Source organism: Chryseobacterium sp. MEBOG07, assembly GCF_021869745.1.
Lineage (GTDB): Bacteria > Bacteroidota > Bacteroidia > Flavobacteriales > Weeksellaceae > Chryseobacterium > Chryseobacterium viscerum.
On the sequence record NZ_CP084579.1, the window covers coordinates 865,073 to 922,743 of the forward strand.

The window sequence follows — 57,671 nt, forward strand, 5'->3', positions numbered from 1 at the left end:
TTAGAAAATATAAAATGAAAGATATAATGAATATGAATGTAAAGAAGATTGCTTTTGGAGCAGCCGTAGTATTTTTTACCGGTTTTGCCTCTGCACAAACACTGCAGGACGGTATTAACAGTATAGACAGTGATAAATTTGCGCAGGCAAAAACAAACTTCACTGAAATGATCGCTAAAGAGCCTACAGCTGAAAACTACTTCTATTTAGGAAATACTTTCTTAAGACAAGGAGAGCCAGACTATGCTAAAGCAACTGAAAGTTTCAACAAAGGATTAGCTGCTGATGCAAAAAGCTATCTTAACAAAATCGGTTTAGCGGCTGTTAAATTAGGTAAAGGTGATAAAAGTGCTGTAGCTGAAATTCAGAAAGTAGTAACTGATTCCAGAGAAAAAGATGCTGAAGTTCTGTTCAGAGCAGCAGAAGCTTTAACTTTATTTGAAAAGAACAGTTCGCCTGATCTTGCTATCCAGTTTTTAACTAAAGCAATTGAAAAAGCTGAGAAAAAAGGTGTTCCTGCACATTATTATTATACATTAGGAGATGCTTACAGACTAAAAAGAATGCCGGGAGAGGCTATGTCTGCTTATGATAAAGCATTACCTACTGCTAAAAATAAAGCGTCTGTTTATACAAGAATGGCAACTTTATGGATGGCAGCACAACAATGGCAGCAAGCTAAGCAAAACATTGATAAAGCTATTGGTGTAGATGCAACGTATGCTCCTGCATATAAAGCATTAGCGGGTTATGATATCAGATACCAACAGAATGCAAAAGCAACTCAAGATCTTATCAATTATACAAAATACGCTGATGAAGATCCATATACTCAATTAGAAATTGCAAAATTATACTTCACGAATGAAGACTATGCAAACTCTAAAAGTGTTTTAGATAAAATCTTTGATAAAATCGAAGACCCTATTAAGTTCAAGTTAAGAGCTTATCAGTCATATGCAGATAAAAACTATGCAGATGCTAAGCAAAACATGGATACGTTTGCTTCTCAAGCTGAAAAAACAAGAATACAGCCTGCTGACCAAGGTCTACAAGGGCTTATTGCTGCAGGTTTAGCAAAAGATGAAAAAGATGCTGCTAAAAAAACAGCTTTGATGACAGAATCTCAGCAGAAAGTTGCTATTGCAAAAGCTGCTAAAGATGAAACAATGAAATGGGATCTTGAACTTGCGAATATCGCAGGTGGTGGAGGTGCTTCTCAGGCAGATGTTGATAAAGGACCCACTAACCCAGCTATTGAGGCATTGAAAAAGCAAGTTGCTGCTAACGCTCAGGATTCTGACGCTTTATTTAAGTTAGCAACAGCTTATCAGGATGTTAAAAACTGGAACGGAGCAATCCTTACATGGCAAAAAATGTCAGCTCTTCTTCCTGATTGGGCTCCGGCTTATTACAGCCAGGGATATTCTTACCAACAGGCAGGAAATAATGATGCTGCAAAATTGGCTTACGAGAAATTCATCAGTACAGTAAAACCTGCTGACCAGGAAGCGAACAAGCAAACTCTTGCGTATGCTTATTTCGCAGTAGCTTATATGAACAAAGATTCTGATGCTGCAAAAGCGAAAGATTATGTAGCTAAATCTTTACAGTTAGATCCTACTTACCAGGACGCTGTAAAATTAAATGCAGAGATCAATAAGTAATTTAAAATTTAAATTATAGATATTAAAACTTCCCATCCATTATGTTTGGGAAGTTTTTATTTTAAATCCTATCTTTGAATTTATGAAAACTGATATACTTGCTTTTGGTGCACATCCTGATGATGTAGAGCTGGGATGTGGCGGAACTATTGCTAAAATGGTTGCGGAAGGAAAAAAATGCGTCGTTGTAGATCTTACAAGAGGAGAACTTGGAACAAGAGGTACAGATGAAACAAGAAAAGCTGAAGCTTCAGACGCGGCTAAAATTTTAGGACTATCTGCAAGAGAAAATCTTGGAATGAAAGATGGCTTTCTTGTCAATTCAGAAGAATATCAAATGAGAATCGTGAAAATGATTCGAAAATACAGGCCAGAAATCGTCTTAGCGAATGCGATTGATGATAGACATCCGGACCATGCAAAAGGTGCAAAATTAGTGTCAGATGCGTGCTTTTTATCCGGATTAAGAAAAATTGAAACTTCTGATGAAGGAGAAGCTCAGGAAGTATGGAGGCCAAAGCATGTTTTTCATTATATTCAGTGGAAAGATATCAAGCCGGAATTTGTAATTGACATCTCAGGATATCTTAATACAAAACTTGAAGCTTGTATGGCTTATAAAACCCAGTTTTATGACCCAACTTCTAAGGAACCCGAGACTCCGATTACGACAAAAGACTTTTATGAGAGTTTGACATACCGTGCACAGGATTTAGGCCGATTATCGGGAGTTACTTATGCTGAGGGATTTACGTCAGAAAAGTTAATTTCTTTGAAAAATTTTGATGGAATTGTTTGGTAGTTGAGGAAAATGTCCTATATTTGCACTCACAAAACGGTGATTGTAGCTCAGTTGGTTAGAGCGTCGGATTGTGGTTCCGAAGGTCGGGGGTTCGAGACCCCTCATTCACCCTAAATTAGCACATTTTCTTTTGAAAATGTGCTTTTTTTATTTTAATTAAGATAGCCAAATTAGGGTGTTATAACACTTTTTAGTGTGTTAATTTTCTTTATACTATCTTAAACAAGTATATTTGCACGGTAATTATTAACATAATCGGGGATGAAAAATATATACTTTTTACTTTTTCTATTTAATTCTATACTAATTTCTTCAACGGTAAGGTATGTGAATGCTAATTCCAATACGGGCATCGCACCTTATGCTTCATGGTCTACAGCAAGTAATGATTTGCAGACAGTAATAAATATGAGCCAGATTGGAGATGAAATTTGGGTAGCCAGCGGAACTTACATTCCTACAAGAGATCCATTTGGAAATAATTCTCCTTCAGCCAGCCAGGATAAAACGTTTTATTTAAAAGATGGTATTTCTGTTTATGGCGGTTTTAATGGAACTGAAACATCTTTAACAGACCGAAATATAAACAGTAATATAACAATACTGAGCGGTGATATAGGTACCTTAGGAACTATAACTGACAACTGTTACCATGTTGTATTGTTTTCTGGAAATAGTGCAAATGCAATTGGTGTAAGATTAGACGGATTTTCTATTACTAATGGATTTGCTAATGGTACTGTCAATAATAATGTAAATGGAAATATTGCTTCGAGATTAGCAGGACCTGCCATATATTTTATTAATGGAAATAATATTATTTCCAATAACAAGATTTATATGAACTCTGGCTATTCAGGTGGTGGGATCTATACTTCAACTAGCAATACCATGATTTCAAATAATGAGATTTATAATAACAAGGCTTTTTATGATGGAGGAGGAGTTAGTGTGTATAAGGGAACAAATACCATTACCAATAATTATATTCATGATAACACTGCTACTGGCGATGGGGGAGGTATATATGCCGTTTTGGGTGTAGATAATGTGATCAGTAAAAATGTAATCGGCAAAAATAAAGGAGGTATTAATCAGATTGATACTTATTACTATGGTGGTGGTGGAATTTATACTGAAAAAGGTTCAAATCTCATCGTGAATAATGTACTTTACGAAAATACTTCAAACTATATGGGAGGAGGAATTTTTCTGTATTACGGAAAGAATAAAGTAATCAACAATACCATTTACAAAAACACAGGAACAAGAGGTGGCGGATTTTTTACCTATTTAGGAAATAATTTTGTGAAAAATAATATATTTTGGGGCAATATTAATGGGACGGATAGTCAGCCTGGAGCAGATTACAAAAATCATAACGACTGGCCTGCTGAGAATTATTTCTACAATAACTTATTTCAATTACCGTCAAACTTTTATACCTCGGCAAACCAAAATTCTTTGTATGGTTATCCTAATAATATATTCCAGACGAATCCTAATTTTAAAAATGAAGCCAATATTTCTGGAGCAGATGGTATTTTAAGAACTTCAGATGATGGTTTGTCCTTATTACCCAATAGTATTGCAATCAATTATGGTCAGCTGACAGACGCACCAACAGATGATATTACGGAACTGGTTCGTATGGGGAATCCTGATATTGGAGCTTATGAATTGATAGGGAATCTTGGCGCAGCAGAAATGAAAATTAATCAGTTTAGAATATACCCTAATCCAGCTAAAGATGTTTTGAATATAGAAACGAATGATAAAATTTTAAAGGCAGAAATCTTTAATACATTAGGACAGCTCATAAAAACTACAAAAGAATCAAAGGTAGATATTTCAGAATTTCCGTCAGGAATCTATATTTTAAATGTAGTGACGGAAAATAAAGTAATTACAGAGAAATTTATTAAGAAATAATTTACTTATAAATCTTACCATATTTTAGCCTTTCAAAATTTGAAAGGCTTTGTTTTTTTGTGTTTTTTCCTTCCTGCACTTCTAATGCTTCGTTTAGTTTGCAAAATGGTTTCTAAAAGTTCTTTAAATAAATTCTATGGTTGGTGATTAAAAATTTTATATTTGTTTAAGCAGAATCGTGAGAAAGAATCTCATTAAAATTATCTTAATCAAAGCTATTAACATGAAAAAACTCTTTACAATTCTTATTGCACTTTTTGCAATAAAATCTTATTCTCAATCAGGTTCCCAGTCCTATTATAAACGTCTTTTTGATACCAGAGGTCTTGACCAGTGGAATGGTAATTCTACAAGTTCGGACCAGCTTGAATTTGCGTGGGGAGTTCCTGCTCATATGGAAGCATTGGTTCTCATGTATGAAAAAACACATGATCCAAAATATGCTAATACTTTGATCAAGTGTATTGGAAATACAATTGATAGAAGGGACGATCTTAGAGGTCAGGTGCAGGGGTTAAGTACGATATATGATTACCGGGGAAATTCAGGACCTACTTGGTCTACTAACCACTACAATGCAACAACGGATTCGGGTTTGCCTTATTCTCACTTAGTACATAGTGCTAATATTACTTATCCTATGGCTAAGTTCGCGGCAATCGTTAAAAACGACACTACTATTCAAAATTTAACATATAATTCAACTGGCCGCTATGCAGGGCAAAACTATATGACAATTGCTGCTGATCTTATACAAAAAATAAAACAAACACTTGATTACCATGGAGACCAATGGCACTTAGAGCCTGGTTCTAGCCCTAATACTAGTATAGGTTATTATAAAGAACGGAATGATAATCCGCCAGTAAATTATGCAGGCGAAATCTTACCTTTTAATATGCAAAGTTCAGTTGGAAGAGTATTGGTGCAGATGTACAGGGCAACGGATGAGAACGATTATCTTATCAAGCTTAATCAAATCGCTAATTTTATAAAATCAAATACACAACTTAATTCCAGCTTAGGATCAAATGTTTGGACATATTGGAAACACGATGACTTACGCGAAGATATTTCCCATGCTGATTTGACAGCAGCGTTTCCTTATGAATGTAATAAGTATGGTATTTCAATCAATGGGAGCCTTATTTATAACACTGCAGATATAAATGCTTATACTAAAACGTTGACAAAAGATATTTATATCTCTCCTTTACATATAAAAAATGGGGTTAATTATAATGGTGAGAATTGGAATATCAAGTATAATATTAATACCTCTGATCCCACTGTGGCTCCTAGATATGGTACTTATACAGCTTATTTATGGCTGTATTTATCTCAATATGATGATAAAACGTTATATCAGATAGTTTCAGATTTACAGGCTGCCAAAAATTATTACAGCAATATAACGGTATTTGATTCTTCTATCACATGGGCACTTTTATCAAATTTTGAAAATTTAGTTGTACCTGTTAATACAGATCATGAGTATGGAGAAGATTCTGATTGGAGAGGAATTGCGAGTGGTGATTTTAATGGGGATAGCAAAGAAGAATTTGTTGTCATAAGAAATTTTGATGGTTTGATACAGACTTTGGAACCGCATGATAGGGGTTTTCGTCAAGTGACCACCAGTAAAGTATACGGTGGTTCCAATAATTGGAAAGGATTGGCTGCAGGTGATTTTTTCGGAGATAATAAGAGCGAAATCATAGCTTTGAATGATCATACAGATGCAAATGAAAATGGTATTTATGTTTTGAAAATTGAAAACGGAAACATTGTTGAGCATACGAAGTATACAGGATGGGGAGCTCAATCAGAATGGGTTGGTGTTGTTGCAGGAAATTTTATCAGCGGAGGAAAAGATGATGTTATTACCGTAAGAAATTTTAATAAAGAGGTTAGAGTGAATAAATTTGTTGGCACAGATATGCAATCAGTGTATGTAAATACGCTTAACCTGCCTGCTAGTTCTAAAATCAAAGCAGTAGCATCAGGTGATCTTGATAAAGATGGGAAGGATGAGATCGTACTCCTTGTTGATGCGGATGATAATAATGCTATATACAATGGTATCCATGTTTATCGTGTAAACGATAGTGGTGTTCTCACAAAAATTACTGAATTTACAAACTGGGGCTCAGCTTCAGATTGGAAAGGTTTAGCTGTTGGTGATATAGATGCTGATGGTGCTGCTGAAATTATCGCTCACAGAAACTTTGACGGAGATTATAAATTATTTAAATTGAATGGAAGTACCTTATCAGGTATTACTTCTGAAAAGTTTCCGGTTCTACAAACCAAAAACAATGTAATGTGCTTCGGAAATTTTGATCCAAGCACTAAGAATGAAGAACTGGCTACTCTTAGAAAAGATGGTGGTATTGTAATGTTTTCTGCTGCGAATGTTACGAACAGTGTAATTAACATGAATAACAGAAATGCTGATCCTTGTAAAAATGAGATGCCAGAAGTGTTATTCAGTTTCCTGAAATCAGCAACTTTCAATAAGCAGGAATCAAAAGAAATAGTATCTGCAAAATAGGAAGATCAGTAACAATGAATTTTAAATAAAAACATTCATCACAACAATCAATAGGAACGGGCTTTAGCCCGTTTTTTGTATTCAAATAATCAACGGCTTTAGCCAAAACTTTAAAAGCTAATGAGAAATATAGCGGATGCAAGTGGGAAAAATTTTGGATTAATTATTTGAAATATTTTGATTTTAAAGCATAAAAAAAGCATCTTTTTCAGATGCTTGTGTTTTTAGATATTCTTTTTTAAACTTCGTCGTCAGAATCAATTGTGAATGATTTGCTTTTGAAGTCTTTGTCGTGTTTTTCTGAAATTACATCCTCACCCTTTTCATTAATGATGAAATCTGTGGACTCATTAAACATCTCCTGAAAACTCTTAAAATCTTCCTTATAAAGGTAAATTTTATGCTTCTCGAATGTAGCTTCCCCATTCTCTCCGAAATTCTTCTTACTCTCAGTGATTGTAAGATAATAATCTCCTGCTTTCGTCTCGCGCACATCAAAGAAATAAGTTCTTCTCCCTGCTTTTAACACCTTCGTGAAAATCTCATTTTCATGGCGTTCCTTGTATTCACTCATTGTTAGATATTTTTTAATCTTGTTAAGAACAAATATAAAAGAATTCTTTTAATCACAAAATTTTTTTATGATTTATTTAACAATTGAGAACGAAATGGCTAAGCAGTTACAGAATTGGTAATTTCAGTTAGGTTAATGATTTGATCGGCTTTTTGAGCGCTAGACTCTCTGTGTGTGATGATTATGGATGTAGCATTACTGATTTTTTTATCAATATTTTCAAGAATATTTTGCTCTGTTTCAGTGTCTAAAGCAGACAGAGAATCATCAAAAATAATGATATTGGGGTCTTTAATTAAAGCTCTTGCAATACAAATTCTTTGTTTCTGTCCCCCTGAAAGCATCACCCCCCGTTCACCTACAAGTGTTTTATATTGATCTTTAAACTCTACAATATTTTTGTGAACATCGGCAATATTGGCATACTCCAACACTTTCTCATGAGAAGGATTATCAATGGCAAAACCAATATTATGTTCGATAGAATCAGAGAATAAATAGCTCTCCTGAGGAATATATCCGATAAAGTTTCTGTAGTTTTCCAGATTATGATCTTTCAGGTTTTTACCGTCAATCAAAATTTCTCCTTCACTAGGATCTATCAGTCTGCATAAAAGCAGCGCAATCGTTGATTTTCCGCTTCCGGTTTTACCCATAATGGCTAAAGATTCTCCGGCTTTAACTTTAAAACTTAAATTATCCAACGCTTTGATTCCGGTATTGGGATATACGTAGGAAACATTTCTAAATTCTATATCACCTTTTATAGGGTAGTTTTCAAAATTAGTATTAACGATCTCAGATTTTTTATCCATGAATTCATTGATCCTTTGCATGGATGCTTCGGCTCTCTGGTTCACAGATGTTACCCATCCTACCATAGAGAAGGGGAAAATCAGGGTGTTGATATACATAAAGAAATCTGCAATTTTACCAATGCTTAATTCACCGGCAATATATTTAGAACCCCCAATCAAGATCACAGCAACATTCAATAACCCAATTACAAAGAGAATAATGGTGAAAAAATAAGCTTCAGTTTTCGCCAGATCTAATGCTTTATTCTGATAGTCGGTGACTTTGATCCCGTAGTTTTTTCCAATATATTTCTCTCTGGCGAAAAACTTTACCACACGGATTCCTGAAAAGCTGTCCTGAACAAAAGTTGAAATTGCAGACTGGCTTTTCTGCATGATCTTCGACTTTTTGTTTATGATTGAACTTACTTTATAAATAGCAAAAGATAAAATCGGAAGAGGCAGCAAAGTCCATAACGTCATGGATGCATCTGTTTTTACCATATAAATAGCCGTAATCACCACAAGAACGATCAGGTTGGCCACGTACATGACACCAGGACCAAGATACATTCTTACCGCAACAACATCTTCACTTAATCTGTTCATTAAATCTCCGATGGTGGTCTGTTTATAATCCGTTAAAGATAAATCCTGATAATGTCTGTAGATTCTATTTTTAAGTTCATATTCTATCCTTCTCGAGGCAACAATAATGGTCTGCCTCATCATAAAGGTGAAAAATCCGGTCAGAAGAGAACATCCTACAATAATCCCTACATAGATCAAGACTTGGTTATTGAAGCCAATGTTTCCACTTTTTGTAAGCTCATCCACAGACTTTCCTACAAACTGGACCTTATATATATTGAAGAAATTACTGGCAATGATAAATAGTACCCCCCAAAACAGTAGTATTTTGTGTTTCCAAAAATAAGGGTTTAAGGTTTTTAACGCTTTCATATAGTTTGACAAAATTACAAAAATGTAGTCACACTACGAATTCGTCAATTTTAAATTTTGTATCTTTGCACCCATAAAAAAGCTCTTTGAATGTTAGGAAGACGACAAATCCGTGAAAAAGTAGTACAGTCAGTGTATTCATACTACCAAAATCCTGTAAAATTTGATGTTTTAGAGAAAAACATGTTTGCCGGGATAGAAAAAATCTATTATCTATACATCTATCAGCTCAATTTTTTGGTAGCTCTGAAAGAATTGGCAGAACATCAGATCGAAATTGGTAAGAATAAATATCTTAAAACTGATGCTGATATCAATCCTAACCAAAAATTCATCAATAACCAAGTATTGCTTAAACTGGAAGAAAACCCTGAGAGATTATTTTTTACGGGTCAGCATAAACAGTTGAAATGGGATATGCATGATGATTTATTGGTAAAAACTTTCCAGAGAATTACTGCCGGAAAACGTTATCAGGATTTCATGAAAGAAGATGGATACTCTTTTGAAGAAGATCAGAAATTTATCGGTAAATTATTTTTGAGATATATTGCTGAGAATGAAGATTTTCATGATTACTTAGGTGATAAGGAACTTTCATGGTATGATGATATTCACATTGCCAACTCAATGGTACAGAAAACAATCGGTTTCCTAAGAGAAGATGAAGAAAGCAGAACTTTAATCAAAATGATTAAAGATGAAGAAGATAAAACATTCGCTGCAAAATTGTTGAGAGACACTCTGAACAACTGGGAAACGAATGAAAAGAAATTGGAAGAAAGACTTGAGAACTGGGATATTGAAAGAGTTTCTTTAATGGATAAAGTAATTTTATCTACCTCTATTTCAGAACTTGATAATTTTGCTTTCACCCCTTCAAGAGTTATTATTAATGAATATATTGAAATTGCAAAAGTATTTGCTACAGACCGTTCCAATATCTTCATCAATGGTATTTTAGATAAATATTGTAAAGATCAAAATAGAATATAAAATGAAAAAGACGTTATCAATTATCGCCTTGTCTATTATAGGCTTTGGGTTAGTTTCATGTAAAAAAGAAAACAAAGAAACTCAAAGTACTGAAACTGCAACTACTGATTCTGCGGCTGTTGCGGCTCCGGTAATCACTGATTCTGCAGCAACACCTGCAACAAGTCAAGCAGTTGCTCCTGTTTCAAACGAGCCATCTACTTCTGTTGCTTTGTCTGAAAACAGCTTCGATTTTGGAAAAATCAAAAAAGGAGACAAAGTAGAGCACGTATATGAAGTTACCAATACTGGGAAAAACCCTTTAATTATTTCTGAAGTTAAGCCAGGATGCGGATGTACAGCTCCTGATTTCACAAAAGAACCAATTATGCCGGGTAAAAAAGGAAAAGTTACATTGCACTTTGATTCTTCAAGCTTTGACGGAAACGTTCAGAAATATGCAGATGTTTTTGCAAACGTAGAAAAATCTCCAATCAGATTAACGTTCACAGCGAACATTCAACCATAATAATTAATATATGTTGACATTATTTTTACAGGCACAGGGTGGATCTTCACCGATGATGCTGATCATGATGGGGGTGATGTTCGTCGGATTTTATTTCCTGATGATAAGACCTCAGATGAGAAAACAAAAGCAGGAGAAAAACTTTCAGGAAAACCTTAAAGTAGGAACCAGAGTAGTTCTTACCTCAGGCCTTCACGGAAGAATTGCTCAGGTTCAGGATGACGGTTTTGTGATCGAAACATTATCCGGAAAACTGAAATTCGAAAAAGTGGCGGTTTCAAGAGAAATGACAGAATCCCGTTTTGGAGATAAAGCGAAATCTGCTGATAAAGCAGATGACAAAAAAGAAACAGTAACTGAAGAAAAGAAATAATTCAGTCTGAAGATATTTAGCAGCAGCGGGTGAACGAAGTTCACCCGCTGCTGCTTTTTTATGCCATTATTCAAGTAAGCATAATAATAACTGAATAGATTTTTCTTTCACCAGAACTATAAAAGATTAATAAAAATTATCTTTGCCATATGAGTCAAAACACAAACAAAACAGTTCTTATTCTGGGGGCCAATTCTGATGTAGCAAAACAATGTATCAGGCAATATCTTGAAAAGGGATTTTCAGTGATCGCAGCTTCTAGAAATACAACTGCTTTGGAAGACTTTATGAATTCAAATAATCTGGATCGTTCAAGAGTTTCTGTTTTGTCTTTTGATGCTGCAGATTTTGATTCCCATCCTACATTCTACACTAATCTTCCCGTAAAACCTCATATTGTAGTGTATGCTGCAGGGTTTTTAGTAGATAATCAAAAAGCTTTGACTGATTTCAAAGGGGCTAAACAGATGATGGAGGTCAATTATATGGGTGGAGTATCTATCCTGAGCATTATTGCAATGGATAAAAGCAATACAAACCTGGAAAGGATTATTGGTCTCTCTTCTTTGTCTGGAGTAAGAGGAAGAAAAAGTAATTTTGTGTATGGAAGTACAAAATCTGCATTTACTCAGTTTTTGGCTGGACTAAGACAGGAGATAGCTTCCCGGAAAATAATCGTGAACGCCTTGGTGATAGGCTATATCAGAACAAAGATCAATGAAGGATTGGAACTGAATGAATCCTTGATCATGGAGCCTGATTATGTGGCGAAATTTATTGTCAACGCAGGAAATTCTTTTACTATTGTTCCGAATTTTAAATGGAAGATGATTTATATTATTTTGAAATTATTGCCCGAAGGTTTGGTAGCAAAATTGCCTTAATTCCGTTGTTTAGAATATTTTTGAACAAAATCTCTGAAAGTATAATAATCAGATCCTTCAAAAGCGGATGATGTAAAGATGATATTAATTTTGTTTTGCAGAAGATTCAGAATAAGATAATCACCAACAATTTTATAGCTTATTTTATCCCAGTTAGAACCTGTTATATTGGTTGGTTTCTGAATGGTTATAGATTCTTCATTAAGAATAATAAAGCTTCTTTTTTCATTCTGCTGTTTCAATTCATCGATGCGTTTTTCAATCAATTGATAGGTCTGTTTTTTTGATTTAAAATACAGTACACTCAATAAGCAAATGTATCCGATACACAGAAATCCAAGTAATTTGAATGTGTAGGGAATGATACTTTTATCAAAAATTTTTATAGGTAAAAAGCCAATTAATAAAAAGAATATGGTACAAGTGCCTAATATTTTCAATTGAAGAAAATGTTTCTTCCATCTATATTGAAAGAAAAATTTTTGGCTCTCTCTTTCTCTGTTTTCATTAAAAATAATTTCAAATTGAATCGACTTTTCCATCATTTCCTTATAAAAAGATTGTTATCAAAATATATAATTAATTGATAAGAAGTTGATAAAATATTAATTCCGGAATAAGAGAACTTCGGTATCGTTTTTGTAATTCTATGACCTGAAAATTATTTCTTTCTGTAAGATTCAATTTCTGAATGATTATTGAGAAGCTGAAACAATCCGTTCTGCTGCCAATCTATTTTAATCTATAATATCATTTGCTTTCACTTTTGAAGTGTAAGGTCAATTTCATTTTAGACAGATAGTATTCAATTTCATTTTTTTAATCGAACAGAAGTCAATATCTCATCGATATAAATAGTAAACACACAGTATAAAATGGACGATTTAGAATTGAATAAAATTCAACAGCACTGGGACACTTTAATTTCTTCAGCAATTTCATGGGCACCGAGAGTTTTTACAGCGGTTATTTCTGCTTTACTAATTTATCTTATCGGGTCGTGGATGATACGAATGATCAAAAAGCTGGTTGCAAAAGGTTTCAGAAAACGTAACATGGAAGCCTCTTTACAGCATTTTCTTTTAAATATTATCAACTGGGGGCTTAATATTCTTCTCTTTATTGTAGTAGTTACTCAGCTGGGAGTACAGACTTCTGCATTTGTTGCAATGATTGGTGCTGCCGGTTTGGCGATAGGTCTTGCATTGCAAGGATCACTGACAAATTTTGCAGGTGGAATCCTTATTTTATTGCTGAAACCTTTTAAGATAGGCGATTTTATTTCTACTAATAGCGGTGTTTCAGGAACAGTACAGGCTATAGATATTTTTCATACAAAACTGGTCACTCCACAAAACCACTTGATCGTTATTCCAAATGGGGTGGTTTCAAATAACAGTATTACCAATTTTACCCAATTAGGAACCCGTAGAACATCATTGGATATCGGGGTTGCCTATGATGCTGACCTTAAGCAGACCAAGGAAATTTTACTGAACGTAATAAGAAGCAATCAATATGCTCTTGCAACACCAGCGCCGCAGGTAATGGTTACTGAGCTTGGGGATAGTGCTGTCAATTTATCAATAAGAGTAAGTACTTCTACTGAAAACTTCTGGGCGATGAACGAAGAACTAATCATAGATTGCAAAGAAGCTCTTGACAAAGTAGGAATTGGCATTCCTTTTCCACAAAGAGATGTTCATGTTTACAATAAATAATTGTATTTGAAATAATAAAAAACTCCTGCATTAAAATGATGCAGGAGTTTTTATTTGAAAATTCTTGACGGAAAGTAAACAGGATCTCTTTAATTTTCTTTTTTAAAGTATTTCTGAAGAAAATCTAATAAAATGCTATTGGAATTCCATTTATTTCCATTCACGACTTTGTTGTCAAATGACAATTGTTTTTCCCGGTGACTTTTATACCTTTATATTTCCGCAATCCGTGGTTACAACAAAAATATGGAAGAGCTTTTTAACTATATCAAAAAATTCGGGATACTGAATCCTCAGGATGAACTTTTGATTGCTGAGGGAATTCACGAAATCACTGTAAAGAAAGGAGAGCCTTTTATAGAAGCAGGAAAAGTAAGTCAGAGAATTGCTTTTGTGAAAGAAGGTGTTTTCCGGTCTTTGTATTATAATAAACAGGGTGATGATTTTACCAGGTATTTCATCTATGAAGGAAGGTTTATCGGAGATTTTCAGGGGTTTACGGACCAGCTTCCTGCTCATGAAGATATTGAGGCTATTACCGATGCTGTATTGCTGGTGATCGATCTTAAACATCTTAAAATACTGGAAGAGAAAATTGCAGTATGGCCGGTTTTATTTACCAGAATCCATGCTTTTGTCGTTGAGAATAAACTGAAGGTAGCGAGTATCATGCTGAATCAGGATGCGAAATCCCGTTATATCCATTTTTTAAATCATTATCCCGGTCTTGCCAATAGGGTTCCGCAATCTATGCTGGCCTCTTATCTTGGGGTTACTCCTTCATCATTGAGCCGGATCAGAAGAAATATAGTTTAAGATTATCAGTGATAAATGATAATTGATAGATGATACCACTTTGAGTGGGAGAGTAATAGAGTTTGTGAGTTTTTACTAACTTCTAATATCTAGTTTATAATTTCTCAATAAATCTCTTTTTGTCAAATGACAATGGCCTTTCTCATTGGCTGTCATAGCTTTGCCTCATAAAATTAAAGTACGAATATGGATATTGTATTAGGATTGCAGTGGGGAGATGAAGGAAAAGGAAAGTTTATCGATCTGATCAGTGAGAATTATGACATTACAGCACGTTTTAATGGCGGCTCTAATGCTGGGCATAGCATTGAACGAAATGGACGAAGAATTACCCTTAAAATGATCCCTTCGGGAATCTTTATGAAAGGAGTACAAAATGTTATTGGAACTGGGACTGTTCTGGATCCTGTGAGTTTTAAAAAAGAAATTATAAATCTTCAGTCATTTGATGAAACGGTTCAGCCGGAAACGAATATCATTATTTCATTAAAGGCTCACTTTGTACTGCCTACCCACAAACTTCTGGATGTTTTTATGGAAGAGAGTTCTGATTATACAACGATCGGAACAACCAAAAACGGAATTGCACAGGCATATTCAAATAAAATTTTAAGACAGAATCTCAGAGTAGGAGATATGTTTGCTCCCGACTTTAAAAGCAGAGTGCAGCATATTTTAGAGAGGGATTACAAAATGCTTGCAGAAGGAAATATGGAGCTTCCTTCTTTGGAAGAGATCAGGAATGAGTTTTTCGAAGCAGTAGATTTTCTGAAGAGATTCAAATGTACTGAAACAGAAATATATTTGAATAAGGCTTTAGCAGAAGGAAAAACAATATTGGCAGAAGGATCTCAGGCTGCCATGCTGGATATTGACCATGGAACTTACCCTTACGTTACTTCTTCTTCCACAACGGCTGCAGGAGCGAGTAGTGGACTAGGTGTTTCACCGAAAAAGATCGGTGAAATATTTGGGATTGCCAAAGCATACTGTACAAGAGTAGGAAACGGTGTGTTTCCGACAGAGTTATTTGATGAATTAGGTGAAGAGATCAGAATAAAAGGAAATGAGTTTGGGTCTAACACAGGACGTCCAAGAAGAACAGGCTGGCTGGATTTGCCGGCTTTGAAATATGCAGTGATGATCAATGGCGTAACTCAGCTGGTTCTGACGAAAGCTGATGTATTAAGCGGATTGAAATCAGTTGCCGTTTGTACTCATTATGAATTGGAAGATGGAAAGATAGTGGCTGTTTCGGGAATACTTCCGGAAAGCGGAAAGCCAATACTGAAATGGATGAATGGATGGAACGCTGATTTTTCTGCGATGAAAAGTCCTTCGGAGTTGCCAAAAGAAGTCAATGAGTTTCTATTATTTCTGGAAGCAGAATTAGGAATTCCGGTGGCATATCTTTCGACTGGGCCGGGAAGAAATGAAATGTTGAAATTAACCAGTAAATAATTATAGAGCAGGAAGTATATACTGATCTGATAAATATAAAGAAGCTAGGAAATGTATTTCCTAGCTTCTTTATTTGGATGAAAAAGTTTAGTTAACTTTTGTAAGTATAAAGCGTTGCTTTGTAGAAGGCTGAACCGTTTGGTCCGTAGTGCCGATTACAATCGGGGTAAGATTAGTTGTTAAGCCATTCTTTACCTCTAATCTCAGTGCTGGAGCGTTCTTAGGAGCGAATCCAAAGCCATTGTTTCCGAGATTGAATAATAGCCATTTTTGAGAATCTGTATTAGAATTGGTTCTTAACTCAACCGCTGTTCCATTCGTTGTCCCGCTACTTTTTACGGTGAGCACCTTTGTAGGATCCAATATAGATTTGATGATATAATAACCATGATCTGATTTGCTGAAAGTAAATTTCTGGTTATTCCCTGTAGAAGCTGAATACAGAATTATGCTGGTACCATCTGTCGTGGAACTTCCGGAAATATCCAAATTTTTATCATTCGCTAAAGATGTTGTCATTGTATACGTTCCGTTGATTGCAGAACTGGCATTCACAGGTCCATACAAATGATTTATTCCGGCATAATCACCGGCAGACAATCCTGTCCTTTGCTTGGTGAATGTGGATCCGTCCAGCTTAGTCATTACCGGCTGGCTTGAGTTGATAGCAAAGTCCGTAGATTGATACATCATGACTGAGCCGAAATCAAATGCACCATGTCCTGCGTAATCATTATAAAGATTGAAGTTATGACGGCTTCCTTCTACAGCCTTGTTAACATCTACAATAATGTACTGATCTCTATCTGGGCGACATTGCTCATGCATGATTCCCATAGAGTGCATTACTTCGTGAGCAATAATTGCGGGATAAGTGGTATTATAGATTTTAATACCGTTAACCCTGTTTTTTTGCCATCCAAGTGGAGAACTGTTGGTTGTTGTATAAGTAAAGGTGATGTATTCTGTTTGATTGGTACGTTCAACAAACTGAACACTGGTTTGAGAAGAAATCAGATCAAACGCTTTGTTGATATTGGTAAGGAATGTATTATAATTCTGAGTGCTCAGACTTCCTTGGCTGGGTAATGTATAATAAACTGTTGCATTCGGCCATGTCTTAATAAAAGAGCTTACAATTGTACTTTTCCCGGCTGTTGACATTTCAGAATTGGCCTGCGTCTTTAATTGATCAAACTGCTCGGAGCTAATAGTAATATCATCTGCATAAAAATATTCACCATTTACTTCATTTACGTACGTGTAAGTTCCGTTAATTAATAATTTGTGAATCTTTGCATTTTCTAGCTTCGTCGTTGTAGGATCCATAGAATCTGCTTGTGGATTTTCAATATCCGACCTACATGAATTCAGTGCCAAAACAAGGCATCCTGATAGGAGTAATAGTTTGCTTTTCATATTATATAATATTGGTTGGTTGAATTTTTAAAACATGAACAGCTATATTATTACCATACGCAAAAACAGATCAATTCCTAAGTTTGATTAACTCCTCATTATAATTCAGCTGTATGTTATAAATATATTAATAAAAAGTTACGATTGTATATAACATAATATAATGATTATTTTATTGATTTTTTAATATAAATGTGTATTTATTACATAATCAACTTATTTCACATTAATTTTTTACTATTAATTTTAAAATTAAATTATTTCACTAATATTTGATATGATGGATAAATTAATCCTTTATACTAATATAAAGCTCATTATATTGTCAAATTAATAAAATGTATTAAAATTTATAATGTGATAGACTGCAAATAATGCTAACTCATGAATGTTTATTTTTCAACAATAATAGGGTCAGTATAAAGCATTAGTAAAGGTAGAGTTATTGAAGATTCCTTTAATTTAGAATATAAAAAAAGCGGGGTAAATACCCCGCTTTACATTTATGCTTTTAAGTCCAATTTTAATTCTAATTCATCGAGCTGTGCATCAGCAATCGAAGCAGGTGCATCGATCATTACATCTCGTCCTGAATTGTTCTTAGGGAAAGCGATATAGTCTCTGATCACTTCGTTTCCGTCAAGGATTGCTACCAAACGGTCAAACCCGAATGCCAACCCTCCGTGCGGTGGTGCTCCATATTTGAAAGCGTTCATCAGGAATCCAAACTGAGCTTCAGCTTCTTCCCTGGTAAATCCTAACAGATCAAACATTTTAGACTGTAAGTCTTTATCAAAAATTCTGATAGATCCTCCTCCGATTTCATTTCCGTTCAGAACCATATCATAAGCGTTTGCTCTTGCTTTTCCTGGATCTGTTTCCAATAAGTGGATATCTTCAGGTTTTGGAGAGGTGAACGGGTGGTGCATTGCATGGTAACGTCCACTTTCTTCATCAAATTCCAATAGAGGGAAGTCAACTACCCAAAGCGGTGCGAATACATTTCCTTTTCTTAGTCCCAAACGGTTTCCAAGCTCCATTCTCAATGCAGAAAGCTGAGCTCTTACTTTGTTTTCGTTTCCGGAAAGGATCAGCATTAAATCTCCTTCTTTTGCTCCGAATTTCTCAATGATTTTCGCCAGATCTTCTTCATTGTAGAATTTGTTCACTGATGAGGTTTTTACTCCATCTTGCTGGAATTTTGCCCAAACCATTCCTGAAGCTCCAACCTGAGGGCGTTTTACCCAATCCACAAGTTCATCAATTTGCTTTCTTGTATATTCTGCACATCCTTCTACATTGATTCCAACAACCAATTCTGCATCATCAAATATCTTAAAGTCTTTTCCTTTTACCAGCTCATTCAGTTCTACGAACTCCATTCCGAAACGGATATCCGGTTTGTCATTTCCATATTTTCTCATCGCATCTGCGAAAGTCATTCTTGGGAAATCTCCGAATTCCTGACCTGTAATATCTTTTATAAGAGTTTTAGTCATTCCTTCGAATACGTTCATAACGTCTTCCTGCTCTACAAAAGCCATTTCACAGTCGATTTGTGTAAATTCCGGCTGTCTGTCGGCTCTTAAATCCTCATCACGGAAACATTTTACAATCTGGAAATATTTATCCATTCCACCTACCATCAAAAGTTGTTTGAAAGTCTGTGGAGATTGTGGCAATGCATAAAACTGACCCGGATTCATTCTGCTTGGTACCACGAAGTCTCTTGCTCCTTCCGGAGTAGACTTGATCAAAACAGGAGTTTCCACTTCAATGAAACCTTCTTCAGATAAATAATTTCTTACTTTCTGTGCCATCTTGTGACGGAAGATCAGTTTATCTTTTACCGGATTTCTTCTGATATCCAGATAACGGTATTTCATTCTCAATTCCTCACCACCATCTGTTTCATCCTCAATAGTGAAAGGAGGTAGTTGAGATTCATTTAGAATAGTCAGTTTTTCTACAAGAATTTCAATTTCCCCTGTAGGAATATTAGGGTTTTTGCTAACTCTTTCAATAACTCTTCCGGTAGCCTGAATCACAAATTCACGTCCCAATTTTTTAGCCTCTTCCATCAATTGCGCAGAAGAACGCTCCTGATCAAAAACCAGCTGGGTAATTCCGTAACGATCTCGAAGATCTACCCAAATCATAAATCCTTTATCACGGATAGTTTGTACCCATCCAGATAGTGTAACTTCTTCATTCAGATTTTTCAGAGATAGCTCTCCGTTGGTGTGTGATCGAAACATAATTATTTGTTTAAAGTTCAATGTTTAAGGTTCAATTCCGAACCTTGAATTTTTCGTTGGCAAAGATAAGATTTTTGCAGGTTTTATAAATAAAAAAAACTTCCTTTCGGAAGTTTCGTATATTGTTTTAAGGTTTTTTAATCTCTATTACCGCCTTTTTCTATCAGAATTTTCTTTATTTCTTCAGTACCTTTTGTCGCATCAGCTACTTCAAGAGGTGTTCTGTTCTGACATTTTTTATTAACATTGGCTTTGTTGGCCAACAGGTAGTTGATAATGTTTTTTCTGTCAGACATTACACTGAAACCAAGTGGTGAATAAAGTATATCTCCAACGAGGAAACATTTGTTGTAATCTCCCGGGGCAAATTGTTTTTTAAATGTTGCTATATCATCAGAATAAATGGCTTTCATCTTTTCCTGAGTCATCTTCTGGGCAGAGAACATCCCGCCAGACAGTAAAATTCCAAATAGAAAGGTAGTAGAGATTATTTTTTTCATAAGGATAATTTTTAAGAATATACAAATCTAAATTAAATTTTATTACCAATTGCTAAGTTTTGTTAATAATTGGATTCGTATTTTTGGGATTACATAAATTATTGATTGCGAAATGACAAAATATGTTGAGTTTTTGAAAAAAGCGTTCAGCGGAGAGGAAACCGATTTTACGAAAGTGAATATCAGAAGTGCCGTCCTGCTTTTAGCGATTCCCATGATGTTGGAGATGGCTATGGAATCCGTATTTGCACTTGTTGACCTCTATTTTGTCGGCCATTTGAAAGAAAGTGGTTTTGCAATTCAGACGGTAGGACTTACAGAATCTGTACTTTCTATAATGTACTCTATTGCGATTGGGATGAGTATGGCGGCAACAGCTTTGGTGGCAAGACGAATTGGTGAGAAAAATCCGGAACAGGCTTCCAGAAGCGCTGCACAGGTATTGTTGGTCTCATTTATTATTACTTTTATTTTAAGTTTACTGGGAGTGGTTTATGCCGAAGAAATTCTGATCCTGATGGGCTCAAAACCGGAAGCAGCAGCCTATGGGAAAGATTTTACCAGAATTATGATGGGGAGCAGTACGATTATCATGCTTTTATTTTTAATTAATGGTATTTTCAGAGGTGCGGGAAATGCGATGATCGCCATGAAAAGTTTATGGATCGCGAATATTGCCAATATTATCCTTTGCCCGATACTGATCAAGGGATTAGGGCCTGTTCCTGCTTTAGGACTTACCGGAGCTGCTTTGGCAACAACAATAGGCCGCAGTATTGGGGTTATTTACCAGTTGTACCATCTTTTAGTTGCGGATACCCAGATTCGTATCAAACTTTCTTATTTTAAACCGAGTTCTGAATTAATAAAGTCCATTGTAAAAATTGCAACACCGGGAATTTTTCAATTTGTCATTGCTTCATGCAGCTGGATCTTTCTTGCAGAGCTTGTGGCGACAACAGGAGGAGAAAATGCCTCAGCAGGTTATCAGACGGCTTTAAGATTGATGATGTTCTTTATACTTCCAGCCTGGGGACTGAGTAATGCAGCTTCTACATTGGTGGGACAGAATATGGGAGCCAATGAAATGTTGAGAGCAGAACAGTCGGTGATGAAGACGGTAAAATATAATGCCATCTTTATGTTGGTAGTAAGCCTGATATTTATTTTTATGGGTGATTTCTTAGTCGGTTTTTTCACTCAGGATACAGCTATCAAAGATTTTGCTAAAAATGCTCTTCAGATCATGAGTACAGGATTTATTTTCTATGGAATAGGTATGGTGATGATCAATGCCTTTAATGGAGCTGGTGATACCTGGACCCCTACATGGGTGAATCTTTTTGGCTTCTGGCTGTTTCAGATTCCGTTGGCATATTTTTTATCAAAGCATCTGGATATGGGCCCAAAAGGTGTTTTTATTTCAATTCCTGCCGCAGAAACATTAATTACAGTAGTGGCATTTATTTTATTTAAAAAAGGAAAATGGAAAACTATAAAAGTTTAGAAAGGATGGAGGATGGAAGCTGGAAGAGGGGATTACTAGCAGCCTGAAGTACTTAAGCTAGCCTTTATTAGCAAGCGTTAAAGTAAAAATTTTGATCCGATAACAGATAATTGAAAATGGTAACCTAATAATAACTTCCAGCATCCCACTTCCAGCTTCCCTTCCTAATTTATAAAACTTTAACAGCTTCATTAATTGGATTTTAGAACTGTATTCTTTACATTCGTAGTATAACAAATACATATTACTATGGGAAAAGGAGACAAAAAATCAAGAAGAGGAAAAATCAATTCCGGAAGTTATGGTAAAAGAAGGCCTAAAAAAAACTCAAAATCTTTTGCCGCTTCTGAAGAAAAATCTAAAAAGTAATCCAAAATAAAAAAGACCGAAGATGATCTCTCCGGTCTTTTTTTTTATGAAATTAAATTAATTATTTTCCTCCAAGAATATTACCAAGGATGCTGCCTAAACCGCCGCCACCTTGTTGCTGTTGGTTTCCGCCACCCAATACACTTCCTAGTATATCGTTTAGTGGATTTCCTGATGATTGAGATTGTCCTCCGCTTCCTAAAACACTTCCAAGAATGTCATTTAAAGGATTAGACTGCTGAGTCTGAGCCTGGTTGGAAGCATTTCCCAGAATTCCTCCTAAAAGATCTCCTAAACCACCTGCTCCTACATTACTCTGCTGTTTCTGCTGTCCAATATAACCCATTACTACGGGTGCCAGCATCGCCAGAATAGGACCGATTTTGTCTATCGAAATTCCAGTATTCTGTGACAATTGATTTTCAACAGTACTTTTCTGATCACCAAAAATATGACCAAGAATAGATCCTCCTTCATTCTGTCTGGATTCAATCTGAGAAGCGTCGTTCAAGATACTTCCATTATGATCTTTATCTAAAGCGCTGTTTAAAGCTTCTGCTTCTTTAGCATCCTGAGACTTATTTCTAAGATAAGAAATAATAAGAGGGGTAGCTACTGCTAATAAGGCGATTACCTGATTTTTGCTGATCCCGAATTTGTTCTCAGCTTGTTCAGCAACCTGATTGCCTGTGTTCCCTGTAAGTAGGTCGATTAAACTCATTTTTTGTGTTTATTAAGTATTAAGTGAACCAAAGTTATCAAAAAATATGCCTCGTAAAATGACCGCCTCTCATAATTATTGTTAAAGTTTTCTGATCTGTTCTTCCGTATAGCCTTTGCTTTTTAATACCTTTGTGTATTCTACAGCACTTATTGTCATCCATTCGATAGGTTCGGGAGCTTGCTTCTTATCAATAGTAAACTCCAGAATGCCTACATTATTATTCATCCATGGAAGAGCATAATAATCCAGACCGCCTTTGTACTCCTTAAATGCATGAAATTCCTTTCCTTTACTTGTTAAAAGCAGAATGTTGTAAAAGAGAAGATAGCCCACAGGAATCAATAGGCATACCCATGAGAATTTTCTTAAACGAGCGTACTTTGCAGAAGAAAGACCATACCCGATTGACAAGGCAAAAATCATATTGAAGGGTAAAAAGAAAACGTAATTATCTGATACAGCATAAAACGTAGAAAACCCATATACACAGACTGCTCCGACAGCAAAGACAAAAAACATTTTTCTATGAGTCTTGTACAAAAGCAGAATACCTGCGACTCCGAAAAATGTGAATAAATTGAAATTATATATCAGGTAAACAAAAGATTGGAAAAAATCTTTCACATACTGAATTGTACTTTTTTTCAAAGAATCTTCTACCCAGATTCCCTGATTAGAACTATATGGTGAGTTGAAAGGCAACCCCTGGGAAATATTTAAAATAAACAAAGAACCAAACAAGGCTTCAAAAATAAATAATGAAGCCATTGCATATTTTCTTTCGCTTCTGAAATAAAATAAAAAGACCAGTAAGGCGGGTATTAGCAAAATGTTTTGAATATGAACCCATAAGCTAATTCCTAAAAATAGGCTGCTCAGCAATATATAGATCCTTTTATTTTCTGTAAAACTTTTTATAACCGAAAAGAAAAAAAGGCTTACCCAGAGAGAGTTGTAAGTATATACTTCTACTATTTCCGCATTTCTCCAAAATGAGAAACTGAAACCAAAAACAGCCGTAAGAGATGCCCATTCTGTTTTTGAAATATTTTTTACAGTGAGATAAAAATAACAGAAACAGTTGCTGCACCTAAAGAGACAACCAAAAACCGGCTTGCCTCAATGGCATTAATACCGATCAGATTTTTAATTAAAATGACGGTACTTATATATAAAAAATGACTTAGCATCAGCCACTACTGCCCATTCTTCCTTTTCTGCTGAGAGAACAAATCCTACGCAGTCTGCGAAAGGAATTTTTGAAAAACTTCCAATATAATAAATCCCAAGAAAAATAATAAACAAAAATACGGCTGATAAATATTTGTTAATATTAATTCTTTACAATAGGGACATTAGAACAGGCTTCTCCGAACATCAGAGATTTTACAATAGGTTTTAGCTGTTCTACCAACTCTATATAAGCATTTTCCGGAATTTCTTTATCTGAACAACCTTTTACAAGGACTCTTTTTCCTCTCATTTCCTCAAAATCATGAGTCTGGACGGCATTGTGCATTAAAATAACTTCAAGATCCTCACGGTTTCCAAACACTACTTTTTTGGCAACGTCGGTTATCTTTGCTGTCAATACAAAATAAGCCCAAAGCGGGATAATAGTATCCACAGAATTGTAGATGTATATATAAGCATCTTTGTATTGTTCAGTATCGATGGCATCTACCTTTTCGCGGAAATCTTTTTCTTTTAGGATCATTTCCTGAAAAAGGAAATCTTTAAGGTCAATTCCTTTTCTTTCCCCCTTTGGAAGTAAAGTGGTAAGGTCAAAATTGATAAGGCCGCTTTCTGCAACTTTATTCCGTATTTCAAATTCTTCTGACATTTTTTATCATTATCTTTGAACAAATTTACGAATTAAGATCATATCTATTTTAATTTGTTCTCTATCCTTACTATAGAAATGAAATATTACATTATTGCAGGAGAAGCTTCCGGTGATTTGCACGGCAGCAACTTGATGAAAGCCTTAAAGCAAAAGGATCCGAATGCAGAATTCAGGTTCTGGGGTGGTGATCTGATGAAAGCTCAGGGCGGAACACTGGTAAAACATTATCGGGACCTGGCTTTTATGGGATTCCTGGAAGTGGTGATGAACTTACGCACAATTCTGAATAATATTAAAATCTGTAAAGAAGATATCCTGAATAATAAACCTGATGTTTTGATTTTGGTAGATTATCCGGGTTTCAATCTGAGGATTGCCAGATTTGCCAAAGAATTGGGAATCAAAGTCGTTTATTATATTTCGCCACAACTTTGGGCTTGGAAAGAAGGCAGAGTAGAGACGATTAAAAAATATGTGGATGAAATGATGGTAATTCTTCCTTTTGAAGAAGAGTTTTACAGAAAACATGGAGTTCATTCCCATTTTGTAGGTCACCCTTTGCTAGATGCTATTTCTGATCTTAAGGAAATCACCACTGAGAAATTCAAATCGGAAAACGGGCTGAACGAAAAAGAAATTATTGCCCTTTTACCCGGTTCCAGAAAACAGGAGGTTGAGAAGATGCTTGAAATAATGCTTTCCGTGCGACCTCATTTTAAAGACTATCAGTTTGTCATTGCCGGTGCTCCTAGTCTTCCTAAAGAATTTTATCAGAAATATGTGGATGACAATGTTCATTTTGTATCCAATAGAACATATGATTTGCTGAGGTGCTCCAAAGCCGCTCTTGTGACTTCCGGAACAGCGACACTGGAAACCGCCCTGCTGAATATTCCTGAAGTAGTTTGCTATCGTGGAAGCAAAATTTCCTATGCTATTGCTAAAAGATTAGTTAAAAATATCAATTACATTTCCCTTGTCAATCTAATCATGGATAGAGAAGTTGTTAAAGAATTGATTCAGAATGATCTGAATACTAAAAATCTGGTGGCAGAACTTCACAAAATCCTCACCGGAGAAAAAAGAGAACAGGTCCTGAATGATTATACTCTTTTAAGAGAAAAACTTGGCGGGAAAGGAGCCAGTGATCATGCTGCTGAGGTAATTTTAAAGGTATAATTGTTATTGAACATCTAAGAATTTAATCTGCTTTTTAACTATGAATTATTCTGTCCGCTTTCTTTTATTATTTACATTTACATTGTTTTTCTCAAAAAGTTTTGCCCAGCAGAACAGTTCAAGAGATAAAGTTCAGATATTCTATTATGGATGGTACGGAAATCCAGCAAATGACGGAAGTTATCAACACTGGAACCATGAGATCATTCCTCACTGGAGCACTCCGAAGTGGAATAATCTGGGACATCATAAAGGGGGCGATGATATTGGGGCTAATTTTTATCCTGCTCTTGGAAATTATAGTTCCAATGACACGAAGATCATTGAAAAACACATGAAGATGATCAAAGAATCCGGTGTAGGGGTAGTTGTAGTCAGCTGGCTTGGAAAAGATTCGTTTACTGATAAAAGTCTTGTCAAATACCTGGATATTGCCGATCGTTTTGATTTAAAAATTGCATTTCACATTGAGCCGTTCTATAAAAGTACTTCAGAATTAAAAGAACAGCTTTCCTATCTTGTAAAAACCTATTCTCATCATCATGCGTTTTATAAAAAAGAAGAGAAACCTTTATTTTATGTCTATGACAGCTATAAAATTCCTAAAGAAGAATGGGTGAAAATATTATCCAAAGACGGAGAGAAAACGGTTAGAAATACAGATTTAGATGCTCTTTATATTGGATTGTGGGTAGAGAAAGATGATGCGAAATTTTTTGATTCATCCGGTTTTGATGGCTTCTATACCTATTTTGCCAGTGAAGGTTTCGTATATGGAAGCACAACGGCAAATTGGGATTTCTTATCCAAATATGCCAATGATCATCATCTGATTTTCATCCCTTGTGTAGGTCCCGGCTATTCAGATACCAGAATCCGTCCATGGAACGAAGCGAATTTCAAAAGCAGAAATGGTGGTAAGTATTACGAAAATATGTTTGATGCTGCCATCAAAGTAAACCCGGATTTCATCGGAATCACATCATTCAACGAATGGCATGAAGGGACACAAATAGAACCAGCCATCCCTAAAAAAGTGGGGAACTTCAAATATGAAGATTATGGGAAAGACCCCTTATTTTATATCAAAGAAACGAAGCGATTGACGGATAAATTTTTGAAAAAGAAATAACATACTTTCAAACTTTAATTTTATAGCAAAAAATCAAGTGCTCTTTTAATACCTTTGGTAAAAAGTAAGGCATTTATTTGGCTATTTAAGAGATCATATCTCATTGATTAATTATCTATTTTCCAAGGATAATTAATTGAAATTGCAAAAGCAGCCTCTCCTCATTCTGGTAATATTTTTTATTCTTGGAATTCTTTTTCAGGATAAGATGGTGCTGTCAGGAATTGTGTTTTATTTAGCTATTGCGATTTGCCTGGTCATACTCGCCGCCATATGTTTTCATTCTTATTTTCTGCAAAAAATTAAAGTTATATTACTTGCGCTTTTGTTCTTTGGAACGGGGATTATTCTTCATGGTTATACTACTTCTTCAAACGATGTTCATTTGCTTGTAAAGAAAAAAGAATCCGTTACTTTTAAAATCTCTCAAAAATTAAATTCTACTGAAAAGTATAGAAAGTACGAAGGAATAGCTATGGTAAGAAATGGGGTTTTAAATTCAATTTTTTATATTCCTAGGGCTCACCAAGAACTGGATTTTATTCATTACTATAAAGCTGAAGGGTATATAACACAACCAAAAGTTCCCCAATATGATTTTCAATTTAACTATTTTCAATATCTGAAAAGAAGACATATTGATTACCAGATTTATCTTTCAAAAGAAATTGTATCTGCAGAACGGAATGATGTGACAATTCCAGATAAACTACGGCAATATAGACTTACGGTTCTCAGGAAGATTGATAAAGCCGGAATGTCGGTAAAAACCAAAGAGTTTTTAAAAGGTATTATTCTGGCGGATCGTACAGAAATGGATGCAGATACTATACTTGATTTCAATAGGTCCGGTTTGATTCATTTTTTGGCTATTTCCGGGACTCATGTTGTGGTTATTTTCGGAGTGGTTAACTTTTTACTGATCCATTTTATTCCTTTGAGGTTCAGGAAATATGCGATTATTCTAAGTTTGTCTTTTATCTGGCTGTTTGCTGCTTTCATAGGATTTGGAAGTTCTGTTTTGCGTTCCTGTATCATGCTGACGGTCTATTTTATATTTGTGTTGCTTCAGCGAAAACCCGACTTGCTTCACTCATTGGCATTATCAGCTTTTTTTATTTTAATTGGAGACACACAACAGCTTTTTGACGTGGGTTTTCAGCTTAGCTTTCTGGCTGTCTTGGGAATATATTGGTTAAACCAGCCTCTTTTGAGGTGTTTTCCGAAGCAGAACAATTATTTAAAAAAGATTTTGTTTAATACGATCACCATATCTTTATCAGCGCAGATGGCAACACTGCCTCTGGTTTTGTATTATTTTCATCAGTTTTCATTCATATCCATCATTGCAAATTTTGTTATTGTTCCTTTTTCTGAAATAATTATCGTTTTTTCATTCCTGATGACTGCTCTTTTTTCCTGTGGAATTGACTTTGGACTTACAAATGGGATCTATGATTTCGTTATACAGATATTGTTGAAAATGATTCATTGGTTTGCTGATATAGATCTATTATTCTTTGAAAATATCTCTATGAATGGGGTAGAGGTTCTCTCCGTATCGGTAGCTATCTGTTTATTAAGGCCGGTCATTTTAAAATTTAATTTTAAAAATTCTATGAGATTAATGATGGCTATTGTCGTGTTTCTGATGATAAGAGTCGGAAGCAATATCTCTGAAAATCAGAAAGAAGAGGCGTTGGTTCATACCTTTAGTAAAAGCAAAATTTTTTCAATAAAAAAGGGAAATAATGCTTGTTTCTGGATTTCGAATATGGAAAATAAGAAAAAGATTTTACAGTATATTGTGAGGCCTTACTGCGCTTCCAGAAGAGTGGGGTATTTTGAAATAAAAACCTTTTTACCCTCTACTCAGCAAGTTGTTTTCAGAGATAAGGTGTATAATCTGAAATAATGCTCTATAATTTATACGTTTTCCTCCACTTATAATGTGTATCATTCTTATTTAGAAAGATTACAAACTGTCTAATTGTGAGATTTCTCACTTTTCGATCTTGTTAACATTTCTTAATTTTGTGGGAAATTCAAATTTAAACTTATATGGCAGGTTTAACGAGTTCTACGATAGGTAGAAAATACGCTATGGCATTATCAGCTCTGTTTTTGCTGGTTTTTCTTATACTGCATTTGACAACCAATTTGTTATCAGTTCTGAATAAGGATGCGTTCAATACAGCATCTGACTTTATGGGCTATAATCCTTTTGTGCAGTTCTTAATGCAGCCTATTCTTGGCTTTGCAGTAATTTTCCATTTTGCGATGGGATTTATATTGGAGATCAAGAATAATAAAGCGCGTCCGGTAAAGTATGCAGCAAACAACGCATCAGTGAATTCTTCATGGATGTCCAGAAATATGATTATTTCAGGAGCTGTTATTTTAGCTTTCTTGGCGCTTCACTTATATGATTTCTGGCTGCATGAAATTAATTACAAGTATGTAGACGGATTGACTCCTGATGCAGAACGTTTCTGGCCCGAGCTTCATGAGAAGTTTGCTGATCTTTGGAGAGTGGCTCTGTATGTGATCTCTTTTGTTCTATTGGGATTACACTTAGCTCATGGGTTTCAGTCTTCATTCCAGTCAATCGGAGCAAGACATCCAAAATATACTCCGGTGATCAAAGCTTTCGGGAAATGGTATTCAATCATTATTCCTGCAGGATTTATCATCGTAGCAGTTTACCATTTTATAACTCAATAATATCAATATACTAGTATGAGTAAATTAGATTCAAGAATTCCAGCGGGTCCTCTTAAAGACAAGTGGAAAAATCATAAAGACCATATGAACCTTGTTGCACCAAACAACAGAGATAAGATTGATATTATTGTTGTAGGTACAGGTTTGGCAGGAGGTTCTGCTGCAGCTACACTAGCTGAGCAAGGATATAACGTAAAAGCATTCTGTTACCAGGATTCTCCAAGAAGAGCGCACTCTATTGCAGCTCAGGGAGGGATCAACGCAGCTAAGAATTACCAGGGTGACGGTGACTCTACTTACAGATTGTTTTATGACACTATCAAAGGTGGTGACTATAGAGCAAGAGAAGCCAACGTTTACAGATTAGCTGAAGTTTCTGCAAATATTATTGACCAATGTGTTTCCCAAGGAGTTCCTTTCGGTAGAGATTACGGCGGTCAGCTAGATAACCGTTCATTTGGTGGGGTTCAGGTAAAAAGAACTTTTTATGCAAAAGGACAAACAGGACAGCAGTTATTATTAGGAGCTTATTCTTCAATGAGCCGTCAGATCGGTAAAGGAAGAATCAAGATGTACAACCGTCACGAGATGCTAGATCTTGTTATTGTTGACGGAAAAGCAAGAGGAATTATTGCAAGAAACCTTGTAACAGGTGAGATCGAAAGACACTCTGCTCACGCTGTAGTAATCGCTTCAGGAGGGTATGGAAACGTTTATTTCCTTTCTACCAATGCAATGGGATCCAATGTTTCTGCAGCTTGGAAAATCCACAAAAAAGGAGCATATTTTGCAAACCCTTGTTATGTACAGATTCACCCTACTTGTATTCCTGTTCACGGAACACAGCAGTCTAAACTTACTTTGATGTCCGAATCTCTTAGAAACTCCGGAAGAATTTGGGTTCCTAAGAAGATTGAAGATTCTGTAGCTATCAGAGACGGTAAATTGAGACCTGAAAATATTAAAGAAGAAGATAGAGACTATTATTTAGAAAGAAGATATCCTGCATTCGGAAACTTAGTACCTAGAGACGTTGCGTCTAGAGCAGGTAAAGAAAGATGTGATGCTGGTTTCGGAATCGAAAATAATGAAACGAAAGAAGGTGTTTACTTAGATTTCTCAACAGAGATCATCAAAAAAGGTAAAGAAGCCGCTATCGAAAAACATATTCATAATCCTACAGATCAGCAGATTTATGATTTAGGAAAAGCTTGGATTGAGGAGAAGTATGGTAACTTATTCGTTATGTACGAAAAAATTACTGCTGATGATCCTTACAAAACTCCAATGAAAATCTATCCTGCAGTTCACTATACAATGGGTGGTGTATGGGTTGATTATAACCTTCAGTCTACAATCCCTGGATGTTTCGTCATTGGTGAAGCTAACTTCTCTGATCACGGAGCAAACAGATTGGGAGCTTCTGCTTTGATGCAAGGCTTGGCAGACGGATATTTCGTTCTTCCTTACACGATTGCAGATTACCTTTCTGCAGATATCAGAACGGGAACAATTCCTACTAATTCAGCAGCATTTGATGAAGCTGAAAAAGATATTAAAGGAAAAGTAGATTTCTTCTTAAATAATAAAGGAACACATTCTGTAGATCATTTCCATAAAAAACTAGGACACATCATGTGGAATAAAGTGGGGATGGGAAGAACTCCTGAAGGATTAAAAGAAGCTATTGCTGAAATTGCTCAGGTGAAAAAAGAATTCTGGGAAGACGTAAAAGTTCCTGGTGATGCTGATGGAATGAACACTGAGCTTGAAAAAGCATTCAGAGTGGCAGATTTTATCGAACTAGGACAATTAATGGCTATCGATGCGTTACACAGAAATGAATCTTGTGGCGGACACTTCAGAGAAGATCATGCGACTCCTGAAGGTGAAGCAGAAAGAGACGATGTCAACTTTAAATATGTAGGAGCTTGGGAATATCAGACTGATGATATTACAACAGAAGTTCTGCATAAAGAAGAGCTGATCTACGAAAACATTGAAGTTAAAGCAAGAAGTTACAAATAATCTCCAACCTATAAATAAATAATTATGAGTGCAAAAAAAGGCCTTCATCTTACCCTAAAAATTTGGAGACAAAAAAATAGCAAAACTAAAGGTCAGTTTGAGACCTACAAAATATCAGATGTTTCTACAGATTCTTCTTTCTTGGAAATGTTGGATATTCTGAACGAAAACATCATCAACGAAGGAAAAGAGCCTATCGCTTTCGATCACGACTGTCGTGAAGGAATTTGCGGGATGTGTTCTCTTTACATCAATGGTAGAGCGCACGGTCCTGATACGGGTATCACGACTTGTCAGCTTCACATGAGAATGTTTAAAGATGGTGAAACGATCGTCATTGAACCTTGGAGAAGTGCCGCTTTCCCTGTTATCAAAGACTTGATGGTAGACAGAAGTGCATTCGACAGAGTAATGGCAGCAGGAGGTTTCATCTCTGTGAATACTTCCGGTAATACATTGGATGCTAACGCAATTCCGGTTCCAAAAGAAGATGCAGACAAAGCAATGGACGCTGCTGCTTGTATCGGATGTGGAGCTTGTGTAGCAACATGTAAAAACGGATCTGCAATGCTATTCGTAGGAGCTAAAGTTTCTCAATATGCATTACTTCCTCAAGGGAGAGTAGAATCGAAGAGAAGAGTGCTGAACATGGTAAAAGCTATGGACGAAGAAGGATTCGGAAACTGTTCAAACACCGGAGCATGTGAAGTAGAATGTCCTAAAGGTATTTCTCTTGAAAACATCGCTAGAATGAACAGAGAATATATGGCTGCTCTTGTAGATCAAGGATAGAATTGATTCAAATACATAAAAAATCGCCTTCATTTTTGGAGGCGATTTTTTTATGAAAGGCATAGCCTTGTTAAAGTTTGTTAACTTATTGATAGATTTGAGTCATTCTTTATTTAATAAGTATATATTTGAAGGGTAGTTGAATCGTTTTTTCAAAAACTTTCAAAAACGTCTTACCGTGACAAAAGAGAACCATGAAATAATTGGAATATCCCTTTTGAACCGTAATAATAAAATTTTTAAAAAAAATAATTAGTGTGAATTAACAAGCCCTAAAAAGCTTATTTTTGTGTAATATTAAAAATTGAAATGAAAAAATATCTTTTATTGTTTATCATCACATTTTTTGTGATGTCTTGTTCAAAAAAAGTAGAAGTAAAAGGGAAAATTACCGGAAGCTCATCATTAGAAAGAATTGAATTTGTGGAAGCTTCAGGAGTAGGAACCCTGCCTTTGGTTAATATTGGTTTAGATAAAGACGGGAATTTCTCAGGAAACTTCGATGCTCCTAAAGACGGAATGTACGTAATCAACTATGCGGGCAGACAAAACCTGATCTATCTTGAAGGAGGACAAAAAGTAAATATTTCAGGAAACGGAACCACTTTCCCAAGTGAATACGTAATTACTGGAGATGCTAAAAAGAATAATGATTTCCTTACAGCAACTATGAAATTCCTTGCAGAATACGGTAGCAAAGTGAACTTAGGAGCATTAATGGGTGGAGACGAAGCAGCTTTTCTAAAAGGTATGCATAAAGTTGAAGCAGATATTAATAAAAATGTTGATGATCTTGCAAAGAAAAACAACCCAAGCAAGGGGCTTTTAGAGTGGAAGAAAAACGACGTGAAAGTAACTATTCTTAACTTGCTTGCTAACTATGAAATGTCTCACGGACCAATGTCAGGGAATCCATCTTATAAGGCTTCTAAAGCTTTCAAAGATTATGAAACTCAACTGGAAACTGACAAAGAAGCGATGGTGAAAACAATCCCTCTTTACAGACAATATCTTCTTGTAAAAATGACTCCTGATTTTCAGAAGTATGCAGAAGCAAACAGCAAAGGGAAAACTGGAGTTACAACTTCTGAGATGTTCGCTCAATATTTAAAAACTAAAAAAGATTTATCTCAGACTGCAAAAGATTATCTTTTAGCATTTGTAATGGCTCAGGCTGATATTCATCCAACAAGTCCAGCAGCAAACATTGACAAGATTAAAAAAATTATCGATTCAGATATCAAAGATGCTACTATTAAAAGTGATCTTTTAAAAATGCAGGTAGCAATTACAGGACTTAAAATCGGAGAAGCAGCTCCAGATGCAGCTTTAACAAAACAGGATGGAAAAGCGTATAAGCTTTCTGAAAACAAAGGGAAGCCTTATATGGTATTCTTCTATGCTTCATGGAATCCTTACATCAGCGAAGCTACAGTACCTGTATTAAAAGAAGTAGTAAACTTCTATAAATCTAAAATGAATTTTGTATTTGTAAACGTAGACGATACAAAAGATCAGTTTATTAAAACAAGCAATTCTCTTTTAAAAGGAATTCAAGGAGTAAATGTTTACGGAGAAGGAGGTCTTAATTCTGATATTGCCAAGAAATATGGTGTATACGGATTCAAATTACCTTGCTTTGTAATCATCGATAAAGATGGTAAAATTGCCAGCAGATCTTTTGTGAATCTTGGTGAGCAGGAATTGGTAACAGTTCTTGATAAGCAGACTGGGCTTTCTGCTCCGAAAGCACAACCCAATATGCAGATGCAGCCACAATTACAGCTTGACCCTTCTGCAATGCAGCAAGCTCCACAACCTGCAAATCCGCAGCCGGCTCCAACAAAATAATAAACTTTAACACAGTATAGAAACCTTATCTTCGGATAAGGTTTTTTTTATTGTATTTTTGCAAACGAAATTGGAACTGAAAAGTTTCACCGTTTATTAGAAAAAATAGAAAATAGATGAAGTATAGAGTAGAAAGCTATCTTCGTCACAAGAAATTGATATGAGAAAGAAGAAAGATGTAATTCTTGAAAATATAAAGCTTTTTGCAGCAGGAGCAAAAGGTGTAGCCATCGGAAAAACTGAAGAAGGGAAAACTGTTTTGGTTTCCGGTGCGATTCCCGGAGACGTTGTAAATGCAAGAGTTAAAAAATCAAAGTCAAAATATTTTGAGGCTGAAGTAAAAGAAATCGTTGAGAAATCACCATTCAGAGTTGAGCCGAAATGTGTTCACTTCGGAACTTGTGGTGGTTGCAAATGGCAGAATATGAGCTACGAAAAGCAGCTTGATTTTAAACAAGAAGAAGTTTACAATAATATTAAAAGAATTGGAGGAATTGAAGATTTTGAAACTGTTCCAATTTTAGGTGCCGAAGAACAATATTTCTACAGAAATAAAATGGAATTTTCTTTTTCTAATGCAAGATGGTTGACTCAATACGAAATCAGTTCTGAAGAAAACTTCGGAAGCAGAGATGCGCTTGGTTTCCATATTCCGGGAATGTGGAGCAAGATTTTAGATTTAAAAGAATGTTTCCTTCAGGAAGATCCGTCGAATGCAATTCGTTTGGCAGTTAAAAAATTTGCTGAGAATAAAGGGTTAGATTTCTTTGATGTGAGAGAGCAGAAAGGTTTCCTGAGAACTTTAATGATGAGACAAAATTCTAAAGGAGAATGGATGGTTTTATTCCAACTTTACAGAGAAGAAAAAGAAAACCGCACTCAGCTTTTTGATTATTTGTTGGAGCAGTTCCCACAGATAAAAACGTTGGTGTATGCCATTAATCCTAAACAGAATGATTCTATTTATGATTTAAATATTAATGTGTATTTCGGAGAAGGTTACCTTATGGAAGAAATGGACGGATTGAAATTTAAAATCGGACCAAAATCTTTCTTTCAAACTAATTACAAACAAGCTTTAGAATTATATAGAAAAACGCTTGAATTTGCCGATCTAAAAGGCGATGAAGTTGTTTACGATTTATATACAGGAACTGGAACGATTGCTCAATACGTAGCAAGAAATGCAAAACAGGTTATTGGAATCGAATCTGTTCAGGAAGCAATCGATGCAGCAATCGAACATGCTGAACTGAATGGTTTAACCAATACAACTTTCTATTGTGGAGATATGAAAAACGTCTTTAATGACGAGTTTTTAGAAAATCACCCGAAAGCAGATGTGTTAATCACAGATCCACCAAGAGATGGAATGCACCAGAAGGTGGTAGAACAGATTTTAAAGCTTTCACCGGAAAAAGTAGTTTATGTAAGCTGCAACTCAGCAACGCAGGCGAGAGACCTTGCTTTGATGAAAGATCACTATACGTTAGTAAAGATCCTTCCAGTAGATATGTTCCCACAAACACACCATGTTGAGAACATTGCATTGCTGATTAAAAAATAAATTTATTTAAATTTGAATTTCAAATCTTAATATGAAGTATTTTAAATTTCTCATAATGATCTGCTTTTTAGGAATGCTTTTTTCCTGTGGTGGAGATGATGATATTTGCGAAAGTGGAGAAGGAACTCCCAGAATGAAGGTTGCTTTCAGATCATTGTCAACTGGAAAGGAAATGACCGTGGATACACTATATGTAGCAGTAGACTATGGTGCAGGAAAAGTGGATCTGGGTAAACTTGTAAACATTGATTCCAGACTAATTCCTTTACGCGTGGATAAATCGCCTTATACAGACGTTTATTTCAAAGTTAGAGTAAAAGGAGTAGAATCTAAAGTAAGGGTCAATTATACTACAAAGTCGACCTATGTATCTCCAGGATGTGGGATCAAGAAGTCTTATGAGAATTTAACTTCAGAATTAGTAACTCCGAATCCTGTTCAAAAGGTAGAAATCGGCCAAAATCAAATAGAGAATGAAGACAAGACTAATCTTTACCTTTCTTTTTAGTTTATTTGGAGTAATAAGCTGGGCACAAGACAAAAAAAAGGAAGCAGAGAAGAAGGTTCACGAAAAATATGAGCCCAATTTTATGGTTGGCCTTGATGTATTGAATACCGGAGCCGGATTTTTTTCGGACAGAAAACTGTATCAGGGATTTATTTCTTCAAAAATCAGAGGAAATGTTCATGCGATTGCAGAAGCTGGTTTTGAAAAAAATGTATATCAGAAGAATGGATATGATGCTAAAGCAAGTGGTCCCTTTGTTAAGCTGGGAGCGTTTTATATGCTGGCAAAGGATGCCGAAAATGAATTCAACGGATTTTATGCCGGAGGAAAAGTTGCCGGGTCGTTCTATAACCAGGAGTATATGGCAATTCCCGTTCGTGGATTCGGTGGAAGTAGTTCTTCTGAAGCCTTTCCTTCCTCATCTCAGTCTTCTTTTTGGCTGGAAGGAACGATAGGGGGTAGAGTACAGTTATTCAGCTCCAATTTCTATATTGATGTAAATCTTCAGCCGAGATATTTGGTATATACCTCCAAGCAGGATGATATCTCTCCAATGATAGTTCCTGGGTTCGGAAAAAGCTCATCAAAATTCAATATGGGATTTGCATGGAATATCGCATATAAGTTTTAGAAATATTAATTATTAACTTTTATAATATATAAAATACAAACTTTAGACATGTCTAAAGTTTGTATTTTTTTTAATGAATCTATATATTATATATATATTATGTTAAAAAATATCAACTTATATTATTCGAGTAAATTATAAAATAGTTATATTTGGCGGAAATTATAATTGTTATTTAATTTATGAAAAGAGTATTTACTGCCTTGGTGTGTACTTTAATAGGTGGAGCGGCGTTCGGACAATGGACTCCTACTTCATTTAATAAAGTAGACAACAAAAAAAGAGGAACTTTTACAGTAGAGAAATCTGGTGTAAGAGAAAACGGGTATTATAAATTAGACTTAGCTTCACTAAGATCTCAATTGAAGAATGCTCAAGAGATGGGGGCAAATGCAGCTCCAGTTATTATTTCTCTTCCAACTGTTGATGGGAGGATAGAAAGATTCAAAGTATTTAGCTTTCCTGTTCTGGCAAAAGAAATTGCTGATAAGTATGAGCTAGGTTCTTACGTGGGAACAAGTGTTGAAGATCCCAGTAAATATTTAAGATTCAGTGTTTCTCCTAATGAACTTCAATCTATGATTATAGATGGAGACAAATATGAGTTCATCGAACCTTTAACTACTGATAAGAGTGTATACGCAGTGCATCCTAAAACGATGAAGAATCCAAACGGATTTATATGCTCAACCGAGGAAAGCCCTGCTTCTAAAAAGCAAATAGATGCTTTATTAAAAAAGGTAAATCTATTGCCAACCAACCAACCAGCTTTGCTAAAAATTCTGATAAGAAATACAGAACAATGAGATTGGCAATGTCTGTAACGGGAGAATATACTCAGTTTTTTGGAGGAGTTGCGGGTGCATGGGCACAGATAAACAACACCATATCAAGAGTAAATGGAGTATTTGAAAAAGACTTTGCATTACACTTAAATGTGTTAAATTATCCAGCTCTTATTTTTGATAACCCTACTACAGATCCATATGCCTCTGTTACCAGCGCAACCGCGCCTCCAGGTACATGGAATACTGAATTACAAAACCAATTGACAACAGTTGTAACTGAGGCAAATTATGATATTGGTCACTTATTTGGTGCTTCAGGGGGAGGAGGAAACGCCGGTTGTATTGGCTGCGTTTGTATAAGTCCTACTACTGCTGAGCCAGAAGGAAAAGGATCAGGAATTACATCTCCTGCTACAGGAAGTGTAAATCCATCTGCAACATACCCACCATCCGGAGATAATTTTGATATCGACTATGTGGCTCACGAAATGGGACACCAGTTGGGAGCAAATCATACATTCTCTCACAGTATTGAAGGAGCAGGGGTAAACATGGAGCCAGGTTCAGGGTCTACAATTATGGGATATGCTGGTATTACAGGAGCTAGTTATGATGTACAGCCACATTCAGATCCTTACTTCCATATTGCAAGTATTGATCAGATTCAGGAAAATCTGAATGAGAAAACTTGTGATATAGAAACTCCGATTGCAAATAATCCACCTGTAATTGCATCGTTACCAACATTTAATATTCCTAAAGGTACAGCATTTGTACTTACAGCTTCAGCTACAGATGCTGAAAACGATCCACTTACTTATGTATGGGAAGAAGTAGATAACGCTGCTGCTGTTATTAATAAAAATATTTTAGGTAACACAACTACTGGTGCAACATTTAGATCTAAGTCTACAGGAATCAACCCAACAAGATATTTTCCAAGCTTTACATCTGTGATGAACGGTGTATTGAATAATGCTAATAATACTTGGGAATCCGTTTCTGCATTCTCAAGAACTACAAATTTTGCAGTGACAGTAAGGGATAATAATCCAAATATTGCACAGCAGCAAACTAATTTTGCGGTTCAGACAGTTGTTGTTGGAGATACAGGGCCATTCAAGTTAGCGAATCAATATGCTGATGTAAATACACCTACACCTATTCAATGGCTTGTAGCTAACACCAACGCTGCTCCATATAACGTAGCAAATGTTAAGATTGATTATACTACGGATAACGGAACAACTTGGACTGTATTAGCGGCTTCAACTCCAAATGATGGAACTGAAAACTTTACATTCCCTTCTTCTTTAAACGGACAGATCATTAAAGTAAGAGTTTCTGCAATAGGAAATATTTTCTATGCAGTAGGACCTGTTACAATAGGACCACTTTCTGCTTGTAGCTCTGCTGCACCTACAAATGTAGTAGTAAGCAACATTAGTAATACTTCTGGTAACGTTTCATGGATGGCGTATACAGGAGCAACGTATAAAGTACGTTATAGAAAAGTAGGTACAACTACATGGAGTGAGGTTGATTCTGCAGTTCCTTCTATTAACTTAACTGGTTTAGCAGAGGGTACAAACTTTGAAGTACAGGTTGCTTTAGCTTGTGGTACTACAGTAGGAACTTATTCTACATCTGTTAACTTCACTACACTTGCTATTACTTATTGTGCGGCATCAACATTGTTAACTAGTGAGGAGTATATTTCAAATGTTACCCTTAATAATGTTAACAACACTACTGCAGCATCAACATATTCAAACTATACAACGAATTCAGCTCTTCAGGTTAACCTTACTAAAGGAGCTACTTATCCTATATCTGTTACAGTAGGAAAAGCAGATGTTAATGACGTAGCTGCTGTATATATCGACTTTAACAAAAATGGAGTTTTTGAAAGCAATGAAGCTGTATTAAATGTTCCAACTACAACTGTAGCTACAAGTGTATATAATGGATCATTTACAGTTCCTGCAAGTGCAGTAGAAAACCAGCCATTAAGAATGAGAGTTCTTGCATTCTATGCAGGAGCAAGTAATGCAGGATTCCCGATTCCAGCTTCATTTGCTTGTGGAACTAATTTCTACTATGGAGAGGTTGAAGATTATAATGTAGTTGTTACAAGTAACCTTGCTACTTCTGAGACTTCTGTTAAAAATAATGGTATCCAGATCTATCCAAATCCTGCAACTGATATTCTAAATATTACTAAAGTTTCAGATAGAGCTACCTATAAAATTTATAGTGCTCCTGGACAATTAATAGATAGTGGAAATATCAATAATGGAAAAATTAATGTTTCAGCATTAGTTAAAGGAGGGTATGTAATTACAATAGATGATAAAGGTATTGAGCAATTCAAATCGAAATTCATCAAGAAATAGAAATAACCTTTAAATATTATTAAATCCCCGGGCTATCCCGGGGATTTCTTTATTTAAAGCATAAGTGGAGATATTGTCGTTTTTTTTCAAAAAAAAGCTAATTGCACCTATAAATTAATAATAAAAAATGTTTAGATTTGTATGATTAATATTAATAATGAAAACATTATGAAGAAACTCTTTACCTCTTTAATTCTGTTTCTCTGTTTGATCTGTACGGGCTTTGTATCAAAGGTCTCAGCCCAGGCAGGCCAGATTGGGACAGGAACAGGTACCTCAGTGTATCTCCCCATACGTTCCTATTATGGATATAGTTATTCCCAGCAGATTTATACAGCTGCGGAAGTTTCGACTGCCATTGGTACGTCGACCTATATCACGGCCGTAAAGTTTTATGTAAACACCTTATCAACTCCTCAGGATAGTTATAAGGATTGGGTAGTTTACATGGGTAATACCACCCAAAATAGCTTTTCGAGCAATACAAACTGGATTCCGTTGGGTTCTTTAACCCAGGTGTATACCGGAGATTTGCCTACCATAACCAATGGAAACTGGGTAACTCTTCAGTTGACTACTCCGTTTATTTGGAATGGAACTGACAATCTTGTGATTGCTGTCAATGAAAAGACATCAGGTTATTCATCATCGCCAGGTACAGCCTGGGGATCTTATAATGCAGGAGCTAATAGAGGTATTCTCTATTATGAAGATACAACAAACCCAAATCCTGCTTCGCCTCCTTCGGCATCGGACAGGTATTCGGATATTCCTAGAGTACAGTTGGTGAGTCATCAGCTGACTCCGTGTACTGCAGCACCGCCTACGAATATCACAGTGAACAATATAACTACTGTATCCGCAGTTGTTAACTGGTATACCGCTACAGGTTCTACTTATGTCGTAAGATATAGAAGTTTACCTGCTGGTGCATGGCAGCAAATTAACGTCACAGCCCCTCTTTCAGGGAGTACGACAATTCCGGGGCTGACAGAACAGACCCAGTATGAAGTTCAGGTGGCTACTGTTTGTGGAGGCACTCAAGGAGCATTCTCTGCTGGTGTAACTTTTACGACTCCAGCACTTAGTTATTGTGCTTCAGCAGCTACAAGTACTTTTATTGATGGGTACATCAACCAGGTTTCTGTCAATGCACAAGGAGCTCCTTCTATGGTAAGTAACTCTGCTCAAAGTGGTTATACAGATTATAGTACAGACCCTACAAGATTAGTTACTTTGGTAAGAGGTGGTACTGCTACTGTTTCAGTTTCAAAAGCATGGCCAGATTATCAATATAGCTTCTTAACGGGAGTTTGGATTGACTTTAACCGTAATGGTATTTATGAAGCGAGTGAAAGAGTATTAACTTCTCCAAGTAATACAACAACTCCGGTAACAGGTACATTCACTATACCAAACGCTGGAGGTGGTGTTTATACAGGAAACCTGACTACAAGAATGCGTGTTGTAATGAATGAATACAGCCCGATTGCTGCTTGTGGTACTTATTCTTATGGTGAGACGGAAGACTATGCAGTAAAACTTATTGATTTATCAGCATGTACTACGGCTCCGCCTTCTAACATCATTGTAAATAATGTAACCCCTTCAACAGCTAATGTTACTTGGACATCAGCTACAGGAGCTACTTATATTGTAAGATACAGAGTTTCTCCTTCTGGTGCATGGCAGCAGATTACTGTCAATACACCTTTGGTAAGTAATCAATTACTGATAGGATTATTGGAACAGACTACCTATGAGGTTCAGATAGCTACGGTTTGTGGAGGTACTACAGGAGCGTTCTCACCAAGTGTGAACTTTACAACTCCGCCTCTTACTTATTGTACAGCTGCTCCTACAAGTAATACCGCTACAAGTGGATATATTAATAATGTGACAGTTACTCCTACGAATACACCTATTATGATAAGTAATTCTGTATCGGATGGTTATAAAGATTATACAACAGATGCTACAAGAGTAATTACTTTTGAAAGAGGTTCTGCCAATAATAAAATTTCTGTAAACAAATACTGGCCTGGTTCTCCTACATCTTATGGAGTTTCAGCTTGGGTAGATTTTAACAGAAACGGAACATTTGAGACAAGTGAGAGAATTCTTAATACGACCTATAATACAACAACTCCGGTAACAGCTACTTTTGCAGTGCCAACAGTCGCGAGTGGAAATGTATATACAGGAACTCTTCCTACTCGTATGCGTGTTGTGATGAGATATTTCGATAATGCTAATCCATGTGGAACATTCACTCAGGGAGAAGTAGAAGATTATGCGGTAAGGTTTGTAGATTCTCAACCTTGTACAACAGCTCCTCCAACAGGTATTACAGTAAATAATGTTGCAGCTACTACGGCAACTGTATCATGGATTTCTACTGTAGGAGCTACGTATACTGTGAGATGGAGAGTTGCTCCAAGTGGTGCATGGCAGACCGCTACTGTACCAGCCGGTCAGAACTTCTATGGAATTACGGGTCTTACAGAACAGACGAATTATGAAGTTCAGGTTTCAACAACTTGTGGAGGTGCTACAGGATCATACTCATCATCAGTAGCATTTACAACGCCGCCGTTGTCTTACTGCCCGATGACAGGTACCGGAACGAATGACCATATTTCGAATGTAACGGTTACCTCTTCGAACCTTGGAGTTCCTCCAATGAATAACACTTCAGTACAGACTAACTATATAAGTTATACAACACCAGAGACTCTTATTACTTTAGATGTTAATTCTCAAAATAATAAAATCTCGGTAGCAAAAGGTTGGACAGGTGCAACAGGAAACGATGCTGTAACAGCATGGATTGACTTTGACAGAAACGGACAGTTCACCGATGCTGAGAGAATCTTAATTTCTCCTGCCAATACAACAACTCCGGTTACTGCCACTTTTGCTGTTCCTTCAACAGCGTATACAGGACCATTGACAACAACTATGAGAGTTGTAATAAAACGTTCTAGTGCTGCTACGATGTGTCAGAATGCAATAGATGGAGAAGTAGAAGATTACCGGGTAAGAATAAGACCTTGCAGCAATGCAATGCCTAATGCTCCTACATTTACTACCACTCATACAAGCGCAACTGTTACGATTACAGGAGCTGGAGTAAGCTACGTGGTAAGATACAGAGTTCAGGGAACAACAGCATGGACACAAATATATGCTTCTACCCAATTGGGTAACCTTCCATTAGTTATTAATGGATTAACACCTGCTACGACTTATGAAGTAGAAGTAGCCGCTATTTGTGGAGATATTGTAGGAACAGCAACTCCAATCAAAACATTTACGACAAGATGTGATCCAACGCCTCCAAATGTTACAGTTGGGAACATTACTCCAACTACAGCCTTGATTACATGGGCTCCGCTTGCAGCAAGTTCTACTTATACTATGAGATGGAGAAAAGTAGGAACTACAACATGGAATATTATAAGTTTACCTGCAGCTCCAGCAAACACGTATGTGTTAGGTAGTGTAACACCTTTAGAGCCTTACACCACTTATGAAGTTCAGATTGCTAATCAGTGTAACGGAGAATCTACTCTGAATCCATATTCTAACCCTAAAGTCTTTACAACAGAAAGAATATGTCAGATTCCTCCTCCAGGATTAACTATTACGCAATTACTGCCAACCTCAGCAGAGGTTAAATGGGATCCATTCCCGGGAGCAACCTATGTTCTTAGATATAGAAAAGTAGGTATTCCAAGCTGGACAGAAGTACCATCATTAGTTAATAACCTTGTATTAACAGGTCTTACAGAATTAACAAAATATGAAATGCAGGTTGTGAATATCTGTAGCGGTACTCCAGGAAATTATACTCCTCCTTACTATTTCACGACACCTACAGTGATCTACTGTAAGATGAAATCAGAAAGTTCTACAGGAGAACATATTTCTAAAGTTACGGTGAAGCCTACAGGTAAGAAAACAATGGAGAATGAATCCGGAGCTTCCACGTATACAGATTATACAGGAGTTCCTAAGACGTTCATCGAAATGATTCAGGGCTCTACAGACAATGAGATTATCATTGAGAAGAAATGGACAGGAACTACTTATAACGAAGGAATCGCAGTATGGATTGACTTCAACAGAAATGGAGAGTTTGATATTAACGAAAGAGTGTTTACTTCTTCACCAAATTCAAACAGTCCTGTTTCCGGTAAGTTCAATGTACCTGCAGATGCTTTTGTAAGCATGACAGACTATAAGTATGTTGTCATGAGAGTCGCGATGTCAAGAGACGGTATTCCGGTAAACTGTGCAGACTTCAAGAATGGAGAAGTAGAGGATTACACGGTAAGAATCTCTAAGCCGATTACTGCTAATCCAATAGATCAGACAGGAATCATGATTTATCCAAACCCAGTAAGTTCAGTATTGTTTGTAAAGAATATTAGCAAGAGAGCTAAATATAAGATTTACAATTCTGCAGGACAGGTAATCGGAGATGGTATTTTACTCAACAGTCAGATCAATGTAAGCAGATTGATCAACGGTGTTTATGTGATTGATATCGATGATAACGGTAAAACTGCTCAGAAGAAATTTATCAAAGAATAAGTAAACTGAATTTCAAATAGAATAAGCCTCCAGAAATGGAGGCTTATTTTTTTGTAATAATAAATGATATTTTTTACGAATTTAAATCCAATTAAAGCCTGTAGGTGTGGATCTTTAAATTGAATAACTCTTTTATTAATATGTGCTAATGATTTGAGTAATCTCGTTGTTTATTGATAAAAATATAATTAATTTTGTAAGATTAACATATATTTCTAACCAAAACATTATGAAGAAACTCTTTACCTCTTTACTTCTGTTTCTCGGGTTGGTTTTTGGGATGTCATTGCATGCCCAGATAGTCACCATTGGAACAGGAACTAGTACACAGCGGTATCCCTTGACTCCCTATTATGGGTATCAGAGGTCTGCATCGCTTTATACTGCTGCAGAAATAAACACTCCGGGTGGAGGAAGCATTTTATCCGTTGGATGGGAAGCCACCGCAACGATGAATATTACCTTCCCGGTCAAAGTGTATTTAAAATCTGTACCAACTACTACTACAGCCCTCACGGCTCAAAGCTGGAATACCGTAACTACTGGAGCTACTTTAGTATACAGTGCGAACGTAACCAGCCTGGCGGTTGGTTGGAATACCTTACAACTACAGCTTCCATACAATTATAATGGAACGGATAATCTTTTGGTTTTAGTTGAAACCAATAATGGAGGATCCGGAGGAGGCTCGGGAACGGCTGGAGCGGGCTTTAAATATAGTACTGCTACGGCAAGTCATATGTATTTTGAAGCGGATACTACAGCACCTACAGGAAATGGTACATTATCGGCCAGCAGACCAAATGTTCAATTAGCTTTTGGTACCCCGCCTACATGTTTACCTATGCCCCCGGAGGATCTTTATCTACCGGAACAATAACGGCTACCAGCGCAGTACTGAACTGGACCGCTTATTCATCTGCGCCTGCAGGGGGATATGATATTTATTACAGTACCACGAATACTGCTCCGACAGCAGCGACACTTCCATCACAAAACGTTCCTTCTGGAACTACTGCAACTCTTTCACCATTAGTACCTAACACAACGTATTATGTATGGGTAAGAGCAAAATGTAGTGCTACAAATCAAAGTACATGGTCAGGATCAATAACCCTTACCACACCTCCTACATGTCCACCAATGCCTACAACCGGATCATTATCCATTGGTACGGTAACCCCTACAAGTGCAGTACTAAACTGGACCGCTTTTGGATATGTGCCAGCTGGAGGGTATGATATTTATTACAGTACAAGTAATACGGCTCCAACAGGAGCAACTGTGCCTTCACAAAACGTTCCTTCCGGAACTACTGCAACTCTTTCACCATTAGTACCTAATACAACGTATTATGCATGGGTAAGAGCAAGATGTAGTGCAACAGATCAAAGTGCATGGAAAGGATCTCTTTCTTTCTATACAGGATATTGTGTACCTACAGGAGGTACTTCAAGTACATCATATTATCTGAATAATATTACAACAACAGGTGGTATTGCCAACTTGAATTATACTGCAAACAGCTATACAGCATATGTAAATAATTCTGCAACTGTTGTTTCCGCAATACCTAGTACTTCAGTAAATGTGAATCTTGCAGCTGCAGGAAATAATACCTATTACTATTATATTTGGGTTGACTGGAATAATGATATGAACTTCAATGGCCCTGGTGAAACTATTCTTGCTACTACAAGCTATACAGCAACTGCAACGGGTACTATTCCAATTACAGCAGGGCAGGCTCCAGGAAACTATAGAGTAAGAATGGGAACATCAGAATTGAATATTATTACTCCTTGTGGACCTGCGTCTGCGGGTAACTATGTGGACTTTACATTAAATGTTATTGCTTTACAACCGTGTTCAGCGACTCCTCCCAATAATATTGCCGTTTCAAATCTTACTGCAAGTACAGCTGTTGTAAGCTGGATTCCTGCAATAGGAGCAACGTATACATTGAGATACAAAAAGGTTACGGATGCTACATGGACAACGATTAACATTACAACCCCACTTACAAGTAGTCAGCTGCTTACCAACTTGGTAGATCAGACACAGTATGAAGTTCAGATAGCTACTATTTGTGGAGGTACTACAGGAGCGTTCTCACCAAGTGTGAACTTTACAACTCCTCCTCTTACTTATTGTACAGCTAACCCTACAGGTAATACCGGTACAAGTGGTTATATTAATAATGTAACAGTTACTCCGACGAATGCACCTATTATGTTTAGTAATTCAGGATCGGACGGATATAAAGATTATACAACAGATGCTACAAGAATAGTTATCTTGGAAAGAGGTTCAGGAAATACAAATAAAATTTCTGTGAACAAATACTGGCCAGGTTCTAGCAGTTCTTATGGAATTTCTGCGTGGATCGACTTTAACAGAAACGGAACATTTGAAACAAATGAGAGAGTTCTGAATACTACAGCCAGTACAACTACTCCGGTAACGGCTACTTTCCCTGTTCCTAATGCTGCAGGTGGAGTTTATACAGGAACTCAACCAACGCGCATGCGTGTTGTAATGAGTACAAGCAGTACTAACACTCCTTGTGGAACATTCACTCAGGGAGAAGTAGAAGATTATCCGGTAAGATTTGTAGATCCTCAAACTTGTACAACAACTCCTCCAACGAGTATTACAGTAAATAATATTTCTGCAAATAATGCAACCGTATCATGGATTTCTACTGTAGGAGCTACGTATACTGTAAGATGGAGAGTTGCTCCAAGTGGTGCATGGCAGACCGCTACTGTACCAGCCGGTCAGAACTTCTATGGAATTACAGGTCTTACAGAACAGACGAATTATGAAGTTCAGGTTTCAACAACTTGTGGAGGTGCTACAGGATCTTATTCATCATCAGTAGCATTTACAACGCCGCCGTTGTCTTACTGTCAGATGACAGGTTCTGGAACGAATGACCATATTTCGAATGTAACGGTTACCTCTTCGAACCTTGGAGTTCCTGCAATGAATAATACTTCAGTACAGACTAACTATATAAGCTATACAACACCAGAGACTCTTATTACTTTAGATGTTAATTCTCAAAATAATAAAATCTCCGTAGCAAAAGGTTGGACGGGTGCAACAGGAAACGATGCTGTAACAGCATGGATTGACTTTGACAGAAACGGACAGTTTACCGATGCTGAGAGAATCTTAATTTCTCCTGCTAATACAACAACTCCGGTTACTGCCACTTTTGCTGTTCCTTCAAATGCATATACAGGACCATTGACAACAACGATGAGAGTCGTATTGAAGCGTACAAGTGCTCCTATTATGTGTCAGAATGCAGTAGATGGAGAAGTAGAAGATTACCGAGTAAGAATAAGACCTTGCAGCAATGCAATGCCAAATGCTCCTACATTTACGACTACTCATACAACCGCCACTGTTACCATTACAGGAGCTGGAGTAAGCTACGTGGTAAGATACAGAGTTCAGGGAACAACAGCATGGACACAAGTGTATGCTTCTACCCAATTGGGTAACCTTCCATTAATCATTAATGGATTAATACCTGCTACCACTTATGAAGTAGAAGTAGCCGCTATTTGTGGAGATATTGTAGGAACAGCCACTCCAATCAAAACATTTACGACAAGATGTGATCCAACGCCTCCAAATGTGACCGTTGGTAACATTACTCCAACTACAGCCTTGATTACATGGGCTCCGATAGTACCAAGTTCTACTTATACTATGAGATGGAGAAAAGTAGGAACTACAACATGGAATATTATAAGTTTACCAGCAGCTCCTGCAAACACGTATGTGTTAGGTAGTGTAACTCCTTTAGAGCCTTACACCACTTATGAAGTTCAGATTGCTAATCAGTGTAACGGAGAATCTACTCTGAATCCATATTCTAACCCTAAAGTCTTTACAACAGAAAGAATATGTCAGATTCCTCCTCCGGGATTAACCATTACACAATTGCTTCCAACCTCAGCAGAGATTACATGGGATCCATTCCCTGGAGCAACCTATGTTCTTAGATACAGAAAAGTAGGTATTCCAAGTTGGACAGAAGTACCATCTGTAGTTAATAACCTTGTATTGACAGGTCTTACAGAATTAACGAAATATGAAATGCAGGTTGTGAATATCTGTAGCGGTACTCCAGGAAATTATACTCCTCCTTACTATTTCACGACTCCTACAGTGATTTACTGTAAGATGAAAGCAGAAAGTTCTACGGGAGAACATATTTCTAAAGTTACAGTGAAACCTACAGGTAAGAAAACGATGGAGAATGAATCCGGAGCTTCCACGTATACAGATTATACAGGAGTTCCTAAGACATTCATCGAAATGATCCAGGGCTCTACAGACAATGAGATTATCATTGAGAAGAAATGGACCGGAACTACTTATAACGAAGGAATCGCTGTATGGATTGACTTCAACAGAAATGGAGAGTTTGATATTAACGAAAGAGTGTATACTTCTTCACCAAATTCAAACAGTCCTGTTTCCGGTAAGTTCAATGTACCAGCAGATGCTTTTGTAAGCATGACAGACTATAAGTATGTTGTCATGAGAGTAGCGATGTCAAGAGATGGTATTCCGGTAAACTGTGCAGACTTCAAGAATGGAGAAGTAGAGGATTACACGGTAAGAATCTCTAAGCCGATTACTGCTAATCCAATAGATCAGACAGGAATCATGATTTATCCAAACCCAGTAAGTTCAGTATTGTTTGTAAAGAATATTAGCAAGAGAGCTAAATATAAGATTTACAATGCTGCAGGACAGGTAATCGGAGATGGTATTTTACTCAACAGTCAGATCAACGTAAGCAGATTGATCAACGGTGTTTATGTGATTGATATCGATGATAACGGTAAAACTGCTCAGAAGAAATTTATCAAAGAATAAATGAACTAAATTTCAAATAGAATAAGCCTCCAGAAATGGAGGCTTATTTTTGTTAAAAGATCTCGTTGGAGAAGAATATCCAGAATAATATTTTTACATAAAAAAACTCGTTAGAAAAGCTTCTAACGAGTTTTTATTTATTCAATACTGAAAATCACTTTTTCAGTTTGTTCTTTTAATTCTTCTAGATTGGTATTGTTGTAGATAATACAATCTGCCATTTTAATTTTATCCCTTTCAGGCATTTGTTTCTCCATGACAACTCCTACTTCACGGTAGGTTTTGTTATCCCTGTCCATCACTCTTTTGATCCTGATATTATCCTCAGCTGTTACCAAAAGAGACTTATAACATTTTCTGTTGAGCTTTAATTCAAACAAGAGTGCTGTTTCTTTGAATACTAAATATTTACTCTGCTTTTTTACCCAATCTTCGAAATCAATCCGTACAGCAGGATGAATAATTTCGTTTAACTGCTGGAGCAGATCTTTATTGTTGAAAACTTTATCTGCAACAAATTTTCTATCGTACAATCCGTTTTCATCATAGGATTCTTCACCAAGAAGTTCCTTGATTTTTATTTTTAGTTCTTCGCTTTCATTAACGATCGCTTTTGCCCTGTCATCAGAATAGTAAACCGGAAAACCGAGTTCCTCTATAAATTGGGCTACTGTTGTTTTTCCAGAACCTATTCCGCCTGTTAATCCTATAACCTTGGGCGATGGTTCCGGTTCTGTCTGTTGTATTTCTGAATGTAATTCTTCCATAATTAAAAATTAATATCCAAAAACATCATTAAAGGTAAACGTTTCATCAAGTCTTACGCCTTTCTCAGTCATTTTAAGGCTTGCAAGTTCATTATGAGCATCATGTTCAAAGAACAGTAGATATTCGTTGTCTACACATTGTTTAAGGAATTTTCCTTTCTCTTCCAAGGTCAAAAGAGGTCTCGTATCATATCCCATTACATAAACCTGATTGATATGCCCTGCTGTAGGAATAAGATCTGCCGCAAAAACAACAGTCTTTTCCTGGTATTGGATTACCGGAAGCATCTGTTTTTCCGTATGGCCATCTACGAAGATGACATCCATCTTTAGATCAGGGGCAAAACCGTAATTGCCAGTAGTGGGAAGGGGTAAAAAATTAAGCTGCCCGCTTTCCTGTATCGGCATAATATTTTCCTTCAGGAAGCTTGCTTTTTCTCTCGCATTAGGTTCAGTTGCCCACTGCCAGTGGTTTTCATTAGTCCAGAAGTGGGCATTTTTGAAAGCCGGTCTATATCCGGTTCTGTCATCATTCCACTCTATAGCACCACCACAATGGTCAAAGTGAAGGTGAGTAAGGAATACATCGGTGATATCTTCCTTTATAAAGCCATATTTCTTTAGATTTTTATCAAGAGTATCATCTCCCCAAAGAGAATAATGTCCGAAAAATTTATCATCCTGCTTGTTGCCGAGACCGCAGTCTACGAGGATAAGCTTTTTTCCGTCTTCTATAAGCAGGGAACGTGTTCCCAACTCGATTAGGTTTTTTTCGTCTGCTGGGTTTGTTCTTTCCCACAGACTCTTTGGGACGACTCCGAACATAGCGCCGCCGTCCAGTTTAAATTTTCCACATTGTATTGGATATAACTTCATATGTATATTTTGATTATTTCTTTATTAATTTCATTTTCTCCGCAACCTTTTTTCCGTTATCGTCAGATTGTTCAAGTTGCGTAATGATATTCTTAAAATCAGCCTCTTTCCTGTTCTGAGAAAGTTTTTGCTTGATAAATATTTCGGTAGGAATTATTTTCATCCCAAAAGCTCCTTTCATTTCCTTTTCTACAAATTCTTTTCCCATATCTTTCACCATCATTGGACATTGCTGGAAGTTTTCATATTTGGATGTTAATTTATCCAAATGGGCATAAAGCTCGTCATGATTCATCAATTCAACTTTGCCATAGATCTGTACTGCCTCGTAATTCCATGTGGAAACATTAATATGATCATACCAGCTGCTGGAAATATAAGTATGGGCTCCCAAAAAATCACAGAGAACTTCATCGCCGTCTTTTAAGATTTTTGTCTGAGGATTTGCTCTCGAAATATGAGTTTCAATATAAGCATTTTCAGGATCATCTTCATTCAGCATCATCATAGAATGAGTCGCCCTGATTTTATCAGCGGAAGAAATCAGTAGAGCAAAAGAATTTTCCTTGATGATATTTCTCATCACATCAAAATCTTCACTTCTGTATAATTTGGGTATAAACATAAACTAAGAAATTCTAATTAGCCTTAAACCTTGAACTTTGAATTAAAAAAGCTCACCCGGATTTTTAGGTCTTGTAATATTTAAATGTTTGTAAGCCTTGTCAGTAACTTCTCTTCCTCGAGGAGTCCGGATAATAAATCCTTCCTGGATCAAAAATGGTTCATAAACCTCCTCTAAAGTTTCAGGATTTTCAGCAATAGATGTGGCCAGAGCAGAAATACCAACGGGCTTTCCTTTGAAGTTTTCAATCATAACACGCATGATTTTATTGTCCATTTCATCCAAACCGAATTCATCCACATTCAGAGAATTTAATGCATATTTTGTGATATTAATTTCAATTTCACCATTCCCTTTGATCTCGGCAAAGTCACGTACCCTTCTCAATAATGCGTTGGCAATCCTTGGTGTTCCACGGCTTCTTCTTGCAATTTCTATCGCGGCATCTTCATAAATAACAACTCCTAAAACCCTTGCGCTCCTTTGAATAATCATTGATAAAAGTTCAATAGAATAATACTCCAGCCTGCTTTGAATCCCAAATCGGGCGAGCATGGGCTTCGTAAGCATTCCGCTTCTGGTTGTTGCGCCCACCAGGGTAAAGGGATTCAGTCCGATTTGTACACTTCTGGCATTAGGACCTGTTTCCAGCATAATGTCAATTTTGTAATCTTCCATTGCAGAATACAAATATTCTTCTACAATAGGAGATAGACGGTGAATTTCATCAATGAAAAGAACATCATTTTCTTCCAGATTGGTCAACAAACCAGCTAAGCTTCCAGGTTTATCCAATACAGGGCCCGAAGTGATTTTACAATTTACCCCAAGTTCATTGGCAATAATATTGGCTAAAGTAGTTTTTCCAAGCCCTGGCGGACCATGTAATAAAACATGATCTAGTGCTCCGCCACGTCTTTTCGCAGCGGTAACAAAAACATCAAGGTTCTCCAGCGTTTTTCTCTGTCCCGCAAAATCTTTAAAGCTTTGGGGACGGATTTGTTCTTCCTGCATGAGCTCCTCTCGTGAGTAGTTTTCCTTATCTGGATGTAAAAAATCTGGCATTAATTCATTTCATTTACTTCAAAGATAGCAAATTTAGACTAAGGTTGAAGGGCAGATTGAGAAAAGGTTAAGATTGATACAGACGTTTACACTCACGTTAAAAATGAGAATCGCTAAGATTGAAATAATTGGGATATTTTAAGTATTTTTGAGAGGAGAAATTATTAATAAAAATTAATAAATTTTGATTGTTTAGATAGATCAATACTAATTGATGAAGTAAACATTCGCCATAATATTAAATAAATGAAATTAATAGGACCATTTAAGCAGGTGGTAACACTTGCTAACTTACCATTAAGAGGAAAACTTTCCGACGAACAACTGGAAATTATTGTAGACGGAGGAATTGTAGTAGATCAGAATACCATTCAGAAAGTTGGAAATTTTGAAACATTAAAAACAGAAAATCCTACCATAGAAATCGAAAAGATAGAAGGAGAACAGATTGTTCTTCCTGCTTTTGTGGATTCGCATACCCATATCTGTTTCGGAGGAAACCGTGCCAACGATTTTGCCATGCGTAATGCTGGAAAAACTTATCTGGAAATTGCAGAAAGCGGCGGTGGAATCTGGAGTTCCGTACAGCACACAAGAAATGCTTCAGAAGAAGAATTATTGAAAACTTTGATAGAAAGAATCAACTTTCTGGTTGACCTGGGAATTACCACAATTGAAGTGAAGAGCGGTTACGGACTGGATGTGGAAAATGAGCTGAAGATGCTTAGAATTATTAAAAAAGCACAAAGTTCAACGAAAGTAACCTTGGTACCTACCTGTCTTTCGGCACACTTAAAACCAAGAGATTTTGAGGGAAGCAATCCCGAATATCTGGAATATATCATTACCGAAATCTTACCAAAAGTAAAAGAAGAAGGATTGGCGAATAGAGTAGATATTTTCATTGAAAAGTCTGCATTTCAGCCTGACGAGAGTAAAGAGTTCTTACTTAAAGCAAAAGCACTAGGTTTTGAAATTACCGTTCATGCAGATCAGTTTACCCCTGGAAGTTCAAGAATTGCGGTGGAAGTAGGAGCGAAGTCTGCAGATCATTTGGAAGCAACTATTGATGAGGATATTCAATTTTTGGCTGAATCAGATACTGTGGCAACAGCTCTTCCGGGCGCAAGCTTAGGATTGGGTGAAAAATTTACTCCGGCAAGAAAATTATTAGATGCAGGAGCTATCGTAGCTATCGCAAGTGACTGGAATCCGGGATCAGCTCCCATGGGAAATTTAATTACCCAGGCTTCTATTCTGGCAACTTTCCAAAAACTGACAACTGCTGAAGTTTTGGCAGGAATAACCTTCCGTGCTGCTTATGCACTTGATCTTGGAGATAGAGGACAATTGGAGGCCGGAAAAAAGGCAGATTTTGTCACTTTCAAAACCAATAATTTCCAAAATGTACTTTATAATCAGGGAAGCTTAAAGGCGGAAAATGTGTACATTGATGGTAATAAAAAGTAATAGAAAACACATCCATGAAAATTAAATTAGAAGAGATTAAAGAAAAATATGTCTCTCTTGGTATTGCAGAAAAAAACGTTGATTATGCATTAAATGCTGTAAAGTCAGGCACGAAAAAAGAATTTATCATGAAGAATTTGACTTCAGATATTAGAAAAGTAGAGCCCGCTATAGCTAATAATATGTTGGATGAAATGTTTGCAGCAAATGGAGGAGAATTTAAACATGAAAATAGAGGAGGATATCTTTATTCTACATTTTACCTAATGGCCATTGTTGCTTTAGGTATTGTGACTTTTTATTTTAATAAAGAAAATAGAAGTATGCAGTTTAAACTCGGTGGTGCTTTATTAGTATTTATAGTTTTATTTTTCAGAACATTTATACCTACTATAAAAGGTAGGTTTAGAGAATAATTTTAGATTATGATTTGGCAAGGCAGATTGGACGGAGAAGAACTTCTCTATCACAGATTATTTCAAAGAGTAAAGGAAGAATGTAATTACGATAACATTTCTACAGATAATTTTGTTTTGCATGGTTTTGCTGTAGATGAAGGAGTAAGGAGAAACAAAGGTCGCCAGGGAGCCAAAGATTCACCTGATGTGATCAGAAAGAATATGGCTAATTTTCCGGTAATTATTCCGGGTTTTTCAATGCTGGATTTTGGGAATGTTACCTGTGAAGACGGAAATCTGGAAAATACTCAGAATAATCTTGCCAAAAATGTTTCAAAAGTACTTTTAAAAGGCGGGAAATCTCTTGTGCTGGGCGGAGGGCATGAAGTGACGTATGCCCATTATTTAGGGGTGAAAACAGCCTTTCCTGAACAAAAAATCGGGATCATTAATATTGATGCTCATTTTGATAACAGACAGCCGGAAAAAGGGGTAGGACCAAGCTCCGGAACTGGATTCTGGCAGATTGCCCAGGAAGGTCCTATCAATTCTCTTCATATCGGAATTCAGAGAAACTCGAATACGCTAAAGCTTTTTGATACAGCTCATCAGTATGGAATGAAATACATCCTTTCAGATGAATTGTTTTTTGAAAACCTTCCTTCTATCTATCAGCGTATAGATGAGCTGCTGGATAATGTAGATTTCGCCTATCTTACTATTTGTATGGATGTATTTAACGCATCTATCGCTCCCGGAGTTTCCGCTTCAGCATATAATGGTATCTTTGCAGATACAACCTTTATGCATTTTTACAGACATATCTTAAAAAACAAAAAACTGGTTGCACTGGATGTAGCAGAAGTTAATCCGTCTTTCGATATTCAGGATAGGACGGCAAGGCTGGCAGCATGTCTTGTGAATGAATGGCTAATGATGTAAAAAGTTATATTCTTCCGATAGAGAAAATCATTACTTTATTAACCCTTAAGGAATGAAATTTGCTGATTTCATCGTGCTTTTAAAATAAAAGCGCTCATAAATTCATTAGCTGAATTTAAAACAGAAATTATATTATGGAACAATTAATTGAAAGCAAGCTTATTAAAGCAGATAAAGCGTTTTCAGTGTGGAGAAAAGTGCCGTTTGAGGAAAGGCAGAAGTTAATTGCAAAAGCAGCAGAAATTTTAAAGAATAATTCTGAAAAGTTTGGGACAATCATTACTAAGGAAATGAATAAGCCTGTTTCAGAATCCATTGCTGAAGTAGAAAAGTGTGCTTTAATGATGAATTATTATGCAGACGCTGAGAATATTTTAAAACCCGAAAAGGTTGAATCCGAATTTGCTTATTCTGAAGTTCATTATGTTCCAAAAGGAGTGATTTTAGGAGTAATGCCATGGAATTTTCCTTTCTGGCAGGTATTGAGATTTGCTGTTCCTGCAATTTTAGCTGGAAATACAGTCGTTTTGAAACATGCTTCGATTTGTTTCGGAAGTGGAAATGCAATCGTAGATGTTCTTTTGGAAGCAGGCTTTCCGGAAGGTATTTTCCAGAATCTTGAAGTAGGACATCAGGCTGTAAAGGAAATTCTTGAACACGATGTTGTGAAAGGAGTAAGCTTAACAGGTAGTGGTAAAGCAGGAGGAGAAGTGGCTTCAATAGCTGGTTTAAATATCAAAAAATCTTTACTTGAACTAGGAGGAAGTGATGCTTTTATCATTTTCGATGATGCAGATCTGGAAACAGCAGCAAAAGCAGGAGTAAAATCCAGACTTCAAAACTGTGGACAAACCTGTACTGCAGCAAAAAGATTTATCATAGATGAAAAGATTGAAGGTGAATTTTTACCTAAATTCATTGAAGAATATAAAAAATATGAAATCGGAGATCCTTTACTTAAGGAAACTAAATTAGCCGGAATGGCAAGACCCGACCTTGCTGATGAGTTAGAAGCTCAATTTAATAGAGCATTGGAAAATGGTGCAGAAATTATTATTCCTTTGGAGAGAATTTCAGAGAATGAATTTAAACCAGGTTTAATCAGAGTTCAGGAAGGAAATCCAATTTTAAAAGAAGAACTTTTCGGACCTCTTGGAATGATCATGATTGCAAAAAATGATGAGGAAGCTTTACAAATGGCAAATGATATTCCTTTCGGACTTTCCAATTCTGTTTGGACAAAGAAACCGGAGCGTCAATTATTCTTTATTGAGAATCTTGAATCCGGAACAGTCAACATCAACAGAATGACGAGTTCTGATCCACGTTTTCCATTCGGTGGAAGCAAAGCTTCAGGATATGGAACTGAGCTTTCTTTGCTGGCTCTAAAAGAGTTTGTAACGGCGAGAACTATTGTAGGACATTATTAAGGTGGGTATTAATGACACAGCCTTATTTTTATAAATAAAAAACTCCCGGAAATTGATTTCCGGGAGTTTTTTTTGTATGTTTTGACAAAAGTAATTTGCCTATTCGTCTTAAACAGTAGTCAATCTCAATGTATTCGTTTTTCCACCTTCGTATGATGGAGTCGCATTGATGTTGATTACGAAATCTCCTGTTTCGATATAACCATAGTTATGGGTTAGCATATTTACCTGGATAATCGTTTCGTCAGTAGACTTTTTCATATCATAATAGTAAGCGTGAACACCCCAAAGAAGGTTCAGCATAGCGATTACTCTTTTATTTCCACT

At 36.3% G+C, this 57,671-nt stretch carries 46 protein-coding genes, 1 tRNA gene and 1 pseudogene (1 of these 48 cut by a window edge); 33 read left to right on the forward strand and 15 right to left on the reverse strand.

Annotation, left to right across the window (positions count from 1 at the left end; all coding sequences use genetic code 11):
• The first annotated feature begins 14 nt into the window (after nucleotides 1–14).
• The 5 genes from LF886_RS03965 (at nucleotide 15) to LF886_RS03985 (ending at nucleotide 6,955) form a co-directional block, all read left to right on the forward strand.
• Complete coding sequence (locus tag LF886_RS03965; RefSeq protein ID WP_236852816.1) at nucleotides 15–1,667, forward strand: tetratricopeptide repeat protein; 1,653 nt, start codon at nucleotides 15–17, stop codon at nucleotides 1,665–1,667.
• An 82-nt stretch (nucleotides 1,668–1,749) separates the two neighbouring features.
• Nucleotides 1,750–2,469 carry a bacillithiol biosynthesis deacetylase BshB1 gene (gene bshB1 / locus LF886_RS03970; protein ID WP_236852817.1) on the forward strand — a complete coding sequence of 240 codons (720 nt, stop codon included), beginning with the start codon at nucleotides 1,750–1,752 and terminating at the stop codon, nucleotides 2,467–2,469.
• A gap of 35 nt (nucleotides 2,470–2,504) precedes the next feature.
• A tRNA-His gene (locus tag LF886_RS03975) sits at nucleotides 2,505–2,580 on the forward strand.
• A gap of 150 nt (nucleotides 2,581–2,730) precedes the next feature.
• On the forward strand, nucleotides 2,731–4,401 hold the full coding sequence (locus tag LF886_RS03980; RefSeq protein WP_236852818.1) for a T9SS type A sorting domain-containing protein: 1,671 nt from the start codon (nucleotides 2,731–2,733) through the stop codon (nucleotides 4,399–4,401).
• 223 nt (nucleotides 4,402–4,624) lie between these two features.
• Nucleotides 4,625–6,955 (forward strand): FG-GAP repeat domain-containing protein, encoded by a 2,331-nt coding sequence (locus LF886_RS03985; protein ID WP_236852819.1) that lies wholly within the window; start codon nucleotides 4,625–4,627, stop codon nucleotides 6,953–6,955.
• A 238-nt stretch (nucleotides 6,956–7,193) separates the two neighbouring features.
• On the opposite strand, the gene LF886_RS03990 is transcribed toward LF886_RS03985, so the two are convergent.
• Together LF886_RS03990 and LF886_RS03995 are read right to left on the reverse strand one after the other, a co-directional pair.
• Nucleotides 7,194–7,529, reverse strand: coding sequence for a DUF3276 family protein (locus LF886_RS03990; protein WP_034701927.1), 336 nt, complete (start codon nucleotides 7,527–7,529; stop codon nucleotides 7,194–7,196).
• 98 nt (nucleotides 7,530–7,627) lie between these two features.
• Nucleotides 7,628–9,289 carry an ABC transporter ATP-binding protein gene (locus LF886_RS03995; RefSeq protein WP_236852820.1) on the reverse strand — a complete coding sequence of 554 codons (1,662 nt, stop codon included), beginning with the start codon at nucleotides 9,287–9,289 and terminating at the stop codon, nucleotides 7,628–7,630.
• A 90-nt stretch (nucleotides 9,290–9,379) separates the two neighbouring features.
• On the opposite strand from LF886_RS03995, the gene LF886_RS04000 reads away from it, so the two are divergent.
• From LF886_RS04000 to LF886_RS04015, 4 genes are all read left to right on the forward strand, one after another.
• Complete coding sequence (locus tag LF886_RS04000; protein WP_103232154.1) at nucleotides 9,380–10,285, forward strand: transcription antitermination protein NusB; 906 nt, start codon at nucleotides 9,380–9,382, stop codon at nucleotides 10,283–10,285.
• Nucleotide 10,286: 1 nt separating this feature from the next.
• A complete protein-coding gene (locus tag LF886_RS04005) occupies nucleotides 10,287–10,793 on the forward strand; it encodes a DUF1573 domain-containing protein (RefSeq protein ID WP_236852821.1) in 507 nt (168 codons plus the stop codon).
• A 10-nt stretch (nucleotides 10,794–10,803) separates the two neighbouring features.
• Entirely contained in the window at nucleotides 10,804–11,166 is a 363-nt protein-coding gene (gene yajC / locus LF886_RS04010) for a preprotein translocase subunit YajC (RefSeq protein ID WP_236852822.1), read from the forward strand.
• A 149-nt stretch (nucleotides 11,167–11,315) separates the two neighbouring features.
• A complete protein-coding gene (locus LF886_RS04015) occupies nucleotides 11,316–12,050 on the forward strand; it encodes an SDR family NAD(P)-dependent oxidoreductase (RefSeq protein WP_236852823.1) in 735 nt (244 codons plus the stop codon).
• Here the strand turns inward: LF886_RS04015 and LF886_RS04020 are convergent.
• Nucleotides 12,047–12,358, reverse strand: coding sequence for a hypothetical protein (locus LF886_RS04020; RefSeq protein ID WP_236852824.1), 312 nt, complete (start codon nucleotides 12,356–12,358; stop codon nucleotides 12,047–12,049). The genes LF886_RS04015 and LF886_RS04020 overlap by 4 nt on opposite strands.
• A 567-nt stretch (nucleotides 12,359–12,925) precedes the next feature.
• Between LF886_RS04020 and LF886_RS04025 the strand changes: the two genes are divergently transcribed.
• From LF886_RS04025 to LF886_RS04035, 3 genes are all read left to right on the forward strand, one after another.
• Nucleotides 12,926–13,771, forward strand: coding sequence for a mechanosensitive ion channel family protein (locus LF886_RS04025; RefSeq protein WP_109739041.1), 846 nt, complete (start codon nucleotides 12,926–12,928; stop codon nucleotides 13,769–13,771).
• A gap of 246 nt (nucleotides 13,772–14,017) precedes the next feature.
• Nucleotides 14,018–14,587: a Crp/Fnr family transcriptional regulator gene (locus LF886_RS04030; RefSeq protein WP_103232166.1), complete on the forward strand. Its 570-nt coding sequence runs from the start codon at nucleotides 14,018–14,020 to the stop codon at nucleotides 14,585–14,587.
• A 186-nt stretch (nucleotides 14,588–14,773) separates the two neighbouring features.
• Nucleotides 14,774–16,048: an adenylosuccinate synthase gene (locus tag LF886_RS04035; RefSeq protein WP_236852825.1), complete on the forward strand. Its 1,275-nt coding sequence runs from the start codon at nucleotides 14,774–14,776 to the stop codon at nucleotides 16,046–16,048.
• Between the two features lie 87 nt (nucleotides 16,049–16,135).
• On the opposite strand, the gene LF886_RS04040 is transcribed toward LF886_RS04035, so the two are convergent.
• The 3 genes from LF886_RS04040 to LF886_RS04050 all read right to left on the reverse strand — a co-directional run bounded on the left by LF886_RS04040 (nucleotide 16,136) and on the right by LF886_RS04050 (nucleotide 20,225).
• A complete protein-coding gene (locus tag LF886_RS04040; RefSeq protein WP_236852826.1) occupies nucleotides 16,136–17,467 on the reverse strand; it encodes a M12 family metallopeptidase in 1,332 nt (443 codons plus the stop codon).
• Nucleotides 17,468–17,970: 503 nt separating this feature from the next.
• On the reverse strand, nucleotides 17,971–19,725 hold the full coding sequence (gene aspS / locus LF886_RS04045; RefSeq protein WP_109739042.1) for an aspartate--tRNA ligase: 1,755 nt from the start codon (nucleotides 19,723–19,725) through the stop codon (nucleotides 17,971–17,973).
• 137 nt (nucleotides 19,726–19,862) lie between these two features.
• The gene (locus LF886_RS04050; protein ID WP_236852827.1) at nucleotides 19,863–20,225 is read right to left on the reverse strand and encodes a hypothetical protein; all 363 of its coding nucleotides are present in this window, start codon (nucleotides 20,223–20,225) and stop codon (nucleotides 19,863–19,865) included.
• A 112-nt stretch (nucleotides 20,226–20,337) separates the two neighbouring features.
• On the opposite strand from LF886_RS04050, the gene LF886_RS04055 reads away from it, so the two are divergent.
• The gene (locus LF886_RS04055) at nucleotides 20,338–21,732 is read left to right on the forward strand and encodes an MATE family efflux transporter (RefSeq protein WP_236852828.1); all 1,395 of its coding nucleotides are present in this window, start codon (nucleotides 20,338–20,340) and stop codon (nucleotides 21,730–21,732) included.
• Between the two features lie 249 nt (nucleotides 21,733–21,981).
• Nucleotides 21,982–22,101, forward strand: coding sequence for a 30S ribosomal protein THX (locus tag LF886_RS04060; RefSeq protein ID WP_236852829.1), 120 nt, complete (start codon nucleotides 21,982–21,984; stop codon nucleotides 22,099–22,101).
• 61 nt (nucleotides 22,102–22,162) lie between these two features.
• Here the strand turns inward: LF886_RS04060 and LF886_RS04065 are convergent, their stop codons facing one another.
• The 4 genes and pseudogenes from LF886_RS04065 to LF886_RS04075 form a co-directional block, all read right to left on the reverse strand.
• A complete protein-coding gene (locus LF886_RS04065) occupies nucleotides 22,163–22,822 on the reverse strand; it encodes a DUF937 domain-containing protein (protein WP_236852830.1) in 660 nt (219 codons plus the stop codon).
• 81 nt (nucleotides 22,823–22,903) lie between these two features.
• Nucleotides 22,904–23,593 (reverse strand): hypothetical protein, encoded by a 690-nt coding sequence (locus tag LF886_RS04070; protein ID WP_236852831.1) that lies wholly within the window; start codon nucleotides 23,591–23,593, stop codon nucleotides 22,904–22,906.
• A gap of 72 nt (nucleotides 23,594–23,665) precedes the next feature.
• Nucleotides 23,666–23,872, reverse strand: a pseudogene (locus LF886_RS24070) (hypothetical protein); the annotation flags it as partial.
• A gap of 286 nt (nucleotides 23,873–24,158) precedes the next feature.
• Entirely contained in the window at nucleotides 24,159–24,668 is a 510-nt protein-coding gene (locus tag LF886_RS04075; protein WP_236852832.1) for a DUF2480 family protein, read from the reverse strand.
• A 78-nt stretch (nucleotides 24,669–24,746) separates the two neighbouring features.
• Here LF886_RS04075 and lpxB point away from each other — a divergent pair, with 78 nt between their 5' ends.
• The 15 genes from lpxB (at nucleotide 24,747) to LF886_RS04150 (ending at nucleotide 49,771) form a co-directional block, all read left to right on the forward strand.
• On the forward strand, nucleotides 24,747–25,850 hold the full coding sequence (gene lpxB, locus LF886_RS04080) for a lipid-A-disaccharide synthase (protein WP_236852833.1): 1,104 nt from the start codon (nucleotides 24,747–24,749) through the stop codon (nucleotides 25,848–25,850).
• Nucleotides 25,851–25,890: 40 nt separating this feature from the next.
• Entirely contained in the window at nucleotides 25,891–26,982 is a 1,092-nt protein-coding gene (locus LF886_RS04085; protein WP_236852834.1) for a glycoside hydrolase family 99 protein, read from the forward strand.
• Nucleotides 26,983–27,124: 142 nt separating this feature from the next.
• The gene (locus LF886_RS04090; protein WP_236852835.1) at nucleotides 27,125–28,897 is read left to right on the forward strand and encodes a ComEC/Rec2 family competence protein; all 1,773 of its coding nucleotides are present in this window, start codon (nucleotides 27,125–27,127) and stop codon (nucleotides 28,895–28,897) included.
• A 146-nt stretch (nucleotides 28,898–29,043) separates the two neighbouring features.
• A complete protein-coding gene (locus LF886_RS04095; RefSeq protein ID WP_236852836.1) occupies nucleotides 29,044–29,706 on the forward strand; it encodes a succinate dehydrogenase cytochrome b subunit in 663 nt (220 codons plus the stop codon).
• Between the two features lie 15 nt (nucleotides 29,707–29,721).
• Nucleotides 29,722–31,734, forward strand: coding sequence for a fumarate reductase/succinate dehydrogenase flavoprotein subunit (locus LF886_RS04100; protein WP_124536468.1), 2,013 nt, complete (start codon nucleotides 29,722–29,724; stop codon nucleotides 31,732–31,734).
• Between the two features lie 24 nt (nucleotides 31,735–31,758).
• The gene (locus LF886_RS04105) at nucleotides 31,759–32,526 is read left to right on the forward strand and encodes a succinate dehydrogenase/fumarate reductase iron-sulfur subunit (protein WP_124536466.1); all 768 of its coding nucleotides are present in this window, start codon (nucleotides 31,759–31,761) and stop codon (nucleotides 32,524–32,526) included.
• A 309-nt stretch (nucleotides 32,527–32,835) separates the two neighbouring features.
• A complete protein-coding gene (locus LF886_RS04110; RefSeq protein ID WP_236852837.1) occupies nucleotides 32,836–34,377 on the forward strand; it encodes a TlpA family protein disulfide reductase in 1,542 nt (513 codons plus the stop codon).
• 160 nt (nucleotides 34,378–34,537) lie between these two features.
• A complete protein-coding gene (gene rlmD / locus LF886_RS04115) occupies nucleotides 34,538–35,944 on the forward strand; it encodes a 23S rRNA (uracil(1939)-C(5))-methyltransferase RlmD (RefSeq protein ID WP_236852838.1) in 1,407 nt (468 codons plus the stop codon).
• 55 nt (nucleotides 35,945–35,999) lie between these two features.
• The gene (locus tag LF886_RS04120) at nucleotides 36,000–36,452 is read left to right on the forward strand and encodes a DUF6452 family protein (protein ID WP_236852839.1); all 453 of its coding nucleotides are present in this window, start codon (nucleotides 36,000–36,002) and stop codon (nucleotides 36,450–36,452) included.
• On the forward strand, nucleotides 36,418–37,083 hold the full coding sequence (locus LF886_RS04125) for a DUF6048 family protein (RefSeq protein ID WP_103232030.1): 666 nt from the start codon (nucleotides 36,418–36,420) through the stop codon (nucleotides 37,081–37,083). The genes LF886_RS04120 and LF886_RS04125 overlap by 35 nt, the downstream gene beginning before the upstream one ends.
• A gap of 182 nt (nucleotides 37,084–37,265) precedes the next feature.
• Nucleotides 37,266–37,889: a hypothetical protein gene (locus tag LF886_RS04130; RefSeq protein ID WP_236852840.1), complete on the forward strand. Its 624-nt coding sequence runs from the start codon at nucleotides 37,266–37,268 to the stop codon at nucleotides 37,887–37,889.
• Nucleotides 37,886–40,267, forward strand: coding sequence for a reprolysin-like metallopeptidase (locus LF886_RS04135; RefSeq protein ID WP_236852841.1), 2,382 nt, complete (start codon nucleotides 37,886–37,888; stop codon nucleotides 40,265–40,267). The genes LF886_RS04130 and LF886_RS04135 overlap by 4 nt, the downstream gene beginning before the upstream one ends.
• Nucleotides 40,268–40,408: 141 nt before the next feature.
• On the forward strand, nucleotides 40,409–44,866 hold the full coding sequence (locus LF886_RS04140; protein WP_236852842.1) for a GEVED domain-containing protein: 4,458 nt from the start codon (nucleotides 40,409–40,411) through the stop codon (nucleotides 44,864–44,866).
• 229 nt (nucleotides 44,867–45,095) lie between these two features.
• Complete coding sequence (locus tag LF886_RS04145) at nucleotides 45,096–45,746, forward strand: hypothetical protein (protein WP_236852843.1); 651 nt, start codon at nucleotides 45,096–45,098, stop codon at nucleotides 45,744–45,746.
• Entirely contained in the window at nucleotides 45,701–49,771 is a 4,071-nt protein-coding gene (locus LF886_RS04150; RefSeq protein WP_236852844.1) for a GEVED domain-containing protein, read from the forward strand. Before LF886_RS04145 ends, LF886_RS04150 begins: the two co-directional genes overlap by 46 nt.
• Nucleotides 49,772–49,908: 137 nt before the next feature.
• Here LF886_RS04150 and coaE read toward each other — a convergent pair whose 3' ends face one another.
• From coaE to ruvB, 4 genes are read right to left on the reverse strand one after another with little or no spacing between them, the layout of a single operon-like run.
• Entirely contained in the window at nucleotides 49,909–50,538 is a 630-nt protein-coding gene (gene coaE, locus LF886_RS04155; RefSeq protein WP_236852845.1) for a dephospho-CoA kinase, read from the reverse strand.
• Between the two features lie 9 nt (nucleotides 50,539–50,547).
• Nucleotides 50,548–51,414, reverse strand: a complete 867-nt coding sequence (locus LF886_RS04160; protein ID WP_236852846.1) for an MBL fold metallo-hydrolase — start codon at nucleotides 51,412–51,414, stop codon at nucleotides 50,548–50,550.
• A gap of 13 nt (nucleotides 51,415–51,427) precedes the next feature.
• Nucleotides 51,428–52,039, reverse strand: coding sequence for an FMN-binding negative transcriptional regulator (locus LF886_RS04165; protein WP_236852847.1), 612 nt, complete (start codon nucleotides 52,037–52,039; stop codon nucleotides 51,428–51,430).
• Between the two features lie 42 nt (nucleotides 52,040–52,081).
• On the reverse strand, nucleotides 52,082–53,104 hold the full coding sequence (ruvB, locus tag LF886_RS04170) for a Holliday junction branch migration DNA helicase RuvB (RefSeq protein WP_109739049.1): 1,023 nt from the start codon (nucleotides 53,102–53,104) through the stop codon (nucleotides 52,082–52,084).
• Between the two features lie 246 nt (nucleotides 53,105–53,350).
• Between ruvB and hutI the strand changes: the two genes are divergently transcribed.
• From hutI to LF886_RS04190, 4 genes are all read left to right on the forward strand, one after another.
• Nucleotides 53,351–54,574, forward strand: a complete 1,224-nt coding sequence (hutI, locus tag LF886_RS04175; RefSeq protein ID WP_236852848.1) for an imidazolonepropionase — start codon at nucleotides 53,351–53,353, stop codon at nucleotides 54,572–54,574.
• A 14-nt stretch (nucleotides 54,575–54,588) separates the two neighbouring features.
• The gene (locus LF886_RS04180; protein ID WP_236852849.1) at nucleotides 54,589–54,990 is read left to right on the forward strand and encodes a hypothetical protein; all 402 of its coding nucleotides are present in this window, start codon (nucleotides 54,589–54,591) and stop codon (nucleotides 54,988–54,990) included.
• Between the two features lie 9 nt (nucleotides 54,991–54,999).
• Nucleotides 55,000–55,914, forward strand: a complete 915-nt coding sequence (gene hutG, locus LF886_RS04185) for a formimidoylglutamase (protein ID WP_236852850.1) — start codon at nucleotides 55,000–55,002, stop codon at nucleotides 55,912–55,914.
• Nucleotides 55,915–56,048: 134 nt separating this feature from the next.
• A complete protein-coding gene (locus LF886_RS04190) occupies nucleotides 56,049–57,344 on the forward strand; it encodes an aldehyde dehydrogenase family protein (protein ID WP_236852851.1) in 1,296 nt (431 codons plus the stop codon).
• A 108-nt stretch (nucleotides 57,345–57,452) separates the two neighbouring features.
• On the opposite strand, the gene pyk is transcribed toward LF886_RS04190, so the two are convergent.
• Nucleotides 57,453–57,671: the 3' end of a pyruvate kinase gene (gene pyk / locus LF886_RS04195; RefSeq protein ID WP_236852852.1), read on the reverse strand. 1,227 nt of this gene lie beyond the right edge of the window; 219 of the gene's 1,446 nt are visible here — the last part of the coding sequence; its start codon lies off the right edge, out of view; the stop codon is at nucleotides 57,453–57,455.

Excerpts from the sequence above, each read along its gene's own strand:
- LF886_RS03965 (WP_236852816.1), top strand. The coding sequence starts at position 15 with ATGAAAGATATAATGAATATGAATGTAAAGAAGATTGCTTTTGGAGCA.
- bshB1 (WP_236852817.1), top strand. The coding sequence starts at position 1,750 with ATGAAAACTGATATACTTGCTTTTGGTGCACATCCTGATGATGTAGAG.
- LF886_RS03980 (WP_236852818.1), top strand. The coding sequence starts at position 2,731 with ATGAAAAATATATACTTTTTACTTTTTCTATTTAATTCTATACTAATT.
- LF886_RS03985 (WP_236852819.1), top strand. The coding sequence starts at position 4,625 with ATGAAAAAACTCTTTACAATTCTTATTGCACTTTTTGCAATAAAATCT.
- LF886_RS03990 (WP_034701927.1), bottom strand. The coding sequence starts at position 7,529 with ATGAGTGAATACAAGGAACGCCATGAAAATGAGATTTTCACGAAGGTG.
- LF886_RS03995 (WP_236852820.1), bottom strand. The coding sequence starts at position 9,289 with ATGAAAGCGTTAAAAACCTTAAACCCTTATTTTTGGAAACACAAAATA.
- LF886_RS04000 (WP_103232154.1), top strand. The coding sequence starts at position 9,380 with ATGTTAGGAAGACGACAAATCCGTGAAAAAGTAGTACAGTCAGTGTAT.
- LF886_RS04005 (WP_236852821.1), top strand. The coding sequence starts at position 10,287 with ATGAAAAAGACGTTATCAATTATCGCCTTGTCTATTATAGGCTTTGGG.
- yajC (WP_236852822.1), top strand. The coding sequence starts at position 10,804 with ATGTTGACATTATTTTTACAGGCACAGGGTGGATCTTCACCGATGATG.
- LF886_RS04015 (WP_236852823.1), top strand. The coding sequence starts at position 11,316 with ATGAGTCAAAACACAAACAAAACAGTTCTTATTCTGGGGGCCAATTCT.
- LF886_RS04025 (WP_109739041.1), top strand. The coding sequence starts at position 12,926 with ATGGACGATTTAGAATTGAATAAAATTCAACAGCACTGGGACACTTTA.
- LF886_RS04030 (WP_103232166.1), top strand. The coding sequence starts at position 14,018 with ATGGAAGAGCTTTTTAACTATATCAAAAAATTCGGGATACTGAATCCT.
- LF886_RS04035 (WP_236852825.1), top strand. The coding sequence starts at position 14,774 with ATGGATATTGTATTAGGATTGCAGTGGGGAGATGAAGGAAAAGGAAAG.
- LF886_RS04040 (WP_236852826.1), bottom strand. The coding sequence starts at position 17,467 with ATGAAAAGCAAACTATTACTCCTATCAGGATGCCTTGTTTTGGCACTG.
- aspS (WP_109739042.1), bottom strand. The coding sequence starts at position 19,725 with ATGTTTCGATCACACACCAACGGAGAGCTATCTCTGAAAAATCTGAAT.
- LF886_RS04050 (WP_236852827.1), bottom strand. The coding sequence starts at position 20,225 with ATGAAAAAAATAATCTCTACTACCTTTCTATTTGGAATTTTACTGTCT.
- LF886_RS04055 (WP_236852828.1), top strand. The coding sequence starts at position 20,338 with ATGACAAAATATGTTGAGTTTTTGAAAAAAGCGTTCAGCGGAGAGGAA.
- LF886_RS04060 (WP_236852829.1), top strand. The coding sequence starts at position 21,982 with ATGGGAAAAGGAGACAAAAAATCAAGAAGAGGAAAAATCAATTCCGGA.
- LF886_RS04065 (WP_236852830.1), bottom strand. The coding sequence starts at position 22,822 with ATGAGTTTAATCGACCTACTTACAGGGAACACAGGCAATCAGGTTGCT.
- LF886_RS04070 (WP_236852831.1), bottom strand. The coding sequence starts at position 23,593 with ATGGCTTCATTATTTATTTTTGAAGCCTTGTTTGGTTCTTTGTTTATT.
- LF886_RS04075 (WP_236852832.1), bottom strand. The coding sequence starts at position 24,668 with ATGTCAGAAGAATTTGAAATACGGAATAAAGTTGCAGAAAGCGGCCTT.
- lpxB (WP_236852833.1), top strand. The coding sequence starts at position 24,747 with ATGAAATATTACATTATTGCAGGAGAAGCTTCCGGTGATTTGCACGGC.
- LF886_RS04085 (WP_236852834.1), top strand. The coding sequence starts at position 25,891 with ATGAATTATTCTGTCCGCTTTCTTTTATTATTTACATTTACATTGTTT.
- LF886_RS04095 (WP_236852836.1), top strand. The coding sequence starts at position 29,044 with ATGGCAGGTTTAACGAGTTCTACGATAGGTAGAAAATACGCTATGGCA.
- LF886_RS04100 (WP_124536468.1), top strand. The coding sequence starts at position 29,722 with ATGAGTAAATTAGATTCAAGAATTCCAGCGGGTCCTCTTAAAGACAAG.
- LF886_RS04105 (WP_124536466.1), top strand. The coding sequence starts at position 31,759 with ATGAGTGCAAAAAAAGGCCTTCATCTTACCCTAAAAATTTGGAGACAA.
- LF886_RS04110 (WP_236852837.1), top strand. The coding sequence starts at position 32,836 with ATGAAAAAATATCTTTTATTGTTTATCATCACATTTTTTGTGATGTCT.
- rlmD (WP_236852838.1), top strand. The coding sequence starts at position 34,538 with ATGAGAAAGAAGAAAGATGTAATTCTTGAAAATATAAAGCTTTTTGCA.
- LF886_RS04120 (WP_236852839.1), top strand. The coding sequence starts at position 36,000 with ATGATCTGCTTTTTAGGAATGCTTTTTTCCTGTGGTGGAGATGATGAT.
- LF886_RS04125 (WP_103232030.1), top strand. The coding sequence starts at position 36,418 with ATGAAGACAAGACTAATCTTTACCTTTCTTTTTAGTTTATTTGGAGTA.
- LF886_RS04130 (WP_236852840.1), top strand. The coding sequence starts at position 37,266 with ATGAAAAGAGTATTTACTGCCTTGGTGTGTACTTTAATAGGTGGAGCG.
- LF886_RS04135 (WP_236852841.1), top strand. The coding sequence starts at position 37,886 with ATGAGATTGGCAATGTCTGTAACGGGAGAATATACTCAGTTTTTTGGA.
- LF886_RS04140 (WP_236852842.1), top strand. The coding sequence starts at position 40,409 with ATGATTAATATTAATAATGAAAACATTATGAAGAAACTCTTTACCTCT.
- LF886_RS04145 (WP_236852843.1), top strand. The coding sequence starts at position 45,096 with ATGAAGAAACTCTTTACCTCTTTACTTCTGTTTCTCGGGTTGGTTTTT.
- LF886_RS04150 (WP_236852844.1), top strand. The coding sequence starts at position 45,701 with ATGTTTACCTATGCCCCCGGAGGATCTTTATCTACCGGAACAATAACG.
- coaE (WP_236852845.1), bottom strand. The coding sequence starts at position 50,538 with ATGGAAGAATTACATTCAGAAATACAACAGACAGAACCGGAACCATCG.
- LF886_RS04160 (WP_236852846.1), bottom strand. The coding sequence starts at position 51,414 with ATGAAGTTATATCCAATACAATGTGGAAAATTTAAACTGGACGGCGGC.
- LF886_RS04165 (WP_236852847.1), bottom strand. The coding sequence starts at position 52,039 with ATGTTTATACCCAAATTATACAGAAGTGAAGATTTTGATGTGATGAGA.
- ruvB (WP_109739049.1), bottom strand. The coding sequence starts at position 53,104 with ATGCCAGATTTTTTACATCCAGATAAGGAAAACTACTCACGAGAGGAG.
- hutI (WP_236852848.1), top strand. The coding sequence starts at position 53,351 with ATGAAATTAATAGGACCATTTAAGCAGGTGGTAACACTTGCTAACTTA.
- LF886_RS04180 (WP_236852849.1), top strand. The coding sequence starts at position 54,589 with ATGAAAATTAAATTAGAAGAGATTAAAGAAAAATATGTCTCTCTTGGT.
- hutG (WP_236852850.1), top strand. The coding sequence starts at position 55,000 with ATGATTTGGCAAGGCAGATTGGACGGAGAAGAACTTCTCTATCACAGA.
- LF886_RS04190 (WP_236852851.1), top strand. The coding sequence starts at position 56,049 with ATGGAACAATTAATTGAAAGCAAGCTTATTAAAGCAGATAAAGCGTTT.